Here is a 43,528-nt window from a genome sequence, read left to right as displayed (position 1 = left end):
TCCTGCGCAAACTCCGCTGCTGCCCACTTCTCGCAGGTCAGCTCGTCAAAGCGATCCTCGTCCTTCAGCTCCGTGAGGCTGGATGAAAAGCATTCCTTGTACTGGGGGACGGTCAACAGCCGCCACGAGGGCTACTACTTGTGTGCCATTCTCAACAGCCCAGAGTTGACGGAGTTTGTCCGCCCCTTGATGTCGTACGGGAAGGACGAGCGGCACATCGACAAGCACGTGTGGAAGTTACCGATCCCGCTCTATAAAGCAGAGAACCAGGTCCATGCACGTCTTGCTGAACTGGGAGCCCGTCAGGCCGAATTTGTGGCTGGCCTGGGACTCGACGAGGGCGCCAACTTCGTGGGATTGCGTCGCACCGTCCGCAAGGCTCTGCCCACGGCCCCTGAGGCGGATGAGGTAGATGAGCTGGTGCTGGGACTCCCGGACCAATAGGTCGGGACCGCATGCCTCAGTCGGCCAAACGGCAGTTGGTGAGCGCCACTCCAGGTGTGCCCATGCCCTGCCAACGTCACATCGGACGGATGCCCGTCTCCCGCCGGAGATGCTCGGACGCTCGGAGGATCTGGTTTAGTCACTCACTTAGACACCCAGAAACCCCTCAAGATCCCTTGAGGGGTTTCTGACCTGGAGCCGCCTTGGGGATTCGAACCCCAGACCCCTTCATTACGAGTGAAGTGCTCTGGCCGACTGAGCTAAGGCGGCGTGCCGTACGGCGTGACAGAGTCTACAGGAGCCCGAAGGGTTCTCGCTCCCACCTATTGCCCCGGCTCCCCGTACGTCGAGTCGTACGCCTTCCGCGGCCCGCACACGCTCGCCTTCGAGCAGGCGCACCGTCGCCCCCCGTCGTTGAGCCGCACCACCACCGAGTCGGACGGTACGTTGTGCCCCACCACGGTCCCGGGGCCTTCCGGGGTTTCCACGTTCGTCCCCACTCGGGGCGCCGAGGCGCGGAACTCCTGGTAGAGGGGGTGTTCGTACTTGAGGCAGCACATGAGCCGCCCGCAGGCCCCCGCGATCCGCAGCGGGTTGACCGGGAGGTCCTGGTCTTTGGCCATGCGGACGGACACCGGCTCGAAGTCCTTGAGGAACGTCGCGCAGCACAGGTCGCGCCCGCAGGGGCCGATGCCGCCCTGGAGGCGCGCCTCGTCCCTGGGGCCGATCTGCCGGAGTTCGACCCTGGCCCGCAGGTTGCGGGCCAGGTCGCGGACGAGGGCGCGGAAGTCGACCCGGTGGGGCGCAGAGAAGTAGACGGTGAAGACGTTGTCCTCGTCGAGATAGTCGACGCCGACGACCTTCATGGGCAGGGTGTGCCGTTTGATGAGGCGTTTGGCCACGCTGCGGGCTTCGGCCCTGCGGCGTTTGTTGGTTTCGTCGCGGGCGAGGTGTTCCTCCTCCGCCGGCCCGGCGCACACCGGCAGTCCGTCGATGTCCTCGCTGCTCCATTGGGGCGCCCACACGCACTCCGCCACCTCTGGACCCGAGTCGGTGGGTACGAGCACTTTGTCGCCCACCTTGGGGCTGTGCCCGCCCGGGTCGAGGTAGTAGAGCCTTCCGTAGCGGGTGAAGCTCACGGCCATGATCATTCCCATGGGCTCGAGCTCGCCTCCTTGACCGGCATCGGGGGTCCTTGCGGCCTTCCCTTGCCACATTACGTGCCGCCCGCACCAGGAGTCAGGAGGGCGTCCAATCAGTTGTCCGAGGGGCAGAAGGCTGCTGTTGACAGACCGTAGTCGTAGATCATCTGAACGTTATCCCGCATGCACTTGTTGTTACCTACGGAGGAGACCCCTGGCTGCCCTCTGAGCAGGCTGACGACTTTGTCCACATCGGTCTCCGGTCGGAGCTTCACCCTGAAGGATTCGTTCATGTCCTTCACTTCGGTCTGGTTGATCAGATTCTTGTTGCCCTTGTGCGACTTGAGGAAGTTCTCGTACGCCGCCTTCTGATCCTCGAAGACGAACGATTCGACCTCGGGCATTTCCTCGATCAGCGTCCGGAGCGCCGTCTTCTGCGCCCCCGTCGCTCCCTTGCCCTTCTTCTTGACCTCGAAGTCCTGCTCACCGGAGTAGGTGCGCTCCGCGCCGCACGCAGGCCAGGACGACCCCCGTCCGCACAGGAAGACGCTGAGGTCCACAAGCCGGTTGGGATCGCTCTCCACCTTTTCGACGAGATCACGGTAGCCCGGCCTGTCGACTACACCGTAGAGGCCGGGCAATTTGTGAAGTGCCGCCGACACCTGGCTCGGAGCGGTCCCCTTCTTGAGCTTGAGCCGGAACATCGGCGGAAAATCAGCCGGATCGGCCTTATCCAGCAGCTCCTGATCGTTCGCGAATTCCTGTCGGAAGCGGTTGTAGGCGAGCGCCTGGCCCTCGAAGAGCGCGACCTCGACCTCCGGCAGTTGCCGTACCGCCTCCTCGATCGCCTGTATCTGCTCAGGCGTAGCCTCGTTGCCGTCACACGTCTTCTTCGTGCAGAGCTGGACGACCATGTCGGCCTGGTCGATAGGGAGGGACTCCGGGTTCGTGGCCACCGCGCGGTTGACGTCGCCCGGTCCGCCCAGCCCCACCGCGGCCGCCGTCCCCGCGAGCACGACCGCCGCGGCCGCCGTCACCAGCCGGTGGTTCAGCCGGAAGCGACGATCCGGCGCCCGCAGCGGCCTGAGCGTGCTGGGGTCGAGCGTGGCGCCCGCCTCCGTGAGCGCCTCGCGCAGCCGGTCTTCGGTCGGGCTGTGGTTCATGATTCCTCCCCGAGTGCCCGGCCGAGTGCGGCGAGCCCCCGCGCGATGGTGGATCGGGCCGTGCCGGCGCTGATCCGCATGGTGTCGGCGACCTCCTGGTCGGTGAGGTCGAAGTAGTAGCGCAGGGTGAGGGCCTCGCGCTGCCGGCGCGGCAGCTCGCGCAGCGCCAGCAGCACCTCGCGCCGTTCCTCCCCGAGCATCGCGGCGCTCTCCGCCGACCAGACAGGCGGTTCGTACGGCACCGCGCGCCGGAACGCGGTCACCCGCCTGCGCAGCACCGACCGGCACCCGTTGAGCACCGCGGAACGTACGTAGGCCAGCGCCTTGTCGGCGTCGCGCAGCCTGCCCCGGCCGGCGTGGGTGCGGGCGAACGCCTCCTGCACGACGTCCTCGGCGCTGGCCTGGTCACCGAGCATGATCAGGGCCAGCCGTACGAGGCCGACGTGGTGCTCGGCGAAGATCGACGCCACGTCCACGCGCTGCCGGGCGAGGGCTTCCTGTTGGGTGAGCAGTTCGACTTCCACGTAACAGAGACGCCTGGCGGCCTCGTCTGCTGCTTCTGTCACCCGGTCATCTCATGGGCGGAGCGCCAGCATCATGGCCTCGATCGCGATCTGGGGGTTGACGTTGGCGGCCAGGCGTTCCCGGCACTGCATGATCGCGTCGATCCGCCGCAGCGTCTCCTCGGGGGTGGACGCCTTGGCCAGCTGGTCGAGGTCGAAGCGGATGTCGTCGTTGGCCAGCTCGATGGCGGCGCCGAACTGCATGGCCAGCACGTCGCGGTAGTAGGACACCAGCTCCAGCAACGCCGAGTCCAGCGAATCGCGTTTGATGCGGGTGGCCCGGGACTTCTGCCGGTCCTCCAGCTCCTTCAGCGCGCCCGCGCCGCCGCGTACGAGCCCCCGGTTGAGCCCTTTGCCCGTGGAGCCCTCGCCGTAGATCTTGCGCAGCTCGGCGGTCTCGTTGTCGTTGAGGGCGGCCGTGGCGGCGGCGGCCTCTTCCTCGGCCGTCTTCACCAGCCGCTCGGCCGCGGCCACGCACTCGCCGACCCCCGTCAGCGCGCGTGGAATGCTCAGCACCGCCTCGCGGCGTGCCCTGGCTCCCTCGTCGAGGGCCAGTGCCCGCGCCCTGCTGACGTGCCCCTGGGCGGCTCTGGCGGCGAACCCGGCGATGTCGTGCGGCACGCTGTCACGGGTGGCCAGCACGTGGGCGACGGCCTCCGTGGCGGGTGTGGTGAGGGTGACCAGCCGGCAGCGGGACCTGATGGTGATCATCAGGTCGTCGGGGGCGGGGGAGCACAACAGCCACACCGTGCGAGGCGGCGGCTCCTCGATGGCCTTGAGCAGGGCGTTGGCGGCCGACTCCGTGGCCCGGTCGGCGTCTTCGAACAGGATGACCCGCCACCGGCCCTGCGTGGGCGCCCCGGCCGCGCGCAGGATGAGCTCGCGGGTCTGCTTGACGCTGTAGGACAGGCCTTCCGGGCGTACGGACTCCAGGTCGGGATGCGAGCCGATCAGCACCTGGTGGCACTGGTCGCAGTGGCCGCAGCCGGCGTCGGGGCACAGCAGCGCCGCGGCGAAGGCGCGGGCGGCCTCTTCCCTGCCCGATCCGGGCGGGCCGGTGAACAGCCAGGCGTGCGTCATGCCCGCGCCGCGCCCGCCCCCGATGACCTCGCCGGCCGCCGCCGCGGCCCGCGAGAGCACGGCGGTGGCTTGGTCCTGACCGACCAGGTCAGCGAAAACCGTCACGAGGCAAGGCTAGTCGCGGATGGCGGGCATCGTGCCGGTGGCGTCTTCTGACTCCCTCGGCACCGGGTCGGGCAGGATCTCGTGGATACGGTCCTGGATCTGGCGGGTGAGCACCTCGGCCGGCAGGGTGCCGTCGACCACGAGGTAGCGCTCGGGCGCCGCGGCGGCCAGCTTGCGGAACTCCTTGCGCACCCGCTCGTGGAACTCCAGCGGCTCCGCCTCGATGCGGTCGGCCGCGCCGCCCAGCCGGGTGAGCCCCACCTGGGGCGGCGTGTCGATGAGGACGGTCAGGTGCGGCACCAGCCCGCCGGTCGCCCAAGCGTTGATCTTGGACACGTCCTCGGGGTCGAGCGCCCGGCCGGCGCCCTGGTAGGCCAGCGAGGAGTCGACGTAGCGGTCGGTGACCACGAGCGAGCCGCGGTAGAGGGCGGGCCTGATCACCTTCTCCACGTGCTCGGCCCGGTCGGCGGCGTAGAGCAGGGCCTCGGCACGGGCCGACAGGCCGCGCTCGGCCGCGTCGAGCAGGATGGCGCGCAGCCGCATGCCGACCTTGGTGGAGCCGGGCTCGCGCGTCTGCACGACGTCGTAGCCCTGGTCGCGCAGCCAGATGGCGATCAGCCGCGACTGGGTGGTCTTGCCCGACCCTTCGCCGCCCTCGAACGCCACGAACAGGCCCGGCACGTGCTCGGCCCGCTCGGTGCCCAGCCGCTCGCCCCGCACCGCGGCGATCAGGTCGGCGGTGAGGGGCACGCCCTTCCTGTCGTCCATGTGGCGCAGCGCGAGGAGGCCGACGGCGGTCGCGAGCACGCCGCCGATCAGCAGCACCAGGTTGGACCCGTCGAACTGGTAGGCGAACTCGCCCAGGTCGAGCACGTGCACGCCGAAGATCGCCGCCACCGGGTTGGCCACGGCGACCACGAGCAGGAGCGTCACGCGCGCGGTGGACTGCAGGAACGCGAACGTACGGCCGCGCAGCCCGTCTTCGACCTCGAGCCCGATCAGCGTGTAGCCGATGATCCAGGCGATGCCCGCGCACGCGCCGAGCACGACGGTCAGCATGACCACGATCGGCAGGTTGTGCACCAGCGCGATCGTGACGAGCACCAGCCCCGCCACGGTGATGGCCAGGCCGAACAGCCGCCTGCGCGACAACTGGCGCAGCAGCCTGGGCCCGAAGAACATGCCCAGCGCCATGCCGACGAAGACCGCGCCGAACACGACGCCGTAGGCCGCGTCGCCGCCGCCGAGCGCACCGACGTAGATCTTGGCGACGCCGACCACGGCCCCGCCGGCGGCGAACGCGCCCAGCATGCCGATGATGAGGCCGCGCACCATCCGGTGGCCGCCGACGAACCGCCAGCCCTCGATGACCTGCTTGAGCACGGACGGCGTGGAGATGGCGCCGTCACGCTTGGGAATGCCGCGCAGCGTGAAGATCAGGAAGGCCGACACGAGGTAGGCGCAGGCGTTGACGATGAGCGCCAGCCCTGTGGCGTCGCGGCCGGACAGGAACGGCACCGTGCTCGTGACCACGTCGCCCACCACGGACAGCGCGGCGAAGAGCATGGCGGCGATCGGCGCGGTGCCGTAGGTGACCAGCAGGTTGAGCTGGTTGGCCGACTCGAGCTGCTCCTTGGGCACCAGGTTGGGGACGGTGGCGTCCTTGGCCGGGACCCAGAACAGGTTGATGCACTCGACCAGGAGGGTCGCGATGATCACCCACTGGTAGCTGTGCACGAACGGGATCGACAACACGATGGCGAACCGGGCGAGGTCGGCCGCGAACATCGTCAGCCGCCGGTCGAACCTGTCGGCGAACACCCCCGCGAGCGGCCCGAGCAGGATGGCGGGCAACATCTTGGCCACGAACACGCCGCCGATGGCCAGCGACTGCACGCGGTAGTCGTCCTGCATCAGGTTTCCGGCCAGCGCGGTCAGCGCCAGGATGTTGAGCCAGTCGCCGAGACTGCACACCGACATGGCGGTCCACAGCCGCCGGAATGGCGCATTGGCCAGCACGTGAGCCGGGCGGCGTCGGCCAGGGGCAGTCATGATTTCAGCGTATCCAGGTGTTGACCGGAAGCGGGCAGTCGGGAGAGAAGCCGGAAATGCCCGGCTGCTCGTGGCTGAGGGTATTACGTCCGCGGGCTGGTGCGCAGGTTTCGCACCTCGAAAGGGGCCCCAAATCCATCATCAATTGACAGCTCCGGCCTCATGTCGCGCCGCCTCCACCAATGGCCGCCATTCGGCGCGGATGTCGGGCGGCAGCTCCAGCTCGTCGAACAGCTCGACCAGCAGCACGCCGTCGACGTGGTCGAGCAGCTCCTGCGGCCCGCCCTCGCACAACAGCGTGGTGTAGGCGACCCGCCGCTGGTCGCGGTCGGCCAGGTCGTGGGCGTGACCGCGCAGCCGCACGACGCCCAGCGCCGCCGCGACCGGCAACCGCCGCAGCCGGCTCGGCACGTGGAACGTGCGCCCGTCGCCGCGCACGCGCGGGGCGAACTCGACCTTCGCCTCCAGCACCAGCCGGAACCCGGCGGCGTCGAGAATGCGCCCGGCCGTCTCCAGCGTCGGCGACTTCCTGCCGTGCTCGTAGGCCGACAGCGTCGTGCGCGAGGTGCCGCTCACGCTGGCCAGGGCCTTCTGGTTGAGGCTCGCGGCATGCCTGGCCTGCTTGAACAGCAGGCCGCCGCGCTCGGCCCAGAGCGCGACCTCCTGCCGCAGCACCCGCTCCACCGGCGACGAACCCACGGCGCACCTCCGACTCGTATCCGGTCGGATACTGTACGCCATCATGGCCCTAGGTGACCAGCGGATTGCGGAAAGTCAGACGCGCAACTCGAGCATCGTGATCTCGGGCGGAGCCCCCACGCGCACCGGCGGCCCCCAGAACCCGGCGCCCCTGGTCACATAGACCGGCACGCCGTCGACCGTGGCCAGCCCCGACACCACCGGCTGCTGCAGCCCCACCACCAGGTTGAACGGCGCGAGCTGGCCGCCGTGCGTGTGCCCCGACAGCTGCAGGTCGACGCCGTGACGGGCGGCCTCGGCGACCTGGATGGGCTGGTGGGCGAGCAGCACGGTGCTCCTGCCCGCCGCGCGCCCGCCGAGAGCCCTGTCGAAGTCCGGAGGGTCGCCCGCGTCCGCCCCGCCGACGTCGTTGACGCCGGCCAGGTCGAGCACGGCGCCCTGGTGCCGGATCTCCACGCGTTCGTTGCGCAGAGAACGTACGCCGAGCTCCGCGAGTTCCTCGATCCACTCGCCGGGGCCTCCGGACACGTAGTACTCGTGGTTACCGGTCACGAAATAGGCCCCGTAGCGGGACTCCAGGCTCTTGAGCGGCCGGGCCAGCGGCCCCAGCTCGGCGACCGGCCCATCCACCAGGTCGCCCACGATCGCCACCACGTCGGCCTCCAGGCCGTTGATCATGCGGACGATGCGCTCGGTGTGCCGCAGCCCTGTCAGCGGCCCCAGGTGTACGTCGCTCACCACGGCGAACCGCAGGCCGCTGAGCCGGGGATCCAGCTTGGGCAGCGTGACCGCGACCCGTTCGGTCACGGGGTCGCCCAGAGCGGTCGTCACGCCGTACCCGACCGTGCCCAGCGCACCCACGCCGGCGACCGCGGCGGTGGCCCGCCCCAGGAAGAGCCGCCTGCTCATCGGAGCCGCCTCCGCCGCGGGAGGCGCGACCGGCTCCTCCTCGGCGGGGCCGCCGGCTCCGGCGAGCACCGGCACCGGCTCTGGCTCGGGCGTCGCGCTCCGCGGAGCGGCCCGGCGCGACAGCAGCGCCACCACGGCCCGCGGGATCTCCAGCACGACCAGGAAGACGACCAGGTAGAACATCACGGCCACCCACAGGTAGCCCGGCCAGGCGAGCCAGTGCCCCCACTCCACCCGCGAGCCCGCGAAAGCCGCGGCCACGAGCAGCACCATGCCCACCAGGCCCCAGGTCAGCGCCTTGCGCAACCGCCCGGGGCCCGTCGTCGAACGCACCATCCGATGCCACAGATAGAAATGCGCGAGCGCGACGACGCCCAGAAACATCAGGACGAACAACACATACTGATGTTACTTACGACTTGGTCGCCTGCTTCTTCGCGGTGGCCTTTTTCGCCGGAGCCTTCCTCGACGACTTCTTCGGCGCGGGAGCCCGCTCACGACGCTCGGCCAGCAGCTCCGCCGCCCGCTCGATCGTGATGTCCTCGACCGTGTCGCCCTTGCGCAGCGACGCGTTCGTCTCGCCGTCGGTGACGTAAGGGCCGAACCTGCCCTCCTTCACCACGACCGGCTTCTTGGAGTTGGGGTCGTCGCCCAGCTCCCGCAGCGGCGCCGCGGCCGCGGCCCGCCGGCCGCGCTGCTTCGGCTGCGCGAACAACTCCTTGGCCTGCTCGATGGTGACCGTCAGCAGGTCTTCCTCGGAGGCCAGCGAACGGGAGTCGGTGCCCTTCTTCAGGTAGGGGCCGAACTTGCCGTTGTAGGCCACGACCTCCTCGCCGTCGAGCTCGCCCACAGGCCTGGGGATGGACAGCAGCTTGAGCGCGTCCTCGAGCGTGATCGTGTCGAGCGACATCGACTTGAACAACGAACTCGTACGCGGCTTCGGTGCATCCGCCTTCTTGCGCTTCTTGGGAGCTTCGTCCTCGGCCGGCTCCGGCAGGACCTCCGTCACGTAAGGCCCGTAACGGCCGTCCTTCGCCACGACCGTGTGGCCGGTCGCCGGGTCCTTCCCCAGCTCCCTGTCACCCGTCGGCCGCGAGAACAGCTCCTCCGCCTTCTCCGCCGTCAGCTCGTCGGGCGTCATGTCCTCGGGCACGTTGACCCGCGAGCCGTCACGGTCGAGATAGGGGCCGTAACGCCCGACCCGCAGCACGATGTCGGTGCCCTTCACCGGGAACGAGCTGATCTCCTTGGCGTCGATGTCGCCGAGGTCGGTGACCATCTCCTTCAGGCCCTCGTCGCCGTCGACACCGTAATAGAAGCGCTGCAGCTCCGGCACCCGCTCCGCCCGGTCGTTGGCGATGTCGTCGAGCACCTTCTCCATCTCGGCCGTGAAGTCGTAGTCGACCAGGTTGCCGAAATGTTGCTCGAGCAGGTTGACCACCGCGAACGCCAGGAACGACGGCACCAGGGCCGTGCCCTTCTTGAACACGTAGCCGCGGTCGAGGATCGTGCCGATGATCGAGGCGTACGTCGACGGCCGCCCGATCTCGCGATCCTCCAGCTCCTTGACCAGCGACGCCTCGGTGTAGCGGGCGGGCGGCTTGGTCGAGTGGCCGGCCACGTCGAGCCGGGTGACGGTGAGCGCGTCGCCCTCGGCCAGGTTGGGCAGCCGCTTCTCCGAGTCGTCGCGGTCGGTCGACGGATCATCTGACCCCTCGACGTACGCCTTGAGGAACCCGTAGAACGTGATCGTCCGCCCCGAGGCGCTGAACTCGACGTCCTCGCCCCCCGACGACCGGCCGGCCACCTTCACCGTGATCGACTCGCCGACCGCGTCCTTCATCTGCGAGGACACCGTACGCTGCCAGATCAGCTCGTACAGCCGGAACATGTCGCCCGACAACCCGGTCTCGCCCGGCGTGCGGAACTCCTCGCCCGACGGCCTGATCGCCTCGTGCGCCTCCTGCGCGCTCTTCACCTTGCTGGCGTAGACGCGGGGCTTGTCGGGGACGTACGCGGCGCCGTACAGCTTGATCGCCTGTGAGCGCGCGGCCGCCACCGCCGTCTCCGACAGCGTGATGCTGTCGGTACGCATGTAGGTGATGAAGCCGTTCTCGTAGAGCCGTTGCGCCACCTGCATGGTGTATTTCGCGGAGAACCCCAGCTTCCTGCTGGCCTCCTGCTGCAGCGTGGTCGTCCTGAACGGCGCGTAGGGCTTGCGGGTGTACGGCTTGCGCTCGACCGACTTGACCCCGAACGACGAACCCCGCAGCCGGCCCGCCAGCTCTCCCGCGGCGGCCTCGGACAGGTGGAGCACGTCGGCGTTCTTCAGCCGGCCCGTGCTGGTGAAATCGCGCCCCTGCGCCACCCGCTTGCCGTCGACCACGGTCAGCGTCGCGGTGAAGTCGCGCGGCCGCTCCTCCGCCTTGCCGGTGTCGAACAGCGCCTGCAGATCCCAGTAGTGGGCGGACGTGAACGCCATACGGTCGCGCTCGCGCTCCACCACCAGCCGGGTCGCCACCGACTGCACGCGGCCCGCCGACAGGCGCGGCTTGACCTTCTTCCACAGGACGGGGCTGACTTCGTAGCCGTAGAGCCGGTCGAGGATGCGCCGGGTCTCCTGGGCGTCGACAAGGCGCAGGTTGAGGTCGCGCGGGTTGGCCACGGCGTCCTGGATCGCCTGCTGGGTGATCTCGTGGAAGACCATGCGGTGCACCGGGACCTTGGGCTTGAGCACCTCGCGCAGGTGCCAGGCGATCGCCTCGCCCTCGCGGTCCTCGTCAGTGGCCAGATAGAGCTCGTCGGCATCCTTCAGCAGCTGCCGCAGCTTGTTGACCTGCGATCGCTTGTCTGGGTTGACGACGTACAGCGGCTCGAACTCGTGCTCGACATTCACCCCGAGGCGGGCCCAAGGCGCACCCTTGAACTTCTCGGGAATGTCGTCGGCCTTCTCCGGCAGATCGCGGATGTGGCCGATGCTCGATTCGACGATGTAGCCGCGCCCGAGGTAGCCCGCGATGGTCTTCGCCTTGGCGGGCGACTCGACTATCACCAGGCGTGTTCCGCCGGCGCTGCCGTTCTTGGCTGGCACGCTGCTTCCTACCTCGCTGTTCGCTAGCTATCCCCCTGCCGGGAGTCGGCACAGACTGAAAGGTAACCCGACTCGCGGAAATTTCCTTCCCCCCGGGCTACCCACTGGCTTCCGGGTCCACCCACAAGCACGCAGAATAAGGCTCATCGAGCGGCATGGCGCCCTGACTCACTCTGGAGACTAATCGTTGTGCTCGACTACTCCTACATGGATATCTTCATTCCGCGCGACCTCACTCGCGAAGCCGCACGTCAACTGCTGACCGAACACGCAGAGTACGGCCAGTGGGAGCTCGCGCGCGTACGCGTGCACCCCGACGGCAGCCGGCACGTACGCCTGCGCCGGAAGGTCATGCGAGTCCGGCGCACGTTTTGAAGGGTGACATGTTGCACCCCGACATGTTGCACGCGGACATGGCTTTGCCCGCCCCGGGCCGCGCCCCCGGAACGGGCAAAGCATCTCTCGCTGACCGCTCGCCGGACGCGAGCGTCAGCCGATCTGGTCAGGCGCTGTTACGCACCTGCTGTGCCCTGCGCAGCGCCTGCGGTGTCCTGCTCAGTGCCTGCGCCCCGGACGGAACCGGCGGGCGGTCGCGAACAGGGTGGCCGAGGCGGCGAACAGCCCACCGAGCATGAGGGCGAGCAGCGAGCTGGAGTTCATCCCCGTCACACCGGCCGGCTGCTCGGCGCTCATCAGGCCCAGGTTTCCGACAGGCAGGTTACGGGTGGCGGAGGTCACCACGCCGCCGGCCGGGGTCGAGGCCACCAGCGACGTCGCCGGAGCGAGCGGGGAGGCGGCGGCGCCGGAAGGCCGGGCGTGACCGGACCTGTCGGCCGGGGCCGCGGTCCGCTTCTTCGGCTTGGCCGGGGTAACCGCGGTCCGCTTCTTCGGCTCGGCCGGCGTCACGACGGTCCGCTTGGGCGCGGCCGGGGTCTTCGCCTGGGCGGGCAGCCCGGGCAGGCCGGGCACGCTCGGCAGGCCGAGCGTGCGGGAGGCGTCATCGAGGAGGGGCAGTGAGGTCAGGCCGCCGCCCTGCAGCTTGGCGACGTCGCCGACGCCGCCGAAGTCCGGCGTCCCGCCCAGGGCCGGCATGCCCGGGATCACGGGCAGCACGCCGCCCTTGGCCGCCGCGGTCTTGGCGGTGGTGCGGGCGAAGCGCTGGTGGCCGCTGAGTCCTCCGTGCCCCGGCTTGCCGACGTGCGCCCCGCCGAGGCATCCGGCCGCGGCATCGCCCAGGACGGCCACCGCGTTGCCGCAGACGTTGATCGGCGCGGTGATCGGGGCGATGACCTGGTTGCCGCCGAGGATGCTCGCGTTGCCCGAGGTGCGGTTGCCGCCCGTGCCCCTGCCGGGCTCCTTCACGTGGGCGCCGCCCTTGCAGCCGGCGAACGCGCGGCCGACCAGCGCCACGGCGTTGCCGCAGACGTTGACCGGCGCGGTGATCGGCGCGATCACCTGATTGCCGCCGAGGATGCTCGCCCGCCCCGAGGTGCGGTTGCCGCCCGTGCCCCTGCCGGAGTTGTGTACGGTCGCCCCTCCCGCGCATCCGGCCGTGGCATTGCCCACGGCGTTGCCGCAGACGTTGATGGGCAGGGTGATCGGCGCCACCACCTGGTTGCCGCTGCCGACCCCGAACCGGCCGTCGGTGTCGTTGCCCCGCGAGCCCACGTGACGGCCCTTGTGGTGGTAGCCGCGCTTGGGGCCGCCGTTGGTGACCGACGACCCGCCCTTGCAGCCCGAGAACGCCCGCCCGACGACCGCGACCGAGTTGCCGCAGATGTTGATCGGGGCGCTGATCGGCGCGACGACCTGGTTGCCGCCGAGAATGCTCGCCCGCCCCGAGGTGCGGTTGCCGCCCGGGCCGCCCTTGCCGGAGTTCTTCACCGTGGCGCCGCCCTTGCAGCCCGCCGTCGCGTCGCCGAAGATCGCGACCGCGTTTCCGCAGGCGTTGATCGGGGCGCTGATGGGCGCGGTGACCTGGTTGCCGCCGAGGATGCTCGCATCGCCCGACGTACGGTTGCCGCCCGTACCGCCCCTGCCCTGGTTGCGCACCTCAGCGCCACCCTTGCAGCCCGCGTCGGACCTGCCGATCAGCGAGACGGCGTTGCCGCAGGCGTTGATCGGGGCGCTGATCGGCGCGTCGACCTGGTTGCCGCCGAGAATGCTCGCGTTACCCGACGTGCGGTTGGGGATGCCGCCACCGCCGCGGTTGTTCACGACCTCGGCGCCGCCCTGCGAAGAGGCCTGCGACGAGCCGACCGCCGCGACGGAGTTGCCGCTGATGTCGATGGGCAGCGAGATCGGCAGGTCGACCTGGTTGCCGCCGCCGATGGACGCGTCGCCCGAGGTGTCGGCCAGCGCGGTGCCGCTGCCGCCGAACGACATGACGGCCACCGCGAGAAGGGCCGCAGGGGTCGATGCCTTCGCCCACGTACGCATATCGATGCTCCTTGTGGTTCTTGGGGGGATTACCTGAACAGCTCGCGGACAGCCCGAGGCCGTGCGAGGTTTCGCGCACAGCGGAGACCTCGGATTCGCGAACCAGCTGAACTGACGTGTTCACCCGCCGGCGGAGGGGATCAGAGCCGCGCTCCGCCGCGATTACTTGGAGAAGGGCCCGGCGTCGCCTTGCCCGCGACGTCTTCCGTCGCGCGTGACCGGCCGGTGCCCGGGCGGGGATCAGTCAGGTGAGAAAGAAGGGTCGTCCGCCGCTGTGCGGACGACGGGGGGAAGCACGTACGCCAGAGGTGCGCGCCGCGCCTCGAGCCGCGGGTCGAACCCTGACCTCGCGTCATCCCCGGTGGCGGACCCGAAGGGGCCGCTGCCACCGCCGTTGGGCACCAAGCCGTTGGTGTCCAGGATCTGGCCGGCGGTGGACGGTGTCGGCAGGCCAGGATCCTGCTGGCTGTTGAGGCCGTCGACCGTGCGCCCCGCCATGGCTTCGGCGTTGTCGGACGCCGAGACGTGGTCAGGGTCGAGGGAGGCGGCCGACGCGCCGACTTCTGTGACCGCGGAGGGGACCGCGGCCGTTTCGGTCACGGGAAGCCCCGCGGCCGATTTCGCGGACGCGGAAAGATCCGCGGCCGCCGTTGCAGACGCGGGAAGCCCCGCGGCTGTTGTTGCGGACGCTCCCGTCGCCGCGGTGGAGTCCGCGGCCGCCGGAGCGGCGGTGAGCATGCCGAACAGAACAGCGAGCAACCACCCGGCGGCTACCAGGAAGCCGACCGCGGTTGCCCGCATGACGAGCCGACGGGCACCGGCCGCGAACCGCGCCATCCGGTCGACCCGATCGGTGGCCGTGTCCTGCCCCTGGGAGGTCACGGGCAGGCGACGCACAACGAGGGACTTCTCCCTCGGCTGATGCATCGCCGCGCGCGCCACGTGACCTCCCGCTGTCCAGAACCGGCCCAGTGTGGATGGAGCCGGTCCGTGGACTCTCACCCCTCAACGGTCCGTAACCGTAGCAGTACCCAAGGTTGTCGCAAGGCCTTTTCACCGCGACCCCAGAAATTCACCAACGCCACACAGCCCAAACCATCCCCAACTGGGCCAATGCGCTCTGGCGTACGTCATGAGCGGCCCATCAGCGACCCCCCGACGGGCCATCACCCGGCATTCCCGCGCCCCCGGAGCCACCTTTCGGCAGGAGGCCGGATTCTCGGTATGACGCACCCCTCAGAGTTTGCTAGCCTTACTGAGCCGACGCGGGATGACGGTCCCGCGTGCAGGCACCAAGTCCGGGTGGCGGAATAGGCAGACGCGCTAGCTTGAGGTGCTAGTGCCCAGTGATGGGCATGGGGGTTCAAGTCCCCCCTCGGACACACACCGCTCGCACATGTGGGGGTTCCGGTTCGATCCGGGCCTCCACATATTGCTTTTCTGGGTAGTACGTGAGCTTCAACCCGAGCTGGGTGTAGAGCGCGGCCTTATCGTCCGGGTCCGCTTCACCGACCAGCCGCACCAGGTCGCCGACCTCCTCGATCATCGACCTGATCTCCGCGACGCTGATCCGCTGCGCGGCCGGTGCCGCCTTGAGTTCGCCTTCCAGGCGGGCGCGTTCGCTCTTCGCCTCGTTGATCCACGAGGAGATCTCGATCGGGTCGCCTCCCGCGTCGAGCGCGGAGCGATATTGGCTGAGCTTGCGGTCACACTTCGACAGCCGTTTGCGCAGGTCGATCAGAGCCGCCTCGTTCGGGTCGATCACTTGCTCGGCCATCGCCGCGATCGTGTGCTCCAATCTGTCCGGGCCGAACGAGGTCCCCAGCCAGCCATCGACCTCATTGAGGATCTCCGCCTCCCGCAGATAGACGACCTTGGGATGGTCGAGGTGGTTGGTGATGGCGTACTGGGCAGGGAACCGGCACCGGTAATACGCCTGCCGGTTGTTCCAGTTCCCCTGCATCCGGCGCTCGCAGTAACCGCAGAACAGCACACCCCGGAAGGCGTACGGACGCCGCGTAGGGTGAGGACGCTGGCTGAATGTGCCCCTGGCACGTGTGGCGAGAATCTCCTGGACCCGCTGATACTCCTCGACGCTCACGATCGCGTCATGCACGGGATGCTCCGACCAGATCCACTGGTCCTTGGTGTTCCACCGCTGCTTGGTCGTCGTCCCCAGCGCGACGTTCTCCACGTCCAGGAGGATCTCGTCTTTGCGCTGCTTGTTCCACACCTGGTGGCCGGTGTAGCGCGGGTTGGTGAGGATGACCCGTACGGCGTACTTCGACCATGCCCGCTGATTGCGGTGCTTGTTCCGGCCGGGATCGCTGGCCGAGGGTGACAGGATGCCCTGCAGCGTCAGGTCCTCGGCGATGTCCAGGTAGCCCCTGCCTTTGAGGAACTCGCTGTAGATCCACCGCACCACCCGTGAGGTGACCGGATCGGCCACCAGCCGCCGCAGCCTCCGCCCGTCGGCCGCCTTACCGGGGTTCGGATGCGGACCGGCGTCTTGGAGGCTGTACCCGTACGGCGGACGCCCGCCCAGAAATCGGCCTTCGGTCGCGGTGATCGCCGCCATCGCGGCACGTACCCGGATCTTGATCCGGTTTCGCTCGCCTTTCGACAGCCCGCCGAAGACGCCCATGATCATGTCGTGGGCCTCGTTCGCCGGATCGATCGGCCCGCCCACCTCGGGCACCCACAACGGCACACCGAAGTGCTCGAACAACGGGAACGTCAGGCTGTACTGGTTGCCGTAGAAGGCCCGCTGCGGCTCCCCGATCACGACCGCGTCGAAGCCCCGCCGAGGGTCCTTCAGCTCCTCGATCAGCGCCGCCGCGTGCGGCCGGAGCTGCCAGGGGATGGAGCGGGACTTGTCGACGTCGAAGAACTCCGCGACGATCTCCCCGCCCCGCGACTCGATCAGCGCCCGCGCCCGATGCAACTGCCAGGCCCGTGACGCCTCCGGATCCTGGTTGTCCTCGGTCGACACCCGGCCGTAGAAGCCGAACCTGATCGTCATCTCTGCTGCTCCTTCGCAGTCTGCGGCTGCTTCACGCGGGCGGCGGCCTTGAGCAGGATCCGCAGCAGCACGCCGGCCGTGCCGGGGGTGAGCCTGAGCTCCTCCACCGGCACGACCAGCCGCAGCCTGTTATCCGCGCCGCTCACGACCCGTCCCGGTTCGGAACGGGTCCCCGCGTCCACCGGCGACCGGATCGGGCCCTACGGGCCCGCCCACCCCCGGCGGCCCTACATGACCGCTCGCCTCGACGATCGATGTCAACGACCACCTGGACACGACTTCTCATCCGGCGAGACCCGGACGGTCGTGCACAGCCTGTGGATGACGATGGCACACTCCCTGTGAGGGCCGCCGAGCTACGAGAGGGAGCCGCCCTCAACCCTCATCACCCCGCTTGCGCAGAATGAGAAGATCCTCATGCGCTGCAGCGCACACCGGCTGCCCATTCTCTTGCCCCCTCCAGGCCTCCAGCATCTGGAAGAACGACGCCCGGGGCACCAACCGGCCATCACGTAGCCCGCACAGCAAGGCTGCCAAGCGGTGAGTGAGGACCAGACCAGCCGCCTCCGCGGTCTCGATGACCTGGCCGGGAAGGTCAACGAGCCGCCCGCTGACCCGGATCGGCCGAACGGTGATGGCGACGACTCCGCCGGGCCGCAGCAGCTCTCCGCATCCGGCGAGTATCCGCCCGAAGCCCTCCATCAGCTGAGGCAACGGCCGGTGAGCGAGGTTCCCCTTGTCCTTGGAGTACCGGTGGTTGGACTTCTCCACCGGCCCGCCACCCTCCCGGCTCCCGCAGCGGACATGCCCGTGCGTCCGCACCCCATAGGGCGGAGAGGTCAGCACCAGCGCGGCCGTACCTCGCAGGTTCGCGAAGACGGCCGCGATGTTCCGCGCGTCGCCGCAAGCCACCCGGGCGAATCCCGTCGCCCCTTGCGAACGAGCGTGCTGAACATTGGCAGCAGTGAGACCGGCGAAGTCCGCCTCGTACTCCATCCCCGCCGCGTGCCGCCCCAGATGCGTCGCCTCCACCAGCGTGGTCCCGATCCCGCACATCGGATCCACCACCAGCTCACCCGGCTCAGTGAACACCGAGATCACCTGGGCGGCGATCGACGGGAGCATCTTGCCCGGATGCCTCATCGACTCCGCGACATACCGACCACGCCGCTGCACCCTCGACTGCAACTGACCCGTAGCCAGGACCGACGGCAGAACACTCTCGTTCATCGAGCACCTCCGGCGCTACGAGCGAACAGACAGACATCCGCGTGCACCGACACCACCGGCGGCAACTCCGCCGACTGGGCACGTCGAAGCTGTCCCAACTCCGCCGGATCAGCCTGGACAACCAGCGCATCACCCTCCACCGGGACGCGCACCGCGATGACATGCTGCACGTAGGCCAACCCGGCCGCGCCCGCTCGCCGGATGATCCCCGGCGCCAGGTCCACCAGCCTCCCCCGCTCATGCCGCGCCGTCGTGATCACCGCCAAGTAACCGCCAGGCGCGAGAACATGCCGCGCATCCTCCAGGAACCGACCAAGCTGCGGCATCGCAAGCATCGGTTGCTCCGCCTTGCACGAAGGACACGACGCCGACGCCGGACCGGCCGGTCGTCCGGCCTCCGGGTAAGGGGGAAGCGCCGCGATCAACAGCTCAACCCGACCTTGGAGACCAAGCAGTGCCTCGCGGAGTTGATGTGGCCCGTAGGGACGTAGCCTCACCGCCGCCCGCTGATCCGCCGCGAGTTCCTGCCGCAGACGGCCGGCGAGCTGCTGCGCATCCGGGAGACGCGGAACACATCCGACGCCCAGCCGCTCCATGCCTGCCGCTGTGACAAGCACCGTCTCACTCGTCGGGAAGACATCCGCTACGACGCCACCCGGACGGGAGCAGGCGCCGATCAAGTGCCGGGACAGTTCCCGCCCTACGGCCTGGCGATGCCGACCGCATACCGTCTCGGTAACGCGCGGATGCTCCTTGATGCCGGGCTCTCCGGGGGTGGCGTCGGGACACAGCCACACCGAAAGCGGCACCAACCGCCTCTCAGCAGTCCGCGACCGCTTCGACTGCGGTTTCTCGTTCTCGCTCATCTACGGTGACCCATGACGGTCACCCGCTCCCATGTACTGAAACACTCACTGGCCAGTGCTGATTGGAACCGTCCGCGTCCTTCAAGTCCTCCAGCAGCCACAGATCCGATGTCTTGAGGCCATAAACTCTTCCGGCCCAAGCACATGGCATCTCAACCTTCGTTGTGCATCGGTTCTGTACGACTACGTCCAGCCATCGATTGGAGGGCAGCGGGCGTCCGAGAACAGGCTCCAGCATCACCACATCGACGCTGCGCAAGCTGCGCTCTGCGAGTTCCAGCTCACTGACGTCTCAACTGCTCGCTGATCATGGTCGACGCCCATCCGGCCTTCGGCGGCTACACGAGAGGGCTGCTGCTGCGGGTCGCCAATGTGCGACACGTCAGTTCTGAGAGCCGCCTCGAAGCCGCTGAGTGACGAATGCTCCGACGATCGAGGCGGCGCCAACCCCGAAGAGCGACGCCGCCTGCGTCGCGGCACCTTTGTCGACGAAATACATGGCCAACAAGCACAAGGCGATTACATACGCCAGGCCGCACACCGTACCGGCCACTCGCAGCCAGTACTCCGCCCAGTACCGCTGGTTGTCACGACGCTCCGCCTGCTCGATCATCCCGATGATCCGATCTAAGGTGCCTGGTTGGACCTTCTCCCACGCCTCCGCATTGGTTACCTGCAACAGGTCAATCCAACGCGTAGCTCGACCGTTTCCGCTGGATCCTTCGGCAGAGGTGGTCTCGGGCTCGCTGGCGGTCATTGCGGGTCCTCTGGTTCTTCGGTACGAGCGGGAACCCTCCCAAGGGCTGAGTACGCCTCAAGCAGCTGATAGAAGATCCGGTCCTCGGCGGGGAGATTCCCAAAGCTCCCCAGGGGTCGCCTGGGTGCCGGAAATGGAGTTAGTGCTCGACTCAGCCCATCGACGAAGGCTCTCCAGAAGGTTGACCGGCCTCCCCTTGACTTACGAGCATCCGCGTCAGCGGGCGCTGGAGTTGGTGGACCTACACGGCCACCGGTGGACGCGCGAGGCGGTCTTTCCTCATCATGCGCCGGATTGGCCAGCTCCATACGAGGCCCGAGAAGTTCTGCCACGGTGCGCTCGCGCATAGTGGCGAGGGCATCCTGGGCGCAGTCGAGCTCGTACGCCAGTTTCGCCCGGGCGACATGAGTGCTGGGAAGGACGGCGAGCGCCTCCTGAAGAAGTGGTACGGCCTCTTCCAATAGGGCCGCCTCACCTCGCACCTCGTACAAAGCCCGCAAGGAGATACCGAGCTCGCCGACGATGTCGGGCCGGGCACTGCCAAAGGCGGGCGCGGCTGCGACAGCTCTCCCGCCAATCTCCACTGCCTCTTCCAACAGGCCAACGTCACCCCGCCAGATAGACAGTGTCCGTAGGGACACACCGAGCTCACTAGCGATCTCTGGCTGCGCTCGACTGCCGGGTTGAGCAGCTGCGACGGCTCTCCTACCGATACGGACCGCTTCCTCCAGCACTGACCCATCACCCCACAATCTGGACAAGTCCCGCAGGGATGTCCCCAAGGAGCTCAACCAGCCGGCTAATGCGTAGTGGCCCGGACCGGCGGCCGCGACTGCCTCACGGGCCATGTCCACAGCTTCCTCAAGGACGGCTGCCTCCCCCTCAATCTCGTGGAGCATGCGGAGCGAGACGCTGAGCACGCTCAACACGTACGGACGCAGAGAATCCGTCGGCGAGGTGTCGGCGACACCTCGGCGGCCGACGTTCACGGCTTCAGCGACCAGCAGGGGGTCCGATTCCTGCTCATACAGCAGGAGCAGGGCCAGGGCCAGATTAGTGAGTGTCGTATGGCTGCTTTCGCCGGCATATGCATGCGAGGCGGCCGTCCGTCCAGCGCGGACCGCCTCTTTGAGGGAGGTCAGGTCACCGTGCCGCTCAAAGACTGCGATCAGCGCGACGGCTAGGTCGCTCAGCCTGGTGGGGTAATGAGGGCTGCTGGGGGCAGTCGTTTCGGTCGCATAACGGAACATCGTCAGTGCGGACTGAAGGTGCTTGCTGCCCTGCGGCCACGGCAGGCGCTCGCTCAGTAACCAGTGCAGCCTACCCAGCGCAACCGCAATGTCGGGACCGTCAACAACATCGGCCACCCGATTGAGCAACTCATGCGCTGCCACCAATGCACTTCGCTCCCTGTCCGAAGAGACGTCGGGAGCCCGCAGCAAATCTCCGTATCGCGCGCGCAGTTCACGCAGGAGCCGAGTCCGATGCACTGGCCAGATGTGCTCGCCAAGCGCGCCGAGCCCGGCTTCCATGTCGTGACCGGGACCACTTACCGCCATGATCACCAAGGCCACTCGTACGATGCATGGTGGCCCCTCCACGCTCGATGGTGACTCGGCAGCTTGAGCGAGACAAGTCCATGCTCAGCACTAGTCTCGGTTCCACAACCTTTACGTCGTCCTCGTGGGTTTGAAGGTCAGCGTTGAGCGCCGCGTTTTTGTAGCCTGACCCGCGCCACAGCGAGGACGCGAGCCCGCCGTTGATGATGGCTGACGCGGTTGCGGTGCTTTCTGCAGATGGACGCGTACAAGGCAAAGGCAGCGCTGACGGCAGAGTGAACCGCTATGGCCCACCAGCGTCGTTCGTGTAACGCGAGACAGCTTGGCAAGAACTTTGCCGGTTCGCTCAGCAGCGAACATACGAGCAGGTCAGCTGCTAGATGACGTCCCTGGCGTGACCTTGATCGTGCTTTCGAGTCCGGTCTATTGCCACTGGTCAGACGGTGGATGAGAGCGTCACAGCAAGTCCATGGTGTCTGCGCTTCTTCCGTTAGTGCTCCGAGTTCTCCCCACCCGCTGGTCGAGACCTGGATCGACCAATCCGGCGCATCCCACAGGGAGACACCATGGCCATCGATCTGCAGGACAGCACGACCACGAAGTACTACAACGAGAACGCTATGAGTGCGGCAGAGAAGGCGTTCACGCTCCTGATCACCGGTCCGCGCCCGCTCTCACTAGAGGGCCACTCCATCGGTCATGGAATGCCCCAGCGCCTGCTCGATCTCGGTGAGCTGAAGGATCTGCTACTCACGCCTCAGGCCAGCGACGAGCTGAAGGATGCCGTCTGGGCGCACCTCGTGCGGCGTTCGCGGTCCGACGGCCCAGCGTGGGTGATCGGGTGTGTAGGGGTGGCGATGCCGGGACTGAAGAATCTGGCATCGCGCACCACGCACGGCTGCCCCAAGCATGTGGTCGACGACATCGTCTCTGAGATGGTGACGAACTTCGTCGCGCAGCTCCGCCGGATCGACCTCGACCGGCCGAACATCCTGCCTCGGCTGCTGCTGTGGGCGAAGAAGGGCGCGCTTCAGGTTCGAGCGCGTGAACTCGCCTCCATCGAAATTTGCGCCGACATACCGGAGCAGGCGGCCCTGGACAGCGAGCCGTTCATGGTGCTCGCCGAGGCTGTGCGGTGCCGGGTCATCACTCCCGACGAGGCGAAGTTGATCAATGCGACGCGCTTGGAGGGGCAAGCGCTGCGGGCGTACGCGGGGCGGCTCGGGGTGCCGGCGGATCGGCTGTACAAGCGCCGGCGAACGGCGGAGACGCGGCTGGCGCGGGCGATCGAGGAGGGTCAAGTCTCGGTCAGCGGTGACGGGCCGGTCTCCAATCTCGCCTGCTGAATCGGTGGTTCATCCATGTCAGCCGTGATCACGGCTCGGGGCGGAGTTTCGGGGGGCGGTTGCCCGTTCCCATCGAGTCCATCGTCCCTCGTCCTTCGAAGGAGGACACCCATCCCGGACCGTTCCGGGCCTGTGATCACGGCTGGACGCCAGGTCAAGACCTCTCGTCCTTGGGGGCCATGTCATGAAGCCATCTCGGCCTTGTCCGTTGTTCGTCATCCGGGTTCCGGCGAAGGTGAGCTTGGTGCGGCGTGGTGTCGCGTCGCTGGTGTGGACCGGCGGCTGCACTGTCGCCGCGCTGACCTTGCCGGGGGTCGCCGAGGCCATGACCGCGCTGGCCTCCGCCTCGCTCGACCAGGTCATCACCAACCTGCGCAACGTGGTGGTCGGGCTGCTCATCGGGCTGGCCACGCTGTTCTTCACCATCGGCGGAGTCCGCTACATCCTGGCCGGCGGAGACCCCGGAGAAGTCGAGGCCGCCAAGAAGACGCTGCGGTACGGAGCGCTCGGCTACGGGGTGGCGGTGCTCGCGCCCGTCCTGGTGGAGATCCTGCAGCGGATCGTGGGGGCCTGACGTGACCGGTACTCGCCGAAAAGCGGCCGGGCTGCTCGTCCTCCTGCTAGTCGGTGCCGCGCTCGCCTTGGCGCTGATCAGCGGACGCGCGCTCGCCGCCTCTCCGACAGCGACACCGACGCGCGCCCCAAGCGCGACGCCCTCGACTTCGGCCGTGGCGCCGGCACAGGACTGCGGGTTCATCAGCGTGGCCTGCGAGGCCCGCCAGGCGGTCAACGAGTGGTTCACGCACCTCGTGGAGACGGCCTCCAAGCCGGTGTTCGAGATGCTCGGGTCGACCGTGCTGGCGACGCCAGAGCTGGACTCCCCAGCGATGGCCCGAGCCAAGCAGCTGTGGGAAATCTCCAGGACCATCGCGAACACCTGCTTCGTGCTGCTGGTGACAGCCGCGGGAGTGATGCTCATGGTCGGGCAGGCGCTCCCGGGTGAGAGCTCGGCGCGCGAACTGCTACCCCGGCTGGTGTGGGCGTTCCTGGCCGCGAACCTGAGCCTGGTCGCGATCGGGTACGCGATCACCCTGGTCAACGGGCTGAGCCACGCGTTCCTGGCCGACGGTGCCGACCGGATCGATCCGGAATCAGTGTTCAACGCCATCAAGACGACGATCCTGGCGGGGATCGCCACTCACGGCGTGTTCTTCGCACTCGTGGCACTGGTCGCGGTCGTCCTGGCGGTCGGAGTCGTGTTCACCTACCTCGTACGAATCGCGCTCACCATGGTCGTGATCGCGGCAGCACCCCTCGCTTTGATCTTTCACGCGCTGCCGATGACGGACGGGCTGGCACGGCTGTGGTGGCGGTCGTTCATCGGGCTGCTGACGATCCAGATATGCCAGTCGCTCGTGCTCGTCACAGCGCTCAAGCTCATCTTCTCCGACAACCCGGCCGAGGACACCGCCGCATTCTGGGTCCCCACCACGGCGGACCTGGCCGACCTGCTCATGACCGTGTGCCTGCTGTTCGTCCTGTTCAAGATCCCAGGATGGGTCGCAAGAACGATCTGGCAGGCCAACCGGCCCCGGACGCTCTCGCGCCTGGTGCAGTCCCTGATCATCTATCGCGGGCTGAACTTCCTGCTCGGCAAGCGCGCCGGTGCGTCACGCGCGGTACCGCGTTCCGGGCCTCCGAACCCGCCCACCGGCAACGGGCCCAACGGCCCGCCCAGCGGCGGTCCTCCCGGCGGCGGCCCGCCCTACGGTGGGGGTCCCGGCGGTGGGGGCCCTGGTGGGCGGAATCCGAGCTCGGGCGGGCCGAGCGGCGGGATCCAGCGCCGCCCCCGTCCGTCCCGGCGGCCCACCACGGGCTGCGGCAACGGAAACGCCCGTGTGGGACGTACGAATCGCCCATCCCGTCATGACCACCCAACGCGCCCTGACACGCCGGACAGCCCTGTCAGAAAGCAGCCAGGCCCGGTAACCCATCCCCGCCCGCAGCCGGGCCGTCGTGGCCGACCGCCCGTCCGCAGCAACCAGCAACCGAACGCCACACGCCTGCCGCAAGCGTCCGCCGCACGCCGCGCGCAACGCGGTCAGTCACAGGTCACGGTGCGGCTCGACGTGCCCCGTCCTCGAAGAAAGGCAGAACGTCGTGCGACACGCAAATAACGAACGGCTGGTCGCGACGATCCCGATGGGTGTTTCATACTGCGCCTCCTTCGTCTGTTTGCTGGGTTCGAGGCTTTCTGCCCAGGTGGCGGGAGGTGGCGATGAGTTCGCGGCAGTGAGCCTCGATGGCCTCATCGAAGGGGATGTGCCAGTAACCCTGCGTGGTCTGGTGGGCGGCGATCTTGCCGTTAGCGATCCAGCCCAGCACCGTGCCTCGGCCGATGCCGAGCTTGTCCCGCAGCTGGCGGATGGTGAGCTCGCCCTCACAGGCCACTGCTCCGCCGTGCTGGCGGACGCCGAGACGCACGGATGTGGCGATCATGTCGCGGCAGTGCGCCTCCACGCTGTCGTCCCAGCGGATGTGCCAGTGGCGTGTCACGCGGGTCCGATGCGCGGCGATCTTCCCGGAGCGGATCCAGCCCAGCACCGCAGTGGTAGTGATACCAAGCTTGGCGGCCAGCTCGGCGACGGTGATCTCGCCCTCGCACGCCGAGGCAGGGGTGCGGTGCTTGTGGCCGAGATGGGCCGATGCGGCGATCATGTCGCGGCAGCGTGCCTCGACACTCTCGTCGAAGGGGATGTGCCAGCGGCCGACGGGGGTGCGGTGGGCGGCCAGCTTGCCCGCCTTGATCCAGTCGGCGACCGCGGAGCTGGTGACGCCGAGCCGTTCACACAGCTGGCGGATGGTCAGCTCGCCGGCGCAGGCTCCGCTGCTCCACCGGCCGCGGATGCCGTGGGCGTTGCGCGCCCGGTGCACCGCCGCGGCGTCCCAGGCACGGCCGCGTCCGGTGGCCAGACCGGCCGCGTTCAGCTGGTCGGCCAGCTCGGCGTCGCCGGTGGTGGCGGCCCGCTCGCGGATGATGTCCAAGGCTTCGGGGCTGGTGCGGCCAGGGCCGTAGCGGCGAACGGTCAGTTGCTCGCTCGCGCCGCTGTGCCAGCGCAGGCCGATGACGGCGTGCTCGGCGTCGGCGCCGGGCAGCAGGGTGATGTCGGCGATCAGGGCCCGCAGCAGCCGTTTGCGGTCCCGGGCGGTGGTGGTCGGCGCGTGCCAGAGCCGGGGCAGGTCGCCGGCCAGGGCCAGCAGCTGGTCGCGTTCGGGCAGCGGTGGTTTAGCCGCGCGAGCCGTCTGCAGGGCGAGTTCGGCCTCGGCCAGCGCCTGCAGTTTGGCTTCCCAGCGGTCCTCCAGGGTGCGGGCGACCAGCCGGTTTTCCGGCTCGACCTGGCTGAAGGCGCGCTCGGCCCGCTCGGCCTCATAGCGGGCCCGCGCCACCGCCAGCTCCGCAGCGCGGTGGCTGCGCGTGTGCCGCTCGACCACCTCCTCAGCCGTCTGCAGCGCCAGGGTGATCTGCTCGGGAGTGACGACCTGCAAGAGGCGTTGTTCGACCGCCGCATCGACAGTGCGGGCCGAGATGCCCCGGCAGAGCGGCTGCTGGGCCTGGTCGGTGCGGGCGAAGCAGTCGTAGAAGCAGTACCGGTCGAACCGATACATGGTGCCCATCCGGCCGCCGCACACGCCGCAGCCGATGATCCCCTGACACAGCGGTGGCCCCTCCCGCACCGGGCGGGCGCCGCTGCGGGTGTGGTTGGCCGCCCGTTTGGTCTCGATGTCCAGGAACTGCTGCCAGCTGATGTAGCCATCGTGGTGGTCCGGGATGAGCACCAGCCACTCGGAGCGCGCGGTCTTGCGCGAGCCGAGGCGGACGGTGCCGTCCGCCTCGACCCGGCGTACTACCCGGCGCCGCCCGTAGCAGTACGCGCCGGCATAGATCGGGTTGGCCAGGATCTGCAGCACCCGGGCGTGCGTGAGCGGGCGCATCCGCAGCTGCCCGGCGAACACCCCGCCGTACTTGCGCGAGGGAAAGGTCCGTCCGGCGAACTGCTGGACCACCCCGTAGGCCGACCCGGTCTGCGCGAACGCCGCGAACAGGTCATTCACCGCGGCGCGGACCTGTTCGTCGGGGTCTTGCACGATCTGCTGGTCGGCGTCGTAGACGTAGCCGATCGGCAGCGGGAAGCGCAGCTCGCCGCGGCCTGCGGCGGCGAGCTTCGCGCCGTGAAGGCGGCCGGCGATCAGGTGGAGCTCGGCTTCGGACAGCGTGCCCTTCAACCCCAGCAGCAGCCGGTCGTTGACATCGGCCAGGTCGTAGACCCCATCGCCGTCGATCACCAGGGTGTCGGTGAGGCGGGCCAGCTCCAGCAGGCGCGCGAACTCCGCCGAGGAACGGGCCAGCCGGGACACCTCCAGCCCCAGCACCGCGCCCACGCCGCCCAGGCACACCCGCGCGACCAGTTCCCGAAACCCGCTGCGTGCCGAACCGAATCCGCCGGAGGTGCCCAGATCGGCATCGACCACCACCACGTCGGCCGGGGCCCAGCCCAGCTCGACCGCGCGGCGGGCCAGATCGTACTGGCGGGCGGTGGACTCGACGTTGTCGCGCACCTGCACAAGCGTCGACTGGCGGATGTAGACCAGCGCGGTCCGCGCCCGATGCGCCGAGGTGATCTTCGCTTCGCCGTACACCGTCACCATCCCCGGCCGGCAGACCACCCACCGGCAGGCCGCCCATCGGCAGGGCGCCGGCCAGCACGGACTCGACCATGTTCGCAACCACCATCACCACTTCGAGGCGGGCGGATCCGTCCATGGCACCTGCTCTCCGGCCCCACTGACACGGCCACCACTAACCGTGACCACACCATCACAATCCACCTTTTCCGGTGGATGTGCCGGGACTTTCGGTGGATTCGGTGGAAATGGTGGAGCGACGCGCCGACTCGCTGGACTCCAAAGCGTCCACCAGCGCCCGCAGCGCGGTCAGCGACTCCACCGACACCGGCTGATCCGACGGCTCGGGCCCCCGGTCCGTCCACTCCTGAGGCAGTGAGATTCGCACGCCCTCAGCGTCGCAGAAGAACGTCAACCGGCCCTTGTGCCACCGCGCGGCCAGCACCCGCAGCCGCTTGCCCCGCCACGGATGGAAGGGATGCGTGACCACCAGTGAGCCCTGCGAACGTTCCGTCGTATGAGCAGTTTGCTGTAACGATTCCCGCCGACGTGGAGCAGGACGACCGGATCGTCGGCGGGTTCACCGCCCGTCAGGTGGCCATTCTCGGCGGCACCGCGGCCCTGCTGTACGGCGCGTACCTGATCGCCGGGGAACGCATCGGGCTGCTGGTATTCGCCGCCGGAGCTCTGCCGGTCGCGGTGGCGGGGTTGCTGCTGGCCGTCGGGCGGCGTGACGGTGTCCCGCTGGACCGTTATCTATTGGCCGCGCTGCGCCACCTGTTCGCGCCGAAGGCTCTGACCTCCTTGCTCGACCGGACTCCGGCGGCTCCCGGGTGGGTGGCTGCTCGCACCGCTGCCCGTTCGGCTCCGCTGCGGCTGCCTGCTCGCGGGGTGATCGGGGACGGGCTGATCGATCTCGGCCCGGACGGCGTCGCCGCGGTGGCGGAAGTGTCCACGGTCAGCTTCGCGCTGCGCACGCCCGAGGAGCAGGACGCGCTCGTGGCGACGTTCGGGCGCTGGCTGAACTCGCTGTCCGGTCCGGCGCAGATTTTGCTGCGCGCCCAGCGGGTGGACCTCGCTCCGGCGATCAACCAGCTGGTGGAGGGCGCCGGTGCTCTGGATCATCCGGCGTTGACGGCCGCCGCGCACGAGCACGCCTCATTCCTGGCTGACCTGTCCGCCCGGCACGACCTTCTCCGCCGCCAGGTCCTGCTGATCGTCCGCGAGCCCTGCGACGGCGGGCGGGACGCGGCGGCGGCGCGTGCGCTGCGGCGGGTGGAGGAGTCCACGCGCCTGCTGCCGGGCTGTGGAATCACGGTCAGGCTGCTGAACGCCGAGGCCACGAGCGCCGTACTGGCGTCCTGCTTCGACCCGGCCGCGCCGCCCCTGCCCCGCGATCAGCTCGCCGAGCCCACAGAGGTCATCACGAAGGGAGAGCACCGGTGAAACTCCGACGTACACGGTCAAGTCGCGAAGGGCTGGGGCCGGAGGCGGTGCTGGTCCGGCCGTCCCATCTGCGGGTGGGCGGTGGGCTGTGCGCGACGCTGGCCGTCAGCGGGTATCCGCGGGAGGTCCACTCCGGGTGGCTGGAGCCGCTGCTGACCTACCCCGGCCGTCTGGACGTGTCGCTGCACGTGGATCCGGTGCCGTCCCTGGTCGCCGCCGACCGGCTGCGCAAGCAGCTGGCGCGGCTGGAGTCCGGGCTGCGCAGCGATCAGCAGCACGGACGGCTCCTCGACCCGAGCGCGGAGGTGGCCGCCGAGGACGCCCAGGACCTCGCCTCGCGCATCGCGCGCGGGCAGGCCCGGCTGTTCCGGGTATCGATCTACCTGACCGTCCACGCGACCAGCCAGAACGAGCTGGACGAGGCGTGTGCCCAGGTGCGCGCGCTGGCCGCCTCCCTGCTCCTGGACGCCCGCCAGGTCGCCTTCCGCCAGCTGCAGGGCTGGGTGTCGTCGCTGCCGGTGGCCTTCGACAATCTGGGAGCCACCCGTACGTTCGACACCCCGGCCCTGGCCGCCGCGTTCCCGTTCACCAGCCCCGACCTCACCACCGAAACGGGACCGACCGCCGTGCTGTACGGGGCGAACGCGGCCAGCGCCTCCCTGGTGACCTGGGACCGGTTCGCGCAGCCCAATCACAACTCGGCCATCATCGCCAGCAGCGGAGCCGGCAAGTCGTACCTGGCCAAGCTCGAAGCACTCCGCTCGCTGTACACCGGGGTCGAGGTCGCGGTCATCGACCCCGAGGACGAGTACGCCCGGCTGTGCGAGGCGGTCGGCGGCGCCTACCTGCACCTGGGCGCGCCGGACGTCAGGCTCAACCCCTTCGACCTGCCCGGCGACGGACGGGACGCGCTGACCCGCAGGGTGCTGTTCCTGCACACCCTCGTCGCGGTCATGCTCGGCGAACCACTCGACAAGACCGGCAAGGCCGCTCTCGACCGGGCAATTCTCGCCACGTACAAGCAGGCCGGGATCACCTTCGATCCGGGCACCTGGGACCGTCCGGCACCGCTGATGCGCGATCTGGTAACCGCTCTTACCGATGACGCGGATCCCCGGGCAGGCGAGATCGCCGCCGGGCTCGCGCCGTACGTGACAGGCAGCCACCGACGCCTCTTCGACGGGCCCACCACCACCCGGCCCGACTCCCACCTGATCGTGTTCTCCCTGCGGGACCTTCCCGAGGAGCTCAAGGCGGTCGGCACGCTGCTCACCCTGGACGCCGTCTGGCGGCGCGTGTCCAACCCGGACCAGCGGCGTCCCCGGCTGGTCGTGGTCGACGAGGCGTGGCTGCTCATGAAGGACCCCGAAGGAGCCAAGTTCCTGCTCCGGATGGCGAAGGCGGCCCGCAAGCACTGGGCCGGGCTCTCGGTGGTCACCCAGGATGCCGCCGACCTGCTCGGCTCCCCCGCTGGGCAGGCGATCATCGCCAACTCCGCCACCCAGATCCTGCTCCGGCAGGCACCGCAGGCCATCGACGCGGTCAGCGACGCCTTCAACCTGTCCGAGGGCGAACGCCAGCTCCTGCTGTCCGCCGAACGCGGCACCGGCCTGCTGGCCGTCGACTCCGGCGCCTCCCGGGTCGCCTTCCACGTCCTGGCCAGCGCCGGTGAACACCGCCTGGTCACCTCCTCCCCGCAGGAACTCGCCCAGTACGACGAGGAGGATCTGTGACCTTCCATGATCTCGACCCGGATGTCCTGCTGGACGTCGTCCTGACGTGGCTGCACGGGTACGGCACGTCCCTTGCGATCCTGGTTCCGTCCAGCGTGTTCACGGTGAGTCTGGGCCGGTTCGTGCTCTTGCGGCTACGTCACCGCGCGGCGGTTCGAGGGATGCGCTGTCTGGAGATCTTGGCTCCACCGGCCGCGGACCTGCCCGGAGCCGAGGCGTTGTGGGGCAACCTGCTCGGGCTGCTACGTCCGGCGTGGAAGCGTTTCCTGTTCGGTCAGCCGCACCTGACCTTCGAATACCACTTCAGTGCAGGTGGAGTGCGGATCCTCATGTGGGTCCCCGGCACCGTCCCCCAGCATCTGGTGGACCACGCGGTCGAAGCCGCCTGGCCCTCCGCGCGCACCACCGTGGTGGAAGCGGATCCGCCGGTGCCGCTGAGCGGGCGGACCACCGGCGGGCAGTTCGTGATCGCCCGCGAGGAGCGCCTGCCGATCCGCGACGACCACGACCACGATGCCCTCCGAGCGCTGCTCGGCGCCGGCGTGGGCATGCCTGCCTGGCAGCACGCCGCCGTACAGGTCCTGGCCCGTCCCGCCACCGGCGGTCGCCTGTCCCGTCCGGGCCTCCCCGTCGCGCTGCTGCGCGCCGCCCTCGACCTCGCCGTTCCCGACCGTTCCCGCCCGCACCGCGAGCCCGATCACGCCGTACGGCTGGAGCACTACGCCGAAGCCCGCGCCATCCGCGACAAAGCCCTCCAGCCCCGCTACGAAGTGGCCATCCGCTACACCGTCCAAGCAGACGACGGCGGCACAGCCTCGCTACGACGCCAAGCCATCCGCGGGCGGGCTCACGCGATCGCCGCCGCCTTCGCCCTGTACTCCGGCCACAACCGGCTCGAACGACGCCGACTGATCCGGCCAGGCCATGCGCTGGCCGCCCGCCGCCTCGGGCGCGGCTTCCTGCTGTCGATCCCCGAACTGGCCGCGCTCGCGCACCTGCCGACCGATCCCGCCGTCCCCGGCCTGCAACGGGCCGGAGCCAACACCGTCGCCCCCACGCCGCAGGTCGCCCAGCACGGCAAGGTGCTCGGCACCGCCGACGCCGGCCACCAACGCCCGGTCGCGCTGCGCGTACCCGACTCCTGCCACCACACGCACATCCTCGGCCCGAACGGCACCGGCAAGAGCACCCTGCTCGCCCACATGATCCTGTCCGACATCCAGGCAAGGCGCGGCGTCACCGTCATCGATGCCAAAGGCGACCTCGTCGCCGACCTCCTCGGCCTCATCCCTGAAGACGCCGGCAAGCGCATCGCGCTCATCGACCCCGACGACCCCCATTCCCGGCCCGCGCTCAACGTCCTGGCAGGCCCGAACCCCGACACCCTCACCGACAACCTCGTCGGCATCTTCCACAAGATCTACGCCGACTCCTGGGGGCCACGCAGCGACGACATCATGCGCGGCTGCGCCCTCACCCTGTCACGCAGCGGCGGCACCCTCGCCGACATCCCCGCCCTGCTCACCGACCCCGCCTACCGCCACCAGGTCACCGCGCAAATGAACGACCCGTTCCTCGCCGGGTTCTGGACCTGGTACGAACGCCTGTCCGAGCAGGCCCAATCCCACGTCACCGCGCCCATCATGAACAAGCTCCGCGCGTTCCTGCTCCGCCCGTTCGTCCGCGACATCCTCGGCTCCGCCCAGTCCACCTTCGACGTCGGCGACGTCCTGGACGGCAAGATCCTGCTCGCCCGCCTGCCCAAAGGCGTCCTCGGCGACGACACCGTCCGCCTGCTCGGCTCACTCCTGCTCGCCCAGGTCTGGCAGGCCGCCTCCCACCGCGCCCGCCTCGGCCACACCCGCGCCCCCTCGGCCCTGTACGTCGACGAGACCCAGAACTTCCTCAACCTCCCCCGCGCCCTGTCCGACATGCTCGCCGAAGCCCGCGCCTACGGCCTGTCGATCGTGCTCGCCCACCAGCACCTGGCCCAGCTCCCCCGCGACCTCCACCAGGCCATCAGCTCAGACGCCCGTAACAAGATCTACTTCACCCTCTCCCCCGAGGACGCCCGCGACACTGAGCACCACTTCAGCCCGTACCTCACTCGCCATGACCTGGCCAACCTCGGCGCCTACCAAGCCGCCGCCCGCCTCATCGTCCGCTCCGCGGAAACCCCGCCCTTCACCCTGCGCACCCATCCCCTCCCCACCCCCGACGCCGACCTCGCCCAACGCGTCCGGGCTGCCGCCGCCCGAGCACACGGCCGAACCCCGGGCCGTCCCGAAGCCCTGCCGCAGGACGACCCGCGGCAGCAGCCCAGCACAGGAGGAGACGTCCACGGATGAACGAGCACTACACACCCGCCGTCATGGCCTCACTCGCCAGCCGGCTCACCAGCCGCGACCGGCACCTACTCCGCCTGGTCTGGACCCACAAGGTCCTGACCAGCCACCAGCTCGCCCGCATCGCCTTCAACGACCCGACCACCGCACGCCACCGCCTCGTCAAACTGCACCACATCGGCGTCCTCGACCGCTTCCGCCCCAGGCCGCCGACCGGCTCCGCGCCCTGGCACTACGTGCTCGGCGAGAGCGGCGCCGTCGTACTGGCCGCCGAGGACGGCACCGAACCGGCCGAGTTCGGCTACCGCCGCGATCGAGTCCTGTCCATCGCCTACAGCCAGCGCCTCGCCCACACCGTCGGCACCAACGACGTCTTCGCCCACCTGTACGGCACCGCACGCCGTACCAGCGGATGCCACCTGCACACCTGGTGGACGGAACGGCGCTGCGCCAGCCAGTGGGGCACCCACGTCCGCCCCGACGCCTACGGCCGCTGGACCGAGAACGGCCACACCATCGACTTCTTCCTCGAATACGACACCGGCACCGAAACCATCGGCCGCGTCGTGGCCAAACTGGACGGCTACGCCGCCCTCACCGCCGCCACCGGCATCACCACGCCCGTCCTGTTCCTGACCAGCTCCACGCGCAGGGAGAGCACCCTGCACGACCGGCTCCAGCTGCGGGCCATCCAGACCGGCGTGCCATGCGCCACCGCTGTCGCCGGTCCCAGCCCGCACGGTCCCGTCTGGCTTCCCCACGACGCCCGGAACCAGCGTCTACGCCTGGCAGAACTCTCCAACCACTGGCCGCAAGCAGGGGCGCGCGGTTGATCGCAGAAACCGGTCTGGCCTCGATCATCGCCGCAGCCGCCGGTCTGATGGGCGGCGTCGTCCTGCTCGCCGGACTCGCGGGAGGGGCCTACCTCACAGCCACCACAAGCACGGCGACGTGCGATCCGGGGCCGTGCGAACAGTTCCCCGACGTGATGCCTGTCGAAGGACTGGCCGGCGCCGGACGCGGGCTGATCGCCATGCAGGCCGCCCTGAACATGCGCGGCGTCCCGTACTCCTGGGGCGGCGGTGGCCCCGACGGCCCCAGCTTCGGCATCCAACACGGAGCCCACATCCGCGGATTCGACTGCTCCGGCCTGGCCGAATACGCCTGGGCCAAGGCAGGAGCCCGGATCGGCGGCCACACCGCCCCACAGTGGAACGCCGGCGCCCGCATACCCAGAAGCCAGATCCGCCCAGGAGACCTGATCTTCTTCGCCCGCGACCCCGCCCGTCCGGCCACGATCCACCACGTCGGCATCGCCGTCGACGGCACCCGCATGGTGCACGCCCCTTCCACCGGCAGCACCGTACGCATCGACACCTGGGCAGGCGACCCCTACCGCGAACGAGAATTCATCGGAGTCGTACGGCCCGCCCTATGACCGGTACGACCAGCGCGGCGAGGGCCAAGCACCCGCCAGATGTCCCAGCTCCGGTTGGCGGTCGCCTGAGGAAGGGTCCGAGCCAATCCATGGCATGCCTCTGCGTGAAGCCGGACAGCCCCAGTGACAGGCGATAAGCTCTCCGTGACCGTTTCAGTCTGCCTTCGAACAACAGATTCGAGTCGGTCGAGGGTCGACTCCTCGGAGTCGACCCTCACTCATCGGCCAGGCACCGCTGCAGCAGAACGAAGCCCGGCATGGTCTCCTCCGGCCTGACACCCACTTCGAACATCTCCGGCTCTTCGAAGACGGGCTCCCCGCTCGGGCGGCGTACGTACGCCACTCGCCCGTAGTCCACACCGTCACCCCGATCGAAGCTCATCCACGTAATCGCCTCCTGCTCCCCCTCCCGCAACGGATGGTTGGAGACGGCCCGGGTGGTGACCGTGTCTGGGGGCTCGAAGAGCCACACCTGCGGAACAGCCAGCACCCAGCGAACGGCGTCGATCTCCTGAGCCTTCTCTGCCGCCCTGGCCTCGAACGCCTCCGCCGTCTCGGTGTCACGCAGGTAGTCGTAATCACTCAGGACGAGCTTGGTCGCGCCCTGCATGGCGACGATCGCCGGGCACTCCCGCGCCATGATGTTCTTCTCCATGCGCTCCACCACATCGAACAGCAGATGCGCGGTCGCCTCGTTCATGTCCCCTCCGGCCCTGCTCACTCATGGCACCCCTACTGAACCAGCGTTTCCGGGGCGTTCACGAGTATGGCTGAGCTGTGTCGTCGTCAGGGTGACAGCGGTCAGCGTGGCGAGCAGCGCCCAGGCGGGCGCGAAGCTGCCGGTCAGGTTTGTGAGCGGGCCGGGCACGGGTGGCGCCAGGATGACCGGCATCTGGTTGACGGCCATAGCCAGACTGGGGCGCCGTCAGCGGCACCGATTCGGCGGCGTAGGGCGACCCGGGGACCGTACCAGCCGATGCCGAAGAAGCCGAGCCAGATGAAGAGCAGGCAGCGACGGGGGTCGTCAACACATCCAAGTGTTTCTCCGGGTCGCACATTGAACTGCAGCGCTTCGAGCGAAGGGCTGCACATTTCTTGGGCATGACCCAACCTCGTTACGCGGGGGAAGTACGGCGCTGCTACTCCGGGCGAGAAAGCGCCATGGAGGGTGAGACGTAGGTGACCCGTCTCACCGCTCCTGGCTGACCGTGACGGGCTCATTGCTCGTGTTGACGACGGTCCGTTCGCCCAGCGGCTCCGTCAGTTTTAGCTCCACGTAATGAGCCCGTCCGACCATGTTGGTCATCTCCTCCTCCCAGGGCCAGCTACGGCGGCAGGAAGCATCCACTTCAACCCCGACGACGACATGAGAAGGCGATTCAGCCACCTCAGTGTCCGTCACCCGCTCGCACGGCCGACCGGTCTCGTCGGGCGCACCGAAGGTCAGCTCGACGGTCAACGTTCTACCGTCCGGCGACAGGGTCGCGACGCGTACGTCCTGCCACGTGGACGCGGCACATCCTGTTGTGATCACAGTTGTGCACGCGAGCGCGAGCATCAGGGGTCGAGAAGTCACCATGGAAGGAGAGAGCCTGCCTTACTTGCGCTTCAACACGTCGCCACCGTACGCCTCGCGGATGGTAGTGATATCAGTGAATGCCATCACGCAATCGCCGATCACAGGGCTGCTCCCTGCGGCCAGCGCCCTTGGCCACCACCGATCCATCACTGCGGAAGGTGTAGACCGGCCCACCCGAGTCGCCGCCCTCCACACAGTCGCCTGATCGTTTCCCGACAACGATGTTGTCGGTCGTCCCGCCGTCCGTCTTCCTCCAGGTGTCGGGGTGTCTATCCGCCAGTTGCAGTGCTGGCCCGTTTCACGTCCGCCGACACAGTACAGGTCGTTGTGAGCGGAGAAGGGCTTCAGAACGTCCGAAAGGTTCCGGCGTGGCGCTATTCAGGCGCGAAGGCTGGTCGGCTGGGTTGGGCGTAGGCAGGCACCGAGAGATCGCGCGCCGAATCCTACGGATGCTCGCCGACAGCCCGTATCGTGCCATCCGCCCGGGACCGGGTTCGCCGAATGCGGAGTGCGCGCTTTTCTGTGCTTCTCAGCCGTCTCTCCCTCGGTCGCGGCCTGCCACGCTGGACGCGAGCGGCACGCCCGCGTTCCCGGCCATCAGTCGTCAGCACCACCAGGTGTTCCCCTCTCAGCCGGTACGGCTCCCACCCCGGGGATATCGAGTGCAGGAGCCCTACCAGGTCGGGTGTCATCAACCGGCGAAGGTGAGCGGCCGGTCCAAGGCTGTGGACAGGGTGCGCAGAGTGTCGCGGTCGAGGTCGTCTACGCCTCCGGTCACCGCGCGCAGCATGTTGCGTTCGGCACGGTCGGCGCCGCGTACGTGCTGCTCGTGGTGGGTGTAGGTGTTGACCGCCTGGACCACACCCCAGGCCGTCCCCTGCCAGGGCGACACCCGAAGGTCGTGGTTCCAGAGCCTGGTCAGAGAGTCGCGCTTGTTCTCGGCCATGGTCCGGCTGCGTCCCGGTGAGGCGGGCATCGGGACGTGGGCGTCCAGGAAGGTATTCCACTGCCACCGGCTGACCGGGATCCGGCACAGGTCTGCGACGGCGCGTGAGAACTCGTCGGCCAGGGTGTAGACGATGTTCAGAGCCTGGCGCGCCTCGGTCAGCCGGAACTTCGAGTGCCGTGAGTGCTTGATCTTGATCTGCTGGCCGCGTTCGGCGAGCCCGGCGGCCATCGTGTTGTCGCACACTATGTTCGTGATCGCGCGTTTGAAGGTCGTGGACAGAGACCCGTCGAAGGACGTCGCCCCGAATAGGTGCGGGCGGAACTCCACCCCCTCAGGCGTGTGGATGTTGTCGGGCACCTCGACCGACACCCAGGCGACCGCGCCGCCCTTGAGCAGTCCGGCCGACCCGATCGACAGGTCCGCGTCCAGCAGGCGGGAGATGTTGCCGACGAGCCACTCCACGTACGGATGCGGCTCATAACCATCGGAGAAAATCCCCATGACGTGGCCGTTGTCGCTGCGCAGGATCGCCTGCCGTCCGGGGACCTGGGCGAGCCCTCCGCGCGGATCCTCCACGTACACCGGGCTCGACAGCGCCTGCCAGCCGAAAAGGCGCCGTTTGACGTCGTCGACCGGGATGGGGCCCGGGTAGTGGTTGGGCTCCTCCCCTTGCATGCTGGCCCGGTAGTGCCAGGCGCTGCCGCGTTTGTCGGTGTGGCCGATCAGCGTGTTGGTGTTCAGCCACTCCAGGGATTCACGGGACATGACGTGCTTCCTCTCTGATCAGGAGAAACGCAAAGGCACCGGCCGGAACCGGTGCCCGTCGGATGTGTTTGGGGCGCTCAGGTGGCGCGCTGGTTGATCGCGTACGCGACGCGTTCGGCGAGCTCGCGGTCCGCGTTGCGGATCTCGATGCTGGTGGCGTGGTCGCGGACCTCGAAGACTCCGTACATGGAGCCGAGTCGCCACCGGATGGCTGTTTCCTGCTCGGCAGCGGTGACGGCGTGCCCGGGCAGCAGGGCGAGCAAAGTCTCCACCAGATCGGTTCGCGCGGTGTGTTTGGCGGTTCTGGCCTGCTGCTGCTTGAGATCGCGCACGTATTTCGGCAGGAGCCGGCGGCTGATCTTCTTGGCGATGTGTTTCGGTCCGCGTGTGGCCACCACGATGATCGAATGGCGCCGCAGGTCAGAGGACTCGACGGGGTAGAGTCCCGTGACCACGATCCACTCTGTCCGGCCCATCAGCTGGTGTACGGCCAGGCGCGCGCCGTCCGGTCCCATCAGGTACGGCGTCCCCCAGAGGGTCTCTGGGCTGTAGCCGTGCAGATGCCTGGCGATCTCGGGTACGAGGTCGTTCACGTCGCAGCCGTCCATCGGGAATCCTTTCGTTCCGGCACGTCAGGGCAGCGTTCGGTTGATCGTGAAGAGGCACGCCGCCGCGCCCTTTCCGGGGCACGGCGGCGGGTTGGCTGTGTGGGGTATCGCGTCGGGAAGGCGGTTCAGATCGCCGACCGGGCGATCACCAGCCCTCGGGGAGCAGCGGCCAGGCAGCCGAGGGCCGCTCTCGTACCTGCGCGATGATGTCGTCGGCCATCTGGCTCCAGTCACGTCCGAGCACCTCGGACGGCGACAGACCCACCATGAGCGCCTCGACGAGCAGGAGCGCGAGCGTGTAGTGAGACGTGACCGACAGAGCCCGGTCGAGCGCGACGTTCGCCAGCGGCCCGTCCCCCCGGCATATCGCGGCGAACGCCAGCAGCGTCGCGGGAGCGGCGGCGAACGCGGGCTGAACCTTGCGGACGACCCCGGTCCACAAGCGCACATGCGTCTCTGTGTCGTACTCCACCACGTACGTCATCGCCATGTCGCGTACGGGCTTGGCGGTCAGGCACACGCCGAGCCAGGCCACCGTCTCGGCGTCAAGGTGCCCTCCGGCCTGGACCTGATCCAGCGCAGCCACGACCCGCTTCACGCCGTCGCCGAACCAGTCATCGCCCGGACTGCTCTCCTTCTTGGCCTGGGCGCAGACCTCCCGCGTGATCTTCTCGGCACGGTCCTGGTCGAAGTTCTGGGGCGGCTCCAGGGTTGCAGCAAGGGCCGCCTTGTCGGGAAACGCGCGCATCCCAGCCACCACGGCAGCAGCGGCAGGCGCGCTACTGGAGGGATCGACCGGTACCCCCTCCGGAGGGCAGCACCTGACATCCGAGCAGATGTAGGACCAGTAACGCCCCTCATCAACGCGTATCGCCTCACTGAGGGCGACCCCGTTCCCGGGCAGGGCTTCCATGGCGGCATCCATCATGGGAGTGACCTGCGGACCGGCTCCGTAGCCGACCAGCAGCGCATGGCGGAGACCGTTACCTGCCAGCACGTTCGCCAGATGGCTCGTCCGCGCTGCCATCTCGGTAGGGTCCTGCGTCAGGTCCAGGCGTACGACGCCCTTCACCTTCGCGTCGTCGATACCCACCGCCACGAGACTCTGTGAGGGGTGGAAGCCGAGCAGGTACGGCACGGTGGCGACCACGTCGGCCAGCTTCTTGATCGTGACGGTGTTGGTGAGCTCGGATGCAGCGCTCATGGAAAAGCCTCCAGGCATGAGAAAGCCCGGCAGATGGCCGGGCGGATCGGACGTAAGCGCAGCGCGATGTGGACGCTGCCGCGCGCGCGTGAAGAGACGGGTAAGCGAGATTGCCGAGCATCTCTGACACGCTCGCGACGCTGCAATGTCGCGAAGTTGCTCTCACTTAAATACGGTTGACGAAACGGCTCAACCGTCCGCGCTCGATGATTTCCTTTCGCGTGGCGCCAAGCAGAACGGCAGGCGTTTGCCCAGGAACCGTATGGTCGAGAAACACCGATCGTGTTAGGCGCGTACCGGCGAATCTCCCCTCACTCAAATACGGCTACCGCGCCCGCCCAACCGTCCGCTACTCGGCTCCTTTCGGGGAATCTTTCGCTCAGGACACCACAGTTAGCAAGAGCATAAGAAGAGGGCCCCAGAGTATCTCTGGAGCCCTCTTCTTATGGCCTTCGGGTTACTCCTGCGTCATTTCGCCCTCGTACCTGAGCGTGTCCCTGGCATCGTCAATGCGCTCGGACAGTTCCTGCCACTCGGCCCGTGCGGTGTCACGCGTCCGGATCACAGCCCGGCGGGAACCGTAAGCACCGCCGTATCGTTCCTGAGCGACCTTGCCCAGAACCCCCGCCCGCCCCAGATCATCGGCTTGCCCAGCGATCTTCATCATCGCTCGCAGGGTCGGGAAGTCACCGCCATCTCCGAACGCCTGCCGGAAAATGACGGCACTGTTCTGAGCCAGGCAGAACGCCTCAGCCGCCCGTGTGGCACTCTCCACGTGCGGCACCGGTCGCATGAGCTGTGCGCCGGGCGTGGCGTCGACCTCGGTCGGAGGCACATCAACCCGGTAGCCGTTCCGCGCGGCGGCATCCCGGACGGCCCACCGGTGCAGCGTCGTACGCGAGACCGTAATCTCGCCCCCGTCGCGCCGGACGTAGACCCACGCGGGGGCATCCGTCGTGCTGTCGGAAGCCTTGCGGCACGACGCGGAGATGTCGCGAAGTTTCTGGGCGAAGAGCAGCACCGCATCTTGGGTGACGTCGTCGGAGACGTCGTCCGTCCCATACGGCGCGTGCCCCTGCTTGACGATCGTGGCGCTGCCGTCCATGCGCTTACGGGATCGCGTGGCGTCCACCGTACGGCAGTAACCGCGCGCCGCTGGATTTCCGCCCAGTCCCCTGGCGTCACTCGCGCCATATCCTCCGGCACGAGGCTCTCCCCGGGAATGTTGGCCGGAACGCTCTTTCCAGAAGCTGTGTACGACATTTCTTGCCCCCGTTTCTGCTGCGCACTGTTGCGCGACTGCCTTCGAACTCTTCAATTACATCTCGAAACGGAGCCCCGATCAACGACATCCAGCAAGTCTTTACCATTATTCCTGGCACAATAAATGGCGAGCCACCATCGCCGAGCAGGGGGAATTCAACAAGAACTATCAGTGTGGACTTCAAGAGAGAGAGTTAATCACTAGGCGGGGGAATATGATTCAAAGAATTGCTGAGTGATTCACCACGTAATCGGCGCCCCACCCGCCTTCTGAAGAGAAGGGCTACGTCCACATGAGTCGGGGTGGCGACTGGCCGACTCTGCGCCCCTGTGGGCTGGGGCTGTACCAACCCCCTGGCCAGCCACTCTCAAGCGGCCGCCCATTGGCCTACGACTGGTCATCCGAGTGGCCGAGTTATCAGCTCCTGGGCCAGTACCGACGTGTGTTCAGACCAGGCCTAGCCAGGCCGCGAAGCGCCGTAGGTCCTCGCTTGGCCGCGCTCCCGTGCTCGCCATCGTCTGCACAAGCTCCCGGACCATCGGATGGTTCCGCACCTGCTGCGGTGCGGCCGAACGAGCCCGCCGCAACGCGTCGAACGCCTGCCCCCGATCGCCGTGGTAGTACCAGCCACGGGCCACGTCGATCCAGTGATGCCCGGCACGCACCGGCGGCAGGTCCACCGGGAAAGCCTTGTACAGCGGCAACGCCCGCTCGATCGCCTTGGCCCCGTCCTCCAGTTCCACGGCCGCCGACACCGCGTGCAGCGCGACATTGGACGGCCTGAACTCCAGCCCATAGTAGTTCGTCGAATCACCGGCCAGCGACTGCGCGGCATGGCCGGCCAGCCGTAGATGCTCATCCGACAGGTCCGCGTCACCGGAGCGCGCCGCCAGCACGGACGATCTCAGATGCAACGACCCGTACAGCGCCGCAGCGGCAGGCTCCATCCGCTCGGGGTCGTCGCCGAGGCCGCGCCGCGTCTGCTCCATCAGCCGCAGCCCCTGCTCGTAGGCGGCGACCGCGAGCAGAGACACTCCACGCGACCAGCGCGTACGCGCGACCCGCAGCGGATCACGGCTCAGCTGCGCCTCACGCTCGATCCGCTCCAGCACGATGCCGCGCATGTCCTGGTATCCGAGCATGTGGGCGAGCGCGGACACGCCCCCATACGCCTCGGCCATCAGCGCATGCAGACGGGGATCGTCGCTGTGGTGGACGGCGATGGACAGCTCTTCCAGCAGGGAAGGCAGCATCTCCCCGAGCCGCAGGTAACGAGCCTGCCGGCCCAACTGCGAAGCCTCCTCGACGTCCTTGCGAAGCTCCGCCAAGGACCGCGGCTCCGGCGCCTCCTCCGGCGGAAGATCCTGAGTGAGCAGGGCCCGACGCAACGGCTCGACGACGGCCTGGAGCCGCTGCCCCTGGCTCACCGGCTCCTGATAAGGCTGACCGGTAATGCGGGGAACATCTACCTTCAGTGCCCGCGCCACGGCACCGATGAACGCCGGGCTCGCGGGCGCATGCCCGGATTCCACCTTCGTGAGCAGGCTGTAGGAGACGTGCGCGCGTGTGGCGAGGCCACGTTGGCTGTATCCGCGTAGCTTGCGCAGCCCGGCGACCCGGACTCCGATCGTCTCGGTCACGCCCACACCCGCTTTCAGACCCTTTGAAAGCTCGTCTCGCTCTCCAGTATGACTCTGTCTAGCGTGACACAGGCTGAGTTCGGCGACCGAACAGTAGCGCTCGGTGACGATGCGGTCGCCACCGAGCTCGAACAGAAGTTCCCCGCGTGGGGCGTGTGGAGAAGCGACACCGGCCTCTGGTGGGCCGCGCGCCGCTCCTACCCCACCGGCGCCGAACGGAACACCAGCCTGGCGTCCTATCTCCGCGCCACCACCGCCATGGGCCTCGTCGACCTCCTCATAGAGCAGGAGCAAAGCAAGTCGCCGTAGCCAACACCGGAACGCGCAATCCCCGCCGAGCAGGCCCCCGGTGTGCCCCTTGATCAGAAAGGCAGGTCCTCACCCATGCTGATGCGGGAGATCCCCACATGAACGCGACCATCCTCGCGCACCGGCAATATGTCCGCGCTGCGACGCACGTACCCGGATGGGAGATCGTCCGCGGAAGAGACGGGTCCGGCTGCGAATGCTGGGAGGCACGGTTGCGGATCGCCACGACCGAGCCCATGCGACAGGCCGGGGTGGCCGCGTTCATACGAGGGCCGGACGCCTACGCACTGTCGTCCGCCCTGGCCCGCCAGCAGTCGATCGTGCACCTCTTCCGCACCAGCTCGCCGACCAGTTCAACAACCGCACTACCACGCTCGCCCTCGATCAGGAGGTCATCATGACCGAGCACGACGGACCGCCGCAGATCAGGACATCCTTCTGGCAGACGAGAAGAACGGCACCCTCGCAACCGACACAAACGCACGAGACCCTCGATGACCGATGACCGCACCCCATCGCCCTCGTCAGGTGTGAACCCGAACACGCCCAGCATCGCCCGGGTGTATGACTACTTCCTTGACGGCAAGGACAATTTCGCCGCCGACCGGGAGCTGGCCGAGCAGGTTCTGAAAGTGGCTCCGAACGCTCGCACCACAGCACGTGCGAATCGAACCTTCCTGGTTCGGGCAACGGAAGCGGTCGTCGAAGCCGGCATCCGGCAATTCGTCGATCTGGGCACAGGCGTCCCCACATCGCCGAACGTGCATGAGGTCGCGCAGCGGACCATCCCAGACGCGCACGTGGCGTACGTCGATAACGATCCGATCGTGCTGGTCCATGCCCGCGCCCTGTTGGCCAGCATCAGGTCTGACGTGATCGCGATCGAGGCTGACCTGCGTGACCCGAAGAACATCCTGGACCACCCCGGCCTGCGTGCGCACATCGACTTCTCCCAGCCAACCGCGTTCCTCCTGGTAGCCATGCTGCATCTGCTGACCGACGAGGGGGTATCACTCTAGGTGTGGAAATGATCACCAAACGTAGACCGAAGTCTGCAACGATCATTCACCATCTCGGGGGAGAACACGATCATGTCCA

General features: G+C 68.3%; 39 protein-coding genes and 2 tRNA genes. 14 read left to right on the top strand and 27 right to left on the bottom strand.

The annotated features are described in order from the left end of the window. On the top strand, positions 1-444 hold a 444-nt coding region (locus ACZ6SA_RS48695; protein WP_465836261.1), incomplete at its 5' end, for a hypothetical protein. Between the two features lie 193 nt (positions 445-637). Here the strand turns inward: ACZ6SA_RS48695 and ACZ6SA_RS48690 are convergent. The 9 genes from ACZ6SA_RS48690 to topA form a co-directional block, all read right to left on the bottom strand. Next, positions 638-714 (bottom strand) — tRNA-Thr (locus ACZ6SA_RS48690). Positions 715-767: 53 nt separating this feature from the next. Beyond that, positions 768-1,595: a PSP1 domain-containing protein gene (locus tag ACZ6SA_RS48685; RefSeq protein ID WP_347648093.1), complete on the bottom strand. Its 828-nt coding sequence runs from the start codon at positions 1,593-1,595 to the stop codon at positions 768-770. 104 nt (positions 1,596-1,699) lie between these two features. Continuing rightward, complete coding sequence (locus ACZ6SA_RS48680) at positions 1,700-2,749, bottom strand: permease-like cell division protein FtsX (protein WP_465836259.1); 1,050 nt, start codon at positions 2,747-2,749, stop codon at positions 1,700-1,702. Next, on the bottom strand, positions 2,746-3,315 hold the full coding sequence (locus ACZ6SA_RS48675) for a SigE family RNA polymerase sigma factor (RefSeq protein WP_465836257.1): 570 nt from the start codon (positions 3,313-3,315) through the stop codon (positions 2,746-2,748). Before ACZ6SA_RS48675 ends, ACZ6SA_RS48680 begins: the two co-directional genes overlap by 4 nt. Positions 3,316-3,324: 9 nt before the next feature. Beyond that, positions 3,325-4,497, bottom strand: coding sequence for a DNA polymerase III subunit delta' (locus tag ACZ6SA_RS48670; protein WP_465836255.1), 1,173 nt, complete (start codon positions 4,495-4,497; stop codon positions 3,325-3,327). 9 nt (positions 4,498-4,506) lie between these two features. Then, a complete protein-coding gene (tmk, locus tag ACZ6SA_RS48665) occupies positions 4,507-6,549 on the bottom strand; it encodes a dTMP kinase (RefSeq protein ID WP_347648075.1) in 2,043 nt (680 codons plus the stop codon). 141 nt (positions 6,550-6,690) lie between these two features. Further along, positions 6,691-7,248 (bottom strand): helix-turn-helix transcriptional regulator, encoded by a 558-nt coding sequence (locus ACZ6SA_RS48660; protein WP_465836253.1) that lies wholly within the window; start codon positions 7,246-7,248, stop codon positions 6,691-6,693. Positions 7,249-7,323: 75 nt separating this feature from the next. After that, the gene (locus tag ACZ6SA_RS48655) at positions 7,324-8,556 is read right to left on the bottom strand and encodes a metallophosphoesterase (RefSeq protein WP_347648077.1); all 1,233 of its coding nucleotides are present in this window, start codon (positions 8,554-8,556) and stop codon (positions 7,324-7,326) included. A gap of 13 nt (positions 8,557-8,569) precedes the next feature. Next, complete coding sequence (topA, locus tag ACZ6SA_RS48650; RefSeq protein ID WP_347648078.1) at positions 8,570-11,248, bottom strand: type I DNA topoisomerase; 2,679 nt, start codon at positions 11,246-11,248, stop codon at positions 8,570-8,572. Positions 11,249-11,437: 189 nt separating this feature from the next. Between topA and ACZ6SA_RS48645 the strand changes: the two genes are divergently transcribed. Next, on the top strand, positions 11,438-11,623 hold the full coding sequence (locus ACZ6SA_RS48645; protein WP_132517675.1) for a DUF5703 family protein: 186 nt from the start codon (positions 11,438-11,440) through the stop codon (positions 11,621-11,623). A gap of 180 nt (positions 11,624-11,803) precedes the next feature. On the opposite strand, the gene ACZ6SA_RS48640 is transcribed toward ACZ6SA_RS48645, so the two are convergent. Continuing rightward, positions 11,804-13,687 (bottom strand): chaplin family protein, encoded by a 1,884-nt coding sequence (locus ACZ6SA_RS48640; RefSeq protein ID WP_465836250.1) that lies wholly within the window; start codon positions 13,685-13,687, stop codon positions 11,804-11,806. A gap of 240 nt (positions 13,688-13,927) precedes the next feature. Next, on the bottom strand, positions 13,928-14,629 hold the full coding sequence (locus tag ACZ6SA_RS48635) for a hypothetical protein (RefSeq protein WP_465836248.1): 702 nt from the start codon (positions 14,627-14,629) through the stop codon (positions 13,928-13,930). A gap of 354 nt (positions 14,630-14,983) precedes the next feature. On the opposite strand from ACZ6SA_RS48635, the gene ACZ6SA_RS48630 reads away from it, so the two are divergent. Further along, positions 14,984-15,069, top strand: a tRNA-Leu gene (locus ACZ6SA_RS48630). Here the strand turns inward: ACZ6SA_RS48630 and ACZ6SA_RS48625 are convergent. The 6 genes from ACZ6SA_RS48625 to ACZ6SA_RS48600 form a co-directional block, all read right to left on the bottom strand. Next, positions 15,051-16,709: a recombinase family protein gene (locus ACZ6SA_RS48625; protein WP_465836246.1), complete on the bottom strand. Its 1,659-nt coding sequence runs from the start codon at positions 16,707-16,709 to the stop codon at positions 15,051-15,053. The genes ACZ6SA_RS48630 and ACZ6SA_RS48625 overlap by 19 nt on opposite strands. Further along, positions 16,706-16,855 (bottom strand): hypothetical protein, encoded by a 150-nt coding sequence (locus ACZ6SA_RS48620; protein ID WP_465836244.1) that lies wholly within the window; start codon positions 16,853-16,855, stop codon positions 16,706-16,708. Before ACZ6SA_RS48620 ends, ACZ6SA_RS48625 begins: the two co-directional genes overlap by 4 nt. 229 nt (positions 16,856-17,084) lie before the next feature. Continuing rightward, positions 17,085-17,939: a TRM11 family SAM-dependent methyltransferase gene (locus tag ACZ6SA_RS48615; protein WP_465836242.1), complete on the bottom strand. Its 855-nt coding sequence runs from the start codon at positions 17,937-17,939 to the stop codon at positions 17,085-17,087. Next, positions 17,936-18,805, bottom strand: a complete 870-nt coding sequence (locus ACZ6SA_RS48610; protein WP_465836240.1) for a class I SAM-dependent methyltransferase — start codon at positions 18,803-18,805, stop codon at positions 17,936-17,938. The genes ACZ6SA_RS48615 and ACZ6SA_RS48610 overlap by 4 nt, the downstream gene beginning before the upstream one ends. 382 nt (positions 18,806-19,187) lie before the next feature. Beyond that, positions 19,188-19,562 (bottom strand): hypothetical protein, encoded by a 375-nt coding sequence (locus ACZ6SA_RS48605; RefSeq protein WP_347650922.1) that lies wholly within the window; start codon positions 19,560-19,562, stop codon positions 19,188-19,190. Continuing rightward, entirely contained in the window at positions 19,559-21,136 is a 1,578-nt protein-coding gene (locus ACZ6SA_RS48600; protein ID WP_347650921.1) for a tetratricopeptide repeat protein, read from the bottom strand. Before ACZ6SA_RS48600 ends, ACZ6SA_RS48605 begins: the two co-directional genes overlap by 4 nt. A gap of 551 nt (positions 21,137-21,687) precedes the next feature. Here ACZ6SA_RS48600 and ACZ6SA_RS48595 point away from each other — a divergent pair. From ACZ6SA_RS48595 to ACZ6SA_RS48585, 3 genes are all read left to right on the top strand, one after another. Beyond that, positions 21,688-22,467: a sigma-70 RNA polymerase sigma factor region 4 domain-containing protein gene (locus tag ACZ6SA_RS48595; RefSeq protein WP_347650920.1), complete on the top strand. Its 780-nt coding sequence runs from the start codon at positions 21,688-21,690 to the stop codon at positions 22,465-22,467. A 244-nt stretch (positions 22,468-22,711) separates the two neighbouring features. After that, positions 22,712-23,041: a pilin gene (locus tag ACZ6SA_RS48590; protein WP_465836237.1), complete on the top strand. Its 330-nt coding sequence runs from the start codon at positions 22,712-22,714 to the stop codon at positions 23,039-23,041. Positions 23,042-23,195: 154 nt separating this feature from the next. Continuing rightward, positions 23,196-24,644, top strand: coding sequence for a hypothetical protein (locus ACZ6SA_RS48585; protein WP_465836235.1), 1,449 nt, complete (start codon positions 23,196-23,198; stop codon positions 24,642-24,644). A 34-nt stretch (positions 24,645-24,678) separates the two neighbouring features. Here the strand turns inward: ACZ6SA_RS48585 and ACZ6SA_RS48580 are convergent, their stop codons facing one another. Both ACZ6SA_RS48580 and ACZ6SA_RS48575 read right to left on the bottom strand, forming a co-directional pair. Next, complete coding sequence (locus tag ACZ6SA_RS48580; protein WP_465836233.1) at positions 24,679-27,165, bottom strand: helix-turn-helix domain-containing protein; 2,487 nt, start codon at positions 27,163-27,165, stop codon at positions 24,679-24,681. A gap of 178 nt (positions 27,166-27,343) precedes the next feature. Continuing rightward, complete coding sequence (locus ACZ6SA_RS48575) at positions 27,344-27,640, bottom strand: DUF5372 family protein (protein ID WP_465836231.1); 297 nt, start codon at positions 27,638-27,640, stop codon at positions 27,344-27,346. 59 nt (positions 27,641-27,699) lie between these two features. Here ACZ6SA_RS48575 and ACZ6SA_RS48570 point away from each other — a divergent pair, with 59 nt between their 5' ends. From ACZ6SA_RS48570 to ACZ6SA_RS48550, 5 genes are read left to right on the top strand one after another with little or no spacing between them, the layout of a single operon-like run. Further along, positions 27,700-28,596: a PrgI family protein gene (locus ACZ6SA_RS48570; protein ID WP_465836229.1), complete on the top strand. Its 897-nt coding sequence runs from the start codon at positions 27,700-27,702 to the stop codon at positions 28,594-28,596. Continuing rightward, positions 28,593-30,329, top strand: a complete 1,737-nt coding sequence (locus ACZ6SA_RS48565) for a VirB4 family type IV secretion system protein (RefSeq protein ID WP_465836227.1) — start codon at positions 28,593-28,595, stop codon at positions 30,327-30,329. Before ACZ6SA_RS48570 ends, ACZ6SA_RS48565 begins: the two co-directional genes overlap by 4 nt. After that, positions 30,326-32,677, top strand: a complete 2,352-nt coding sequence (locus tag ACZ6SA_RS48560; protein WP_465836225.1) for a type IV secretory system conjugative DNA transfer family protein — start codon at positions 30,326-30,328, stop codon at positions 32,675-32,677. Before ACZ6SA_RS48565 ends, ACZ6SA_RS48560 begins: the two co-directional genes overlap by 4 nt. Continuing rightward, complete coding sequence (locus ACZ6SA_RS48555) at positions 32,674-33,507, top strand: replication-relaxation family protein (protein ID WP_465836223.1); 834 nt, start codon at positions 32,674-32,676, stop codon at positions 33,505-33,507. The genes ACZ6SA_RS48560 and ACZ6SA_RS48555 overlap by 4 nt, the downstream gene beginning before the upstream one ends. Continuing rightward, the gene (locus ACZ6SA_RS48550) at positions 33,504-34,112 is read left to right on the top strand and encodes a C40 family peptidase (RefSeq protein ID WP_465836221.1); all 609 of its coding nucleotides are present in this window, start codon (positions 33,504-33,506) and stop codon (positions 34,110-34,112) included. Before ACZ6SA_RS48555 ends, ACZ6SA_RS48550 begins: the two co-directional genes overlap by 4 nt. Before the next feature lie 214 nt (positions 34,113-34,326). Here ACZ6SA_RS48550 and ACZ6SA_RS48545 read toward each other — a convergent pair whose 3' ends face one another. The 8 genes from ACZ6SA_RS48545 to ACZ6SA_RS48510 form a co-directional block, all read right to left on the bottom strand. Continuing rightward, positions 34,327-34,812, bottom strand: coding sequence for a hypothetical protein (locus ACZ6SA_RS48545; RefSeq protein WP_465836219.1), 486 nt, complete (start codon positions 34,810-34,812; stop codon positions 34,327-34,329). Positions 34,813-34,833: 21 nt separating this feature from the next. Further along, entirely contained in the window at positions 34,834-35,019 is a 186-nt protein-coding gene (locus ACZ6SA_RS48540; RefSeq protein WP_138208411.1) for a hypothetical protein, read from the bottom strand. Positions 35,020-35,301: 282 nt separating this feature from the next. Beyond that, positions 35,302-35,571 (bottom strand): hypothetical protein, encoded by a 270-nt coding sequence (locus ACZ6SA_RS48535; protein WP_138208412.1) that lies wholly within the window; start codon positions 35,569-35,571, stop codon positions 35,302-35,304. An 811-nt stretch (positions 35,572-36,382) separates the two neighbouring features. Next, positions 36,383-37,405, bottom strand: coding sequence for a DUF932 domain-containing protein (locus ACZ6SA_RS48530; protein WP_465836216.1), 1,023 nt, complete (start codon positions 37,403-37,405; stop codon positions 36,383-36,385). A gap of 77 nt (positions 37,406-37,482) precedes the next feature. Then, a complete protein-coding gene (locus ACZ6SA_RS48525; RefSeq protein ID WP_465836214.1) occupies positions 37,483-38,013 on the bottom strand; it encodes a hypothetical protein in 531 nt (176 codons plus the stop codon). Positions 38,014-38,158: 145 nt separating this feature from the next. Next, the gene (locus ACZ6SA_RS48520; RefSeq protein ID WP_465836212.1) at positions 38,159-39,217 is read right to left on the bottom strand and encodes a DUF4192 domain-containing protein; all 1,059 of its coding nucleotides are present in this window, start codon (positions 39,215-39,217) and stop codon (positions 38,159-38,161) included. Between the two features lie 457 nt (positions 39,218-39,674). Next, positions 39,675-40,322 (bottom strand): hypothetical protein, encoded by a 648-nt coding sequence (locus ACZ6SA_RS48515; RefSeq protein ID WP_465836210.1) that lies wholly within the window; start codon positions 40,320-40,322, stop codon positions 39,675-39,677. 605 nt (positions 40,323-40,927) lie between these two features. Continuing rightward, a complete protein-coding gene (locus ACZ6SA_RS48510; RefSeq protein WP_161714923.1) occupies positions 40,928-42,121 on the bottom strand; it encodes a helix-turn-helix domain-containing protein in 1,194 nt (397 codons plus the stop codon). 63 nt (positions 42,122-42,184) lie between these two features. Between ACZ6SA_RS48510 and ACZ6SA_RS48505 the strand changes: the two genes are divergently transcribed. The 3 genes from ACZ6SA_RS48505 (at position 42,185) to ACZ6SA_RS48495 (ending at position 43,449) form a co-directional block, all read left to right on the top strand. Continuing rightward, the gene (locus ACZ6SA_RS48505; protein ID WP_465836208.1) at positions 42,185-42,430 is read left to right on the top strand and encodes a hypothetical protein; all 246 of its coding nucleotides are present in this window, start codon (positions 42,185-42,187) and stop codon (positions 42,428-42,430) included. Positions 42,431-42,528: 98 nt separating this feature from the next. Further along, the gene (locus ACZ6SA_RS48500) at positions 42,529-42,831 is read left to right on the top strand and encodes a hypothetical protein (RefSeq protein ID WP_347778548.1); all 303 of its coding nucleotides are present in this window, start codon (positions 42,529-42,531) and stop codon (positions 42,829-42,831) included. Between the two features lie 93 nt (positions 42,832-42,924). Beyond that, complete coding sequence (locus tag ACZ6SA_RS48495; protein ID WP_465836205.1) at positions 42,925-43,449, top strand: SAM-dependent methyltransferase; 525 nt, start codon at positions 42,925-42,927, stop codon at positions 43,447-43,449. The last annotated feature ends 79 nt before the right edge of the window (positions 43,450-43,528 follow it).

The organism is Nonomuraea sp. NPDC049378, assembly GCF_055586745.1.
This window is presented reverse-complemented; position numbering and strand designations above follow the sequence as displayed.

Bases quoted from the DNA above. Each gene is read 5' to 3' on its own strand.
- ACZ6SA_RS48595 (WP_347650920.1), top strand. From the start codon at position 21,688: ATGGCCATCGATCTGCAGGACAGCACGACCACGAAGTACTACAACGAG.
- ACZ6SA_RS48520 (WP_465836212.1), bottom strand. From the start codon at position 39,217: ATGAGCGCTGCATCCGAGCTCACCAACACCGTCACGATCAAGAAGCTG.
- ACZ6SA_RS48545 (WP_465836219.1), bottom strand. From the start codon at position 34,812: ATGAACGAGGCGACCGCGCATCTGCTGTTCGATGTGGTGGAGCGCATG.
- ACZ6SA_RS48615 (WP_465836242.1), bottom strand. From the start codon at position 17,939: ATGAACGAGAGTGTTCTGCCGTCGGTCCTGGCTACGGGTCAGTTGCAG.
- ACZ6SA_RS48610 (WP_465836240.1), bottom strand. From the start codon at position 18,805: ATGAGCGAGAACGAGAAACCGCAGTCGAAGCGGTCGCGGACTGCTGAG.
- ACZ6SA_RS48525 (WP_465836214.1), bottom strand. From the start codon at position 38,013: ATGGACGGCTGCGACGTGAACGACCTCGTACCCGAGATCGCCAGGCAT.
- ACZ6SA_RS48605 (WP_347650922.1), bottom strand. From the start codon at position 19,562: ATGACCGCCAGCGAGCCCGAGACCACCTCTGCCGAAGGATCCAGCGGA.
- tmk (WP_347648075.1), bottom strand. From the start codon at position 6,549: ATGACTGCCCCTGGCCGACGCCGCCCGGCTCACGTGCTGGCCAATGCG.
- ACZ6SA_RS48515 (WP_465836210.1), bottom strand. From the start codon at position 40,322: ATGGACGGCAGCGCCACGATCGTCAAGCAGGGGCACGCGCCGTATGGG.
- ACZ6SA_RS48685 (WP_347648093.1), bottom strand. From the start codon at position 1,595: ATGATCATGGCCGTGAGCTTCACCCGCTACGGAAGGCTCTACTACCTC.
- ACZ6SA_RS48540 (WP_138208411.1), bottom strand. From the start codon at position 35,019: ATGGCCGTCAACCAGATGCCGGTCATCCTGGCGCCACCCGTGCCCGGC.
- ACZ6SA_RS48555 (WP_465836223.1), top strand. From the start codon at position 32,674: ATGAACGAGCACTACACACCCGCCGTCATGGCCTCACTCGCCAGCCGG.
- ACZ6SA_RS48500 (WP_347778548.1), top strand. From the start codon at position 42,529: ATGAACGCGACCATCCTCGCGCACCGGCAATATGTCCGCGCTGCGACG.
- ACZ6SA_RS48495 (WP_465836205.1), top strand. From the start codon at position 42,925: ATGACCGATGACCGCACCCCATCGCCCTCGTCAGGTGTGAACCCGAAC.
- ACZ6SA_RS48680 (WP_465836259.1), bottom strand. From the start codon at position 2,749: ATGAACCACAGCCCGACCGAAGACCGGCTGCGCGAGGCGCTCACGGAG.
- ACZ6SA_RS48625 (WP_465836246.1), bottom strand. From the start codon at position 16,709: ATGACGATCAGGTTCGGCTTCTACGGCCGGGTGTCGACCGAGGACAAC.
- ACZ6SA_RS48640 (WP_465836250.1), bottom strand. From the start codon at position 13,687: ATGCGTACGTGGGCGAAGGCATCGACCCCTGCGGCCCTTCTCGCGGTG.
- ACZ6SA_RS48530 (WP_465836216.1), bottom strand. From the start codon at position 37,405: ATGTCCCGTGAATCCCTGGAGTGGCTGAACACCAACACGCTGATCGGC.